Origin of the sequence: Nannocystis pusilla (genome assembly GCF_020073745.1) — a bacterium.
GTDB classification, from domain to species: Bacteria; Myxococcota_A; Polyangia; order Nannocystales; family Nannocystaceae; genus Nannocystis; species Nannocystis radixulma.
Genome location: NZ_JAIRAU010000053.1, coordinates 1 through 49795, shown reverse-complemented (window position 1 = coordinate 49795; position 49795 = coordinate 1). Strand labels below are relative to the sequence as shown.

Genomic DNA, 49795 nt, shown 5'->3' with positions numbered 1-49795 from the left:
GGCTCTCGTCGAGCGGCTCGAAGTTGAGGCGACGCGAGACCCAGGCGAGCTCGGCGACCTCGCCCCAGGCGCCGCGCAGCAGCTCGAGCACGACCTCGGCGCCGGTCTGTCCGCCGCCGACCACGGCGACGCGCGCTCCTTGCAGGTGCAGCGGCCGCGCGAGGATGTCGATCGCGTGGAAGCACTTCGGCCCGAGGTGGGCCCGCGCGCACTCGGGCACGGCCGGGACGCGACCTGTCCCGAGGACCACGTGACGCGCGAGCGTGCGGCCGTGGTCGTGGCGCAGCTCGAAGCCGCCGGGCACGCTGCGGACGTCGCGGACCTCGAGGCCGAAGCGCAGCGACGACAGCCGGCCGGCGACCCACCCGAGGTAGTCGGCGAACTCGAGCCGCTCGATGGCGGAGCTCTCGGCGGCCAGGAACGCGTGGAAGCGGCCGTGCTCGACCAGGTAGTTGATGAAGGAGTGGGGGCTGGTCGGGCTGACCGCGGTCACGAGGTCCTTCAAGAAGGACGTTTGCATGCGCGACCCGGGGAACAGGAGGCCCGGGTGCCAGGCGAACCGCTCGCGCCGCTCGAAGAAGCGGGTGCGCAGCTCCGGCAGATCGTCGGCGAGCGCCGCGATGCTGAGGTTGAAGGGCCCGATGCCCACCCCCGCGAGATCGATCTCATCGTTCATCGTCCACCTCCCATACCAACGGGTTTCGCAGCGGCGGACCGAGCGCGGGCAGCGGGCGCGAGGCGCCGCCGCCGTGGCCGATCCGCAGGCGGGCGCGGTTGAGGCAGATCCGCTCCATCTCGGGGCGGAACAGGTCGAAGCGCGCCGTCGCCTCGCTGGGTCGTGACTCGCAGTAGTCGCGCAGCGCCCGGCCGAGCAGGCGCAGGAACTCGCGCTCGCGCAGGCCGAAGCCGCGCTCGACCAGCGGCGCGACGAAGCGCAGCACGCTGACGAAGTAGCCGGTGTAGAGGTCGTGCACGATCTGCCCGGCCGGCAGGGCCTTGAGGCGGGCCAGCGCGGGCTCGTGATCGAAGCGGTCGTCGTCGACGCGGCGGACGTCGCCGTGGACGTCGCGCAGGAGGATCGCCGCCGGCAGGCCGCGGCGCAGCACGAGGCCGAGGTTCTGCCCGTGGGCGATCACGCCGATGCCGTGGCGGCACAGCAGGTGGTAGAGCGGCACGGCGGTGCGCTCGAACAGCGCGGTCAGCCAGGCCGCGACCGTGACGCCGCTCTGCTCGACCCACGTGCGCAGCAGCGGCTCGCCGGCGAGGTCGGTCTGCTGCAGCGCGGCGGCCGGGACCTCCTGCGCGTCGGGGCCGATCCGCGCCGGGCCGCTCTCGCGCCACAGGGCACCCAGCTGCTCGCGCAGGCGGTACGGCGCGGCGCCGAGCGACTCGAACGCGGGCTGCGGGACGTGCACGCCGCCGAGGTCGCCGAGCACGTGCACGCCGTGCAGCAGCGGATCGGCGGCGACGCGGCGGCCCAGCGCGGCGCCGATGTCGACGCCGTGCTCGACGTGCTCGCCGGGCAGGCCGCGCCAGCACGAGGTGTTGAGGATCGTCAGCGCGAGCTTGACGTCGGCGCGCTCCGGCCGGCTCGTGTCGGCGAGGGTGCGGATCGACAGGCGCGGGGCGTAGCGGTCGCCGAACTGGCCGAGCGAGACGATCGCGCCGCGGGCGAGGTGCTCGACGTACTGCGCGGCGAGGTGGCGCTGCCACTGCCACGGGTGCACCGGCACGAGCACGCCGTCGCCGGCGAGGCCGGGGGCGCGCGCGTGCAGCTGCTCGTGCAGGCGCGCGCGGGCGTCGGCGTCGCAGCTCTCGTCGACGAGCTGCCGGCGGCCGGGTCCGGCCTGGCCGCTGCAGCGCGCCAGCTCGGGGGCGACGACCAGCCAGTGCAGCTGCACGCGGGCGGCCGCCTCGGGGGCGAAGCGGGCGAGGTCGTCGGTGCCCCAGCCGACGCGGCCGCGGTGGGCGAGCAGCTTGGGGTGACCGTCGAGGTGCTGCTCGAGCGCGGCGCCCGAGAGCGCGGCGAGCTGCGAGGCGGGGAGGTTCGTCAGGCGCGCGCACTGGCCGGCCTCGGCGAGGACGCTGTTGTGCAGCTCCTCGATGAACTCGGCCAGCACCTCGGGCGCGACGCCGAGCTCGGCGCGCGCGTCGAGGATCAGCTGCACCGGCGAGTCGGCCGGCTCGGCCGGCCCGTCGCCGACGCGCCGCTCGATGCCCTCGGGCTCGACGTGCAGCCCGCCCCACGCGCTCGGCCGGGCGGAGAATCGATAAGATGTCCGATCGGCCAGGTCGAGGGCGTAGCGGCCGTCGCCGAGCGGGCGCGGGTGCAGCAGGCACTCGAACGCGAGTTCGCCGAGCGCCTGGGCCAGGCGGCGCCGGCCGGCCAGTCGGGCGTGGTCGCGCCACTCGGGTGTCTCGCCTGCGTGCACGGTCAGCCCTCGAAGGTGGCGAAGAAGCGCTCGCGGGTGAGCACCATCAGGACGGCGGTCTTGTGCGGGAAGCGGACCTCGCCCCACTCCTCCCACGGGGTGCTGTTGGCCCAGTTGCGCACGCGGGCCTGGTCGACGCGCGGCTCGCCGACCAGCCGCTGCGTGCGCGGGTCGTCGAGGAACAGGAAGTGCGCCATCGACAGGAACCACTGCCGGCCCCAGCCGCGGTGACGCACCTCGGGGTCGCCGATCGCCATGTGGAAGCCGCGGTCGAAGTCGTCGGCGGCGTAGTGCGGGCCGAGTCGATCCTCGCGGGCCCAGTAGATCTCGTAGTAGGCGAACGGGCGCCCGTCGAAGCAGCCGATCGCGGGGATCGTGTGCGGGTCGGCGAGGCGCTGGTCGATGTAGTCGACCAGCTGCGCGCGCGGCCACGCCTGCTCCCAGAATTGAGCGACGACGGGGTCGTTCATCCACGCGCAGAAGATGTCGAGGTCGCGCGCGGGGTCGAAGCGGTGCAGGCTGAAGGTGCGGTCGATCGCCGCGCAGTGGCGGCGGTACAGCAGCGAGGCGCCGTCGTCGTGGCGGCGCGGGTGATCGATCGCGCCGGTATGCGTGCGCTCGGTCGCCGACGGCTGGGCCTCGCCGCGGTGGTGCCACAGCGGGCGCTGGTAGAACGCCTCGCGGGCGGTGACCTCTCGCCTGTCCTTGTGGACATGCACGAGGTGACGCAGGCCGGGGCGGCCGGTGAACAGGCGGTCGCTCAGCAGGTCGCGTGGGCCGTCGCCGTCGTGCCAGGCGATCGTGGCGCGCTCGTCGGCGAGGGTGAGGGTGAAGGGGGCGCCTTCGACGTGGCCGGAGAATCGAGAATGGTCGAGGGGCTCGAGCGCGACGTGGGACTCGACGGCGAAGGTCGCGGCGCGCCCGGAGGTCGGGGCGGGCAGGTCGACGGGCGGGCGGTGCAGCGGGTTCGCCATCGGGCGGTAGATCGTCAGCGGATCGGCGAGCGAGACCTCGTCGACGCCGCTGGCGAAGCAGCGCGCGTTGGCCTTGGTCCACAGCGTCGGCGACTGCAGCAGGTAGTCGATCCCGCGCGGGTCGGCGGGCCCCTGCGCGCGCAGGTCGAGCAGGCAGGCGCGCAGGTGCTCGAGCAGCAGGCCCTGGTCGAGGCCGGGGATCATCGCCAGCGAGGCGATCGTGTTGAAGACGCCGTTGATGACGACCGAGTAGGCCCACACGCGCTCGGCCATCGGCGAGCGGAACACCGCCCGCTCGAGGCCGGGGACGCGCTCGCCGTGGCGACGCAGGGCGAGCTCGGTGTAGGCGGTGCCCTGGGCGTCGCGGAACCACGCGCGCGCGGGCATGAGGCCGTCGTCGTCGAGGCCGACGACGAGGTTCTGCTGGTGCGCGCTGAGCAGCAGGCCGAGCTCGGCCTGCGCCGCGACGATCGGCGCGAACACCTTTATTAAAAATCGCGAGAACCACTGCTCGGCGAGGGCGATCGGGCGGAGGCCGCGGTCGTGGGCGGCTCGCTCGAGGCGCAGGGCGAGGCGGCTGCGGCCGCTGCGGGGGTCGTCCTGCAGCAGGGTGGCCAGCATCTCGGCGGGGGCGTCGGCGCCGAAGGGGTTGTCGCGGAGGGCGATGAAGCTGACCGAAGGGCCAGGTTGACCGGCGTCGCCGCGCAGGCCGAAGTAGGCCGGCTCGCGCAGGATGTGAAAGTCGGGGTGGCGCGGCAGCGGGACGGCGGCGTCGCCGAGGACGCGGCCGAGCAAGAGGCCGCGCTCGAGCTCGGCCAGCGAGAGGGTGCGCCGCGAGTTGGTCAGGCGGACCGGCAGCGACAGCTTGAGCATGAACGGCGCGCCCTCGGCGTGGAGGGTGCGCAGCGACGAGGTCACCGACCAGGCGCGGCCGCACGGGCCGAGCGGGCGCAGGCTGCCGCGGTGGAGGGCGTCGGGGAGCGACGGCTCGGCCAGCAGGGCGCGGTGCTGCAGCGGGTGCAAGGGGAGGAGCGCGAACTCGGGGCCGAGCGCGGCGGCTTGCTCGGCCCACGCGGGGTCGCTGGCGATCAGCCGGTCGAGCAGCGAGGCCTCGCCGCCGTGCAGCAGGCGCTCGCGCGCGACGGCCCACAGGTGCAGCGGGGTGCGGCCGCGGAGCTCGGGCACGAGGGCGTCGTCGCCGGTCTCGAGGCCCTCGCGCAGGCGCGGGGCCGGGTGCACCGAGTGGCCGAGGAGCAGGCCCTGCTCGGCGGCGATGAAGCCGAGCCGGCCGGTGAAGAGTTCGTCGAGGTCGCCGGCGCGGGCGGCGAGGGTCGACTCGAGGTTGGCCGCGCTGGCGCGCACGCGGGCGACGAAGCGATCGAGACCTGGCCCCGAAGACAGGCCGAGCGCGGCGGCGACGGCTGGCTCTTCGACCAGGCGGGAGATCAGCGTCGCGGTCGGGAGGGGCTCCACGCGGCCGTCGGCGTCGCGCCAGCGGGCCTGGCCGGCGGCGACGCGACCGACGCCTGCGGGTCGGGCGAGCGGCACCTCGACGGCGCCGCCCTGGGCCGGCATGGCCAGCGTCAAGCACTCGCGGCCGGGGGCGCGGGTCACAGTCCAGCCGTCGAGCTCGCGCAGCAGGGCGCTGAGCAGGGCCCGGCTGGCCGGCTCGAAGGCGGCGACGTCGCGGGCGCCGAGCGGCGTATGGTCTGCTGCGCGAGTGGTCATGGCTCACTCCGCGATCACGCAGGCGCCGACGTGGGCTTGCTCGAGGTCGGTGGCGCCGATCGCCTGGCAGGTGGCGCCCATGTCCTTGGCGGCGCAGCTGTTGTCGGGGCTGTCGGTGTCGCAGTAGTCGGTGCAGCAGTACGAGTCGGGCGCGCAGCCGACGACCCGCTGCGAGCAGTGCAGGCCGGGGGCGCAGCTGATCGCGGTCTCGCACGCCTCGCCGATGGCCGCGCCGTCGGCTCCCTGCGGGAAGCACACGAAGCCCTCGGGCTCGCGGAAGATGCAGGCCTCGTCGGCGGTGCAGCCGATCGCCAGCAGCGGGTCGCAGATCGGGGCGCACACCGGCAGCGAGCCGATACCGACGCAGCGCTGGTCGTTGTCGCAGACGTCGCCGACGCACAGCGGGTAGCACAGGCCCTCCCACGACGCGCCGGTGGTGTCGAACGAGCCGATGCACCACGAGTCCTCGTCGCAGCTGTCGGTGCCGGTGATCACGCCGTCGTGCGTGCACGTCTCGCCGGGGTGGTCGTCGCCCTGCACCGGCAGGCACACGAACTCCCAGTCGGCGGCGCCGCGCCTCAGGACGCACTTGAAGCCGTCGGGGCAGTCCTGCAGGTCGGCCTGACACTGGGCCTCGCCCGGGTCCGAGGTGCCGCCGGTGGTCGGCGCGGCGGTGCTGGCGTCGCTCGCGTCGGTGCTCGCCGCGGCGCTCGTGCCCGTGCTCGCGCCGGTGCTCGGGTCGCCCGCGGTCGCGGCGTCGCCGGTGTCGTCGGCCGGCGCGTTCGTGGTGCCGCACGCGAGCACGCACGCCGCGGAGAGCAGGGCGCCGAGAGAGAATCGCCACGTCGTTCGCATGCCAGGGAAGGTACGGTTAAAGGAAAATGACTTTCAAAATTAATCGGAACTGCGTTGGAGAGAGAATTCTCAGGGTGTTTGCGCCACAGTAGTAGGATTTTGATTTTCAGAATCGCACCGCGAGCGCGAACTCCGTCGCGCCCGTCGCCGCGGCGTCACACCGCGCCGGCAGGAGTTCGTGATGGTCGCGTCGGCGAGCGGCATGAATGAAGAGGCATGTCGCTGGCAGCCTCGATCGAGGTCTGCGTCGATGTCGCGACGCGGTCGATGCGCGTGGTCCACTCCGAGCGCGTGAGGCACGCGAGCCGTGTCTCGCGGGATCGCCTCACGCGAGGGGCTCGCGGCTCAGGCGGACAACGGCGGGCGCAGCTCGAAGCGGTGCAGCGCGTGCGAGCGCAGGACCTCGGGCTTGCGCGCGCGCAGGTAGGAGAAGGCGAGGCGGTGCTTGAGCGGCACGCGGCTGCGCAGCTCGGCCGGGAGGTCGAGCATGGTGAGCGAGTCGAGGCAGCGGTGGCGGCCCCAGGCCTCGATCGTGCGCGGGTCGTCGCAGCCCCACACGAACGGGGCGCGGTAGGTCTGCATCATCGGCCGCGCCTGGCTGGCGATCGCCCGCCGGGTCACGGTGTCGAGCACGAACTGACTGCCGGGGTAGGCGGCCGCGATCGCGTTGAGGCCGCGCCGCACTGTCTCTTCGGTCAGGTAGACGAGCACGGCCTCGGCGATGAACAGGAACGGGCCGTCGCCGGCCGGGCCGAGCTGGGCCAGCCAGTCGTCGTCGCCGAACGCGCCGACGACCATGCGCCGCCGCGCGGTGTCGGCGAAGAAGCGCCGCCGCAGCGCCAGCGAGTCGGGCAGGTCGACGTCGAACCACCGCAGCGCGCCGTTGTCGACCCGCTCGAAGCGGGTGTTGAGCCCGGTCCCGATCTCGACGACCGTGCCCCCGGGGTGCATCCGCAGGAACTCCTGGACCCACCGGTCGATCATGACGGTGCGCAAACATGCTCGAAAGGCCAGGTCGCGCTGGGACGCGAAGCGCCGCTCGAAGTCGTAGTCGAGCTGGGCGACGATCTCCTGCGCCCGCGGGTCGCGGAGGATCGGCCGCCGCCGTCCGGTCTCGATCGCCCGACACCACAGCGGGATCATGAGCGTCTCGCTGACGTCGCCGAGGGCTACCTGTTGTTTGTTCGTCATGAGCGCCGTTCATAGTGAATATGACTTTCAATGTCAAAAATGAGCCAGCGCACGTCGGAGGCGCGCTTTTACGGCCGTCTGCCGAGCGAGATCGCGCGCGCCCGGGTCGAACCCCTTACGAGGCCGCAGGGGGAATTTCTCGCGGCGTTCGGCCGCAGATTGCCGGCTGGTCTTTACGACCTGGCGTGAGGAGCATGTGCGTGAAGACAGCTCGCCGGCAGGTCGGTCGAGCGCTCGAGCGCGCGAACTCGGCGAGCGCCGGAGCGCGCGCGGGCCCGCGGTCGCCGGCCGCGGTGCGGGCACCTGCGCGCGCGGCCGACATGCGCCTGCCTGGACAAGCCCGGGCGGCGCCGCGACACTGGGAGACCGCCATGAATTACCCGGTCCGCGTCGCGCTCCTGTCTGTCCTCGCTGCTCCGCTCTCGCTGCTCGCCTGCGGCTCCGGCGGCTCGGAATCCACCGACACGGCCGCGGTGTCCGACGCCTCGACGGCGCCGACGCTCACGGCGGGCACGACGAGCAGCACCGGCGACAGCGAGACGGGCGAGCCGACCGAGACCACGCTCGGCACCGGCGACGCCAGCACGACGACGACGACGGGCCCGACCACCGAGGCGCTGCCGACCACCGACGCGACGACGACGACGACGACGACGAGCACGACCGACGCGACGACGACGACGACGACGGACACGACGACGACGGACACGACCGGCGGCAACCCGCTGTGGGACACGCCGAACCTCTGGTACGCGGTGGAGAACCACCTCATGTACATCGAGATCGATCCGGCCGACGGCGCGGTGGTCCAGCTCGTCCGCAACGATCTGGTGTCCGACACGCCGCTCGTGTTCGGCCAGAACGGGCTGACGATGCTCGAGGACGGCTCGCTGATCGGCTCGCGCGAGTCGGCCGAGGGGACCCAGATCTATCACATCCCCGCTCCGCCGACGACCGAGGACACGCCGGCGCAGGCGACCTTCCTCGGCATGGTGCCGAACGACGGCGACGGGCCGCCGCTGCGCATCGAGGCGCTCTACACCGACTGCGACGGCCGCGTGTACCTGATGGACACCGGCGAGGACGTGGGGAGCTCCGACGGCAACCGGCTGCTCCGCTTCACCGGCGCGTACCTGCAGGGCGACCTGGCGTTCGAGGTGATCACCGACCTGGAGAACGCGTCGGTGGGCGACATCGACGACCTGTCGCCGGGCATCGTCGACGGCGAGGTCAGCGACAGCCTCGGCTTCGCCATGGACTCCGACGATCTGTGGCAGATCGACTACACGACCGGCACCGGGCAGCTGCTGGCCAAGACCGACGGGACGTGGGGGGTGCACGCGCTCGGCGGGCCGCTGTTCGACGACCTGCAGCCGCGCCTCTACATCCTCAGCGCCGGCGACGACAACACGGGCGCGGAGCTGCGCCAGGTCGACCTCGACGGCTTCACCAACACCGAGCCGCTGATCGTCGGGCCGGACCTGGACCTGAACGGCGGCTACAACGGCTGGAGCGGCCTCGCCGGACCGCTCACCGAGTGCATGACGACGATCCCGGGTTGACGGCGCAGGCCGAGGCCTCGCAGCGCCGCCTGCGCTGGCGGCGGCGGCCTCGACCGTCGCTGCGTCCGTCGCCGGCGACCGGCCTCGGCCGCGTTCTTTTAATATGTCCTTCGGGACATAACAGTGCGGGGGACGAGCGGCCCCGGCCGTGGACCATCAATTGAGATGTCCTTCGGGATATGTCATGACCCTCGCGGCCGGGTCGAGCGGCCTCGGCGGCGATGGGTGAAGATGTCCTTCGGGACATGTCGGCGCGCTCACGCGGCGCCGAGCCAGGCGCGCCACGACTCGGGGACATCGTGGATCGGCAGGCGCTGGGCCAGGGTCAGCGGGGTCCACTTCGGCCGCGCGGGGCGGGTGCGCAGCGGCAGGCCGGCCTGTTCGGGGGTGCGGCCGCCCTTGCGGCGGTTGCAGGCGGCGCAGGCGGTGACGACGTTGGTCCACGTGGTCTTGCCGCCGTCGACGCGCGGGACCACGTGGTCGAGGGTCAGCTCGTGGTCGCTGTACTGGACGCCGCAGTACTGACAGCGGTGGTTGTCGCGGAGGTACACGTTCTTGCGCGAGAACCGGACCACCTGCGGACCCGGGCGCGCCGCGTGCAAGAGGCGGACGACCGAGGGGGTGGGGTAGCTGGCGCTGACCGTCCGGACCTCCCGCTCGTAGCTGGCGATGACCTCGACCTTGGCGAGGAAGCTCAGGCACAGGGCACGCCGCCACGAGATGACCTTGATCGGCAAAAAGCCGGGATCGAGGACCAGCGTGTGCATGGGGTTACCCATCCACGAGGCTAGCATGACCCGGAGGCGACGCGGCCACGGGCCCGTGACGGCTGCGACGCAGGCGCGCGGCGCCGCGCCGCGCCCGCGCGCGGGCGAAGGCGAGCGAGAGCCGCCGCGCCGGCGACGGGGCGGCGGAGCGCCGGAGCACCAGACCGATCGGACATGTCCGTTGCGACATGTGATGGGCGTGCGCGGGTCGGCGGTCGCCGCGACCTCGCGCGCCGACCCGGCTCCGTGCGGCCGGCTCGCCCCGGTGTCTGGAGCCCGCGACCTCCGAGCGGCCTCTGCGCGGGCCCCGCGGCGGGCCGAGCCGGGGAGTGGCGCACCGACGCGTCGGGGTGCTAACGGTCTTGCGTGCACTTCACCCCCGAGACCCTGGCCGCTGCGACCGGCGGACGACTCCTCCGCGCCGGTTCACGCGAGATCCGCGGCGCCTTCGTCGACAGCCGCGACCCCGTGCCCGGCGGCCTGTTCGTGCCGATCGTCGCCGCCCGCGACGGCCACGACTTCATCCCCGACGCGATCCGGGCCGGCGCGGCGGCGGTCCTGCAGGCGCCCTCGCGACCGATGCCCGACGACCCCACCGTCTCGGTGATCGAGGTCGCCGACACCTTCGCCGCCCTCACGCTGCTGGGCCGCGCCGCGCGCGACCGCTGCCGCGGACCGGTGGTGGCGATCTCCGGCAGCAACGGCAAGACGACCACGCGCGCGCTGGTCGAGGCGGTGCTGCGCAGCGCCCACGGGAGCGTGCTGGCGACCCGCGGCAACCTCAACAACCACCTCGGGGTGCCGCTGTCGCTGCTGGGCGGGCCCGACCACCCGGAGGCGATCGTGCTCGAGCTGGGGATGAGCGCGCCGGGGGAGAACGAGCGCCTGGCCGCGCTGGTGCGCCCGGACGTCGCGGTCATCACCAGCGTCGCGCTCGAGCACCTCGAGTTCATGGGCAGCCTCGAGGCGATCGCCGCCGCCGAGGCCGAGCCCCTGCGCCACGTCCGACCCGGCGGGGTCGCGGTGGTCCCCGACGACGAGCCGCTGCTCCCGCCGCACTTCCCACCTGGCCTTTCGATCCTGCGCTTCGGGGAAGGTTCGGAGTCGGCGGTGCGCATCGTCGGGGTCGAGCTCGACGAGCGCACCCACGCGACGCTGCGCCTGCGCCTGCGCGACGGCTCGGAGGAGGAGATCCGCCTGAGCCTGCGGGTGTTCGGGGCCCACAACGCCCGCAACGCGGCGGCGGCCCTGGCGGTGGGGATCCACCTGAACTGCCCGGTCGGGCCGATGATCGAGGCGCTCGAGGCGGTCCAGCCGGTCGGAGATCGCGGCCGGGTGCTCCACTTCGACGAGCACCACCTCCTCATCGCCGACAACTACAACGCCAACCCCGGGTCGGTCACGGCGGCGCTGCACAGCCTCGCGGCGCTGCGTCCGTCACGGCCGGGGCCGCTGGCCGCGGTGATCGGCGACATGCTCGAGCTGGGCGAGCGCGGGCCGGAGCTGCACGCCGAGGTCGGGCGCCTGGCCGCCGCGCTGGGGCTCGACGCGCTGTTCACCTTCGGCACGCTGTCCCAGGCGGCCGCCGAGGCGGCCAAGGCCGGGGGCATCGCCTCGTGGCACGCCGGGCTCTGCGTCTCCGACCTCGTCGCTGCCGTCCGCGCCACCTTCGCCGAGCGACCGGGCGCCCTGCTCGTCAAGGGCAGCCGGGGCATGCGGCTCGAGCGGGTCGTCGAGGCCCTGCTGCAGGCGCCGCCCAAGGCCGTGTAGACTGTCGGCATGGTGCTCGCCGCGCTCGCCGTCGTGTCGCTCGCCTTCACCCCGCCCGCCGGCTCGCGCGCGTACGCCGGGCCGGAGGCGGTCGCCGTCGAGGAATCACATGGCTCGGGGGACATGTCTCCCAGGGCATTGCCCTCCGGACAGGTCACGCTGATCCACACCGCGGTGGCCGGCGACTCGTCGGCCGCGGTCGACGACATGCCGCGCTACTACCCGGCGCCGCTGACCGACGCGCAGTGGCAGCGGCTGGGCGGGCGGCGGGTGCTGATGATCTTCGGCACGGCCGGGCGCGAGTGCGTCACCTTCACCCGCGCCGACAAGTCGGCGGTGTTCTACACCCACCCGAAGAACGGGGCGCAGCAGGCCCCGCTGGCGGCCGTCACCGCGGTCCACGAGAACTCGTGGGAGTGCGCCGAAGGCCGCGAGTCGACGCCCTCGGAGTGGGCCCGCGTCGGCGCCGGCGTCGGCGTCGGCTTCTCGGCCGTCGGCATGCTGATGGGCGTGCTCTACGACGCCGGCCGGGCCGGCAAGACCGACCCCGGCGACTACGGCATGAAGCACTTCATGTACGCCGGCCTCGGCCTGACGACGACGCTGCTCGGCACGCCGATCGTCGCCATCGGCGGCGCCAGCACCGGCCGCGACCTGCGGGTGCGCGGCAAGCTGTGGGCCCGCGGCCTCGGCTACGCCCTCTACGGCTGCGCTGTGGTGTTCAGCACGCTGTGGCTGATCGGTCAGTACGGCGAGAAGGAGCCGCTGCAGTTCGTCGGCATCACCAGCCTGGCGGGCGGCCTGGGCCTGGCCGGCTCGGCGTTCATGGCCGTCGACGCGCTCAGCTCGCGCGCCGAGCTCAAGCAGCTCGAGCGCCAGGACGTAGGTCAGGGCCGGGCGACGGCCCGCCGCGCGCGCCTGCACCTCGGGGCAGGTCCTTCGGGACAGGGCTTCGGGGTCGCGCTCGGCGGGAGGTTCTGAGTGCGCGCCGACTACTCGCGGGTCCGGGCCGCGACCGAGTTGCTGGTCGCCGGGCTGCCGGGCGAGGACCTGGTGGTCCAGAGCATGCCCGACGCGAGCCCGGCCAAGTGGCACCTGGCGCACACCACGTGGTTCTTCGAGACCTTCGTGCTCGGGCCGGCGCAGGCCGACTACCGGCCGTTTCACCCGGCCTTCGCGTCGCTCTACAACTCTTACTACGAGAGCGTGGGCCCGCAGTTCGCCCGCCCGCGCCGCGGGCTGCTGTCGCGGCCGACGCTGGCCGAGGTGGCGCAGTACCGGGCCCACGTCGACGCGGCGATGGCCGCGCTGCTGGCCCGCGGCGGGCCGCCGTGGCTCGGCGAGCGCGTGCGCCTCGGGCTCGAGCACGAGCAGCAGCATCAAGAGCTGATCTTGATGGACCTGGCCCACCTGTTCGCCCAGAACCCGCTGCAGCCGGCGCTGCGGGCGGACGCGGCGGCGCCGTCGAGTCGCGAGGCGCCGCCCCTGCGCTGGTGCCCGGGCCCGACGGGGGTGCGCGAGGTCGGCCACGCCGGCGACGGGTTCCACTTCGACAACGAGGGCCCGCGCCACCAGACGCTGCTGCGGCCGTATGCGTTCGCCTCGCGCTGCACGACCAACGGCGAGTACGCCGAGTTCGTGGCCGACGGCGGCTACCGCCGCAGCGCGCTGTGGCTGTCGGACGGCTGGGCCCTGGCGCAGGCCGAGGGCTGGACGGCGCCGCTGTACTGGTACATGTCCGAAGGGACAGCGTACGAGATGACGCTCGGCGGCCCGCGCCCGCTCGACCCGCACGCGCCGGTGGTCCACGTCAGCCACTACGAGGCCGACGCGTTCGCCCGCTGGGCCGGCGCCCGCCTGCCGACCGAGTTCGAGTGGGAGGCGATGGCCGAGGGCGTCGCGGTCGCCGGCAACTTCGTCGAGTCGGGCCGGCTGCATCCGACGGCCGCGGACCCGCCGCCGCCCGGACGCGCCGCGCCGACGCAATTGTTCGGCGACGTATGGGAGTGGACCGCGAGCGCGTACTTGCCGTATCCCGGCTATCGACCGCCCGAGGGCGCGCTCGGCGAATACAACGGCAAGTTCATGTCGAATCAGATGGTCCTGCGCGGCGGTTCCTGCGCTTCCCCGCGGGATCATTTGCGTGCCAGCTACCGCAATTTCTTTCCGCCGCGGGCGCGGTGGCCATTCACCGGGATCCGTCTCACCAAGGATGCATGATGCGACCGGTTGCACGCACGCTCGACGAGGCGACGCAGGCGCCGGCCGACGGGTTCCTCGCCGATGTGCTCGAGGGTCTGTCGCGCCCGGCCAAGCGCCTGCCGTCCAAGTACTTCTACGACGCCCGCGGCTCGCGGCTGTTCGAGGCGATCTGTGACACGCCCGAGTACTACCTGACCCGCGCGGAGATCGAGATCCTCGGCGACCACGCGATGGAGATGGCGGCCGCCGTCGGCCCGCGCCGGATCATCGTCGAGTACGGCAGCGGCGCCAGCATCAAGACCCGCCTGCTGCTCGACCACCTCGACGCCAGCGCCTACGTGCCGGTCGACGTGTCGCGCGGGCCGCTGCTGGCCGCCAGCGCGGCGATCGCCCGCGACTACCCCAAGCTCAAGGTGCAGCCGCTCCACGCCGACTTCACCCGCCCGTTCTCGCTGCCGCTCGGGGCGCTCGGCCGCAGCCTCGTGTACTTCCCCGGCTCGACGATCGGCAACTTCGAGCCGCACGACGCGACCGCGCTGCTGCGCCAGATCGCCCGTGCCCCCGGCTGCGACGGCGCCCTCATCGGCATCGACCTCGTCAAGTCGCGGCAGGTGCTCGAGGCCGCCTACAACGACCGCGACCTGGTCACGGCGGCGTTCAACCTCAACCTGCTGCACCGGATCAACGGCGAGCTCGACGGCGAGTTCCAGCCCGGCCGCTTCTCCCACCGCGCCGTCTTCAACGAGGCCGCCAGCCGCATCGAGATGCACCTGGTCAGCAAGATCGACCAGGTCGTCGGCGTCGGCGGCCGCAGCTTCAGCTTCCGCGCCGGCGAGTCGATCCTGACCGAGCTGTCGCACAAGTACACGCTGGATGGCTTTTCGGACATGTCCTCCAGTGCAGGTTTGACGCTGACCCAGGCGTGGACCGACGACGCCGCCCGCTTCGCGGTGGTCCACCTGGTCCGCCGCGCGGCCTGACCGGCGCGGCCTCGCGACCCCGCAGAGGTCGTCGTCGCTCGCGCGGCGAGACCGGAGGCGACCGTCGGGCACACCCCGAGCACCGCAGCGTCGCGGTCGCGCCGGGGACGGCGTTCGTCGACGGTTCGCGGTGCACGCCTGCAGCGCGTCGTCGGCGACGACCCGAGATCCTCAGTTCGACCGCGCACCTGCCCGCCGGGCCGGTGCTCTTGAGCGGTCCGCGGGGCTGACCTACCGTCGCGGTATGACCCGTGCCGCGGCCCTCGCCATGTTCGCCTCGCTCGCGCTCGCGGGCTGCTCCGACGACGGCGGCCGCCGCGACTCCGCCACCGCCGCGATCATCTCGGGCGTGATGACGGTGACCCCGAGCGGCGACGCGCCGACGACCTCCGAGGCGCCGACGACGACCGAGGCGACGACCGACGCCACGTCCGCGCCGGCGACCAGCGAGGCCAGCGCGGTCGACGACACCAGCGGCGGCGCCGGGCCGAAGTTCGACATCGGCGAGACGCCCGACGGCGGCCCCCCGCCCGAGCCGAAGGCCTGCCTCAAGGTCGACCTGCTGTTCGTGGTCGACAACTCGGCGAGCATGAAGGACGAGCAGGACAACCTGGTCGCCAGCTTCCCCGGCTTCGTCGAGGAGATCCAGCTGCAGCTCGAGGACGCGGAGAGCCTGCACATCGGCGTGGTCTCGACCGACAAGTACGACGGCAACGAGAACCCGTGCGACGGCGTGCTCGGAGGGCTCATCACCCAGACCGACGGCAGCAACTCGAGCAACGCCTACTGCGGCCCCTACGTCAGCGGGCTGCGCTTCATGACCGAGCAGGACGACCTCGCGACCCGCTTCGCCTGCGCCGCCCAGGTCGGCACCTCGGGCGACAGCAACGAGAAGCCGCTGCAGGCGGCCCTGCGCGCGCTCGGGCCCGATCTGGCGCAGCCCGGCCAGTGCAACGAGGGCTTCGTCCGCGAAGACGCGCTGCTGGTGCTCGTGATCATCACCGACGAGGAAGAGGACGGCTCGAGCGGCGACCCACCCGACTGGTTCGCCGAGATCGTGGCGCTCAAGGGCGGGGTCGAGACCAACATCGTCACCCTGGCGCTGATCGGCCCCGAGAACCCCGAGTGCGCCAGCGCGGCCGAGGTCGCCCACCGCATCATCGACTTCGCCGAGATGTTCACCTACGGCAGCATCGGCCAGATCTGCGCCGACTCGTTCCAGCCGTTCTTCCACGACGCGATCTCGGTGATCGACCAGGCCTGCGAGAACTTCATGCCGCCCGGCTGAGGCGCCCGCGGCGGCCTCTGAACGAAAAGACAGGTCAGAGTTGCCTCACGCGAGCGGGGCGGGCGGACGCCGCCGGGGCGGCTACAGTGAATTCCGCTCGCGCTGCGAGCCCGGACGAGGTGCGCCGTACCCGGTGAGGACAAGACGACGCGGAAGGAGCGCATCGTCATGTCCACCGCGTGGATGGTTCTCGTCGTCGCCGGCCTGCTCGAGGTCGGCTGGGCCCTCGGTCTGAAGTGGAGCGACGGCTTCGACTTCCGCGGCAAGCCGCTGGCGACCGGGGTCACGGTCGTCGCCCTGGTCGCCAGCTTCGTCCTGCTCGCCCAGGCCAGCAAGTCGCTGCCGATCGGCACCGCCTACGCGGTGTGGACCGGCATCGGCGCCGCAGGCGCGGCGCTCGGCGGGATGCTGCTGTTCGGCGAGCCGGTCGCGCCGCTGCGCGTGCTGTTCCTGACGATGCTGGTGGTCGCGATCGTCGGGCTCAAGTTCAGCAGCGGGCCGGCCTGAGCTCTCGGACATGCTCCGGGGAGCATGTCGTGAAGGATATGCTCTCGGGGGCATGTCCCCCAGGACCGCTCACTCCGGGGTGCCGCAGCTGGCCCAGCGGTACAGCTGCTGCTCCTCGTCCTCGGTCAGCGCGGGCAGGCCGGCCGGGGGCATGGCGCCCTCGTAGACCTCGTGCATCGCTATGGCCGCCTCGGCCTTGGCGCCGGCGTAGGTGTCGAAGTCGACGCCCACGGGCGCGTTCACGCGGGACCCCTCGGCCAGCGTCGAGGAGTGGCAGGTCGTGCACTTGGCCCACACGGCCGACATCTCCGAGTACTTCGGCGCCGGCGCCGCGGCACAGTCGATCTCGGGGGCTTCCTCGTTGCCCTCGTCGCCGCCGCAGGCCAGGAGCGGCGCGAGGGCGACGGCGAGGAGCCAGGGACGAAGGACCGTGAAGAAGCTGGGGGCGCGCGTGTCGGTCATGGCAGTCTCGATCGGCACGATAGCCAGCGGCGGGGCGTGCGCGCAAGAATCAACGCCCGCGCACGCGGCCGCGCTCGCAGGTGCGCAGCCGCGACTCGTCGGCGCCCCTCGCGTCCTCGGCGGCGCGCACGAGCGCGCGAGGACGACGAGCAGCGGGTCAGCGTGCCGGCGCCGGCTCGGGCGCGAAGGCTCGCGAGATCCACCCGACGAAGGTCAGCCAGGCGCCGAGCGAAGCCAGCAAGACGAACCCGACCTGGGCGGCCGGCACCATCGTCATGGAGGCGGACACGCCCCTCTCCATCAGCTCAGGGACCGCGAGCAGGACGAGGCCACGGAGCGCGAGGAACCAGCCGAACAGCGAGATGGCGATCGCCGGGCCGCTCGACCAGTACTGGTGGTTGGCGATGATCAGCAGCCCGCAGAACAGCAGCAGCGCTCCGAACAGCCAGACGATGATCGGCAGGGCGAAGAAGTCGAGGTGGCCCATCGCCGGCAGGCGGATGGCGATGATGAGAGGGACGATGAGGACGAACGGGCCGATCACGCGAGCGAATGCTCGCGTCCGGGCCCTGGACTCTGGCGTGGTAGGCATGGCAGCGCTCCTCGTTCGTGGCCCGCCGATGGCGGTATTCGTAGACTGTTGGTCTATGATAAGTGGGAGCAAGCGGCCTGTCAAGGTGCTGCGCGATGTGCGCGAGCGGCCGGTGCGGCAGCTCGAGCACGCGTCGGTGAAATGGGGTGCAGCGCTCAGGTCGCTGCGGATCGACGCGGCCTCATGGCGCGGGCCGCCGGCCAGAGCGAGCCAGGCGTCGCGCCGAGCAGCCGCTCGATCGCGTCTGCGGTCGCCTCCGCCATGCGGGCGACGTCTGGCTCGCCGTGGGGATCGGCGACGACGGCCTCGGCGACGGCGCGGCCGAGGTCGTGGCGGAGGCAGAGGATCATCCGGGCGGTCTGCTCGGGGTCGCGGGTGGTGAAGGCGCCCTCGTCGACGCCTTGCTGGATGATCCGCGCGAGCAACGGCGTGATGCGCCCGAGGCCGTGGACCAGCAGCTTGTGGCGCACGAGCGCGTTCTCGTCGCCGTACCACGAGCGGGCGACGTCGACGACGAGGCGGCCCTCGTGCTGCTTCCAGTCGTCGACGGCGGCGAAGTGGCGGGCCAGCTTGTCCGCCCCCGCGAGCGCGGGGTCCTCGACGAGGGCGCGCAGGTTGGCCTCGACGGCCGCGGTCCGCCGCTCCACCAGCGCGAGCAGCACGTCCGGCTTGGACTCGAAGTAGTGGTAGAAGGCGCCCTTCGACATCCCGAGCGCGTCGAGCAGGTCCTGCAGCGACATGGCCTCGTAGCCCTTCGTCGCCACCAGGCGCTCGGCGGCGTCGAGGATCGCCGTCCGCTTCGCGTCGTGCAGCTCGGGGTCGATGCGCCGCGCCATCACGGCCCTTGTAGCACGCGCGCTGCGGCCGCGCTCGCGGCTGCGGGGGCTGCCCTCACGAGCGCGGCGAGCCTGTCCCGAGAGACATGCGCATGTCGCATGTCCCGAGGGACAGGCGTCAGCGCGCCAGCCAGGCCGGGACCTGCTCGTCGGCGATCAGGTCGTCGACGGTCTTGCGCGCGCGCGTGACGGCGAACTCGGACCCGTGGACCAGCACCTCGGCGGCCAGCGGGCGGGAGTTGTAGGTCGAGGCCATCGCCATGCCGTAGGCGCCGGCGGCGAGGACCGCGAGCAGCTCGCCGGGCCCGGCGGGGCTGAGGAGCCGGTCCTGGGCCAGGAAGTCGCCGCACTCGCACACCGGGCCGACGACGTCGGCGCGGATCGGCGGGCGCTCGCCGGCGGCGAGGTCGACGGGGACGATCGGGTGATAGGCGCCGTACAGGGCCGGGCGCAGCAGGTCGTTCATGGCCGCGTCGACGATCACGAAGTCGCGCTCGCCGTTGCGCTTGCGCCCGACCACCCGCGTGAGCAGCACGCCGGCGGAGCCGACCAGGTAGCGACCTGGCTCCAAGACCAGCTCGAGGCCGAGGGGCGCGACGGCGGCGGTGAGGGCCGCGCCGAGGCGCTCGACGTCGAGCTCGCGGTCGCCGGGCGCGTAGGTGATGCCCATGCCGCCGCCGAGGTCGAGCTGCCGCAGCGGCGCGCCGTCCGCCCGCAGCGCGCGCACCAGGCCGCTCAGGCGCTCGAAGCTGGCGAGGAACGGCGACTCGTCGAGGATCTGCGAGCCGATGTGACAGGCGAGGCCGACGAGGCGCAGGTCGGGCAGGGCGCGGGCGCGGGTGGCCAGGGCCGCCGCGTCGCTCATCGCGATCCCGAACTTGCTCTCGCGCAGGCCGGTGGCCAGGTACGGGTGGGTGTCGGGGTCGATGTCCGGGTTGAGGCGCAGGGCGATCGAGGCCACGCGGCCGAGCGCGTGGGCGCGGGCGGCCACGCGCTCGAGCTCCTCGACCGACTCGATGTTGATCGAGCGCACCCCCGCGGCGATCGCCGCGTCGAGCTCCGCGTCGAGCTTGCCGACGCCGGAGAACACGATCTTGTCGGCCGGGACGCCGGCCACGAGGGCGCGCCGCAGCTCGCCGCCGGAGACGATGTCGGCCCCGGCGCCGAGACGCGCCAGGTGGGTGAGCACCGCCTGACTGCTGTTGGCCTTGACGGCGTAGCCGATCAGGGTCGGATGGGAGCGGCAGGCGCGGGCGAGGGCCTGAAAGCGAGCGGCGATCTCGCCGGCGCCGTACACATAGGTCGGGGTGCCCACGGCGGCGGCGACGTCCGCGAGGGCGACGTCTTCGACGGCGAGCCGGGCGGCGCGGCCGGGCCCCGCGGGCTGGACGCGCAGGCCCCAGCGCTCCGGAGCGGCGAACACCGCCGTATGGTCGGGGCCGGACTGCTGCACGTCGGGAGTCACCACGAGGCCCTCATGGCGGTGGCTCTTGCCACGCAGGGCGGCGCACTGTCAAACCCGCTCGTGCGCCGGGTCCGCGGCGCCCTCGTCCGAGCCGCGTCCGCCGCGAAGAGGGGGCCCGGAGCTTCACGACTCTTTGCCGGCGCACCCAAGCTTGCTAAGGTTGGACCGTCACTCTCAGGCCACCGGCAAAAGGAGGTAACTGATGAACCAAGCAGATCGTTGTGTGTGTCGTTTTGGCGCTGCGCCTCGACTGTCGTGCTCTTCAGGAGGTGCACACTAGCCTTTGCCGGGGTCTGAGGCTCGCCCCGGCGAGCCGCCCCTCCCGTCGTCACTCTGCGGGGTGAGGACGCAGTGACACCCCCGGCCGCGTCGCGGCCGTAAAGTCACGCAATTCATCGGTCTGCGGCCCGCGGACCGACCCGCGACGGCGCCGCCGCGCCGTCGGAAGTCACCACCTGGTCAGCCCGGCGACTGACCGCGCGCCACGCCCGTGGCAACCGGCCCCACCGCGGCCGGAAACCCCTGACGGGGTTCACAGCCCCGCAACTCGAACCGGCATCGCGCCCGAGGTGACCCGCGGCGGAGCATAGTGCTCCGCCGCTTCATTTTTGCTCGCCGCGCGGCGCGAGCGGCCCGACGAACACGGCGCCGCCTGTCGCGCAAGGCGACGAGGCGCCCGGCGAGAGCTCGCGCGGCGCGTCCGCTGCCCGTGAGACGCCGCGACGTCACGCGCGCCGCGAGCCGCGATCCCCGGGACCTCACGACGCCCCGCGCGCGCGAGTGCGGGGGACGCACGCGACGCGAGCGCGCGTGAGAGCCGGCAGGGGCGGGCGAGATCCTCGCCGCGCGACGAGGGTCGGAGCGCGGAGGACCTCGACGAGGCACGAGCGCCGACGGACGCGACGGCCCTGTCGAGCTCGCCCCCGAAGACATGTCCCTGTCGACATGGCCCCGTGGGCATGCCCCGAGGGACATGCCCATCAGAGCAGGTGGCCGCTCTTGTCGCGCTTGGTCGCCAGGTAGCGGCGGTTCTGCTCGCGGGCCTCGGCGATCAGCGGCTCGCGGCGGGCCACCGTCACGCCGCCCTGCTGCAGCCCGGCGACCTTGCTCAGGTTGTTGGTGTGCAGCACGACCGAGCCGACGGCGAGCGCGCGCAGCATCGCGGCCGCGACGGAGTAGTCGCGCAGGTCGTCGTCGAAGCCCATGTGGAGGTTGGCCTCGACGGTGTCGAGGCCCTGCTCCTGGAGGTGGTAGGCGCGGATCTTCTGGGCGATGCCGATCCCGCGGCCCTCCTGTCGCAGGTACAGGATGATGCCCGCGTCGCCGCCGGCGATCCGCTGCAGCGCCAGCTCGAGCTGGTCGCGACAGTCGCAGCGGAACGAGCCGAACACGTCGCCGGTCAGGCACTCGGAGTGGATCCGCGTCGGCACCTCGGTCCGGCCGGCGATGTCGCCGCGGACGATCGCCACGTCGTCGAGCGTGCGGCCGACATCGTCGATGAACGACACGATCTCGAAGTCGCCGTGGCGAGAGGGCAGACGCGCTCGGGCGAACACCTGCGCGCCGCGGACGACGCGCAGAGGCCGGGCCTGGAGGTTGTTCGGCACGGGCATGCGCTGCCTAACTTCTGTCATGCGCGCGAGGAATCAACAATGCTCTGGTAGAGCTTGCTCGACGAGCGGATCCCCTCATCCATGCTGTCGAGCACCAGCTGCAGCAGCTGGTCCTGGTCGAGCCGAAGCACGTCGTAATAGGTCTGGCGCTCGTTGTGGTGCAGGATGCACGGCCAGTAATTCTCGGCGATCAGGATGGCGTTCATCGCCAGGCGCGCGACGCGCCCACTGATGTCCGGCCAGGGGAAGATCCGGATGAGTTCGCGGTGGACCTCGACGGCCAGCTCGATCGGGTGGGCCTTGCGGCACTCCTCGGTGCGAAACCAGTCGGTCAGCTTGCGCATGCGGTAGCTGATCTTGTCGGCCGGCGCGAGGTCGTGGAAGTACATGCGGTGGATCGGGTTGTCCTTGCGGTACTGGACCTGATCCTTCTTGCCCTGCGGCAGCAGCGTCTGGTGCAGCTTCTTCAGCCACTCGAGCGACAGCTGGAGCCGCTTGCCGCGCGTCTCGAGCAGCATGTAGATGCCGTCCCGGACCGCCTTGACGTGCAGATACGCGGGGATGAGGCTCGGCGTCGAGATGATCTCGTCGTCGATCGCGGCCTTGATCTCCGCGACCGAGAGCATCTGCCCCTCGAGGGCGAAGTCGTGGAAGATCCACGACATCATGAAGCGCTCGTCGAAGTTCCGCCGCTGTGCGGCGTTGAGCATCCCGAGCTTTTCCCAGAGGAGCTCCGAGGACTCGAAGAGCTGGCGATAATTCTTCATCCGCGTCGAAAGCACGGCGGGCTCCCTCGAAATAAGGCAGCGCAAGCTACAAATTTTGTCCCCGAGGGGTCAATCAAAAAGTGTCCAAGATGTTGTTTTTGCCGGGGAAATTCTTCAGCGAACCGCCGCGGTCAAAAGAAGAGTCCGCTCCGGAGCGGGCCCGGCGGGGCGGCCGAATCGCCCGCGCGCGGCCCCCTCACGGAGCACTCCCGGGCCCCGGGCCGAGGCCTGTTTTTTGACCGGGCCGGCGAGCGCTGTCACACCCGCCTGGCACGCGCGATGTCCCCCGAGTTCCACAGGCCGGTGCTGGTCCGCGAGGTCTGCGAGGCGCTCGTGCCGGCGCTCGTGCTGGCCGAGGCGCCCGTGTTCGTCGACTGCACGTGCGGCGGGGCCGGGCACACGCTCGCGGTGCTCGCGGCCCACGCGGCGGCGCGCCCCGAGGGGCCGAAGCTGCGGGCCATCGCGCTCGACCGCGACGCCGAGGCGCTGGCCGAGGCGCGCACGCGCCTGCCAGGCGACGTCGAACTCGTGCATTCGAGCTTCGGGCGTCTGCCCGAGGTGCTCGACGAGCTCGGCGTGACGGCGGCGACGGCCGTCCTCGCCGACCTGGGAGTGTCCTCACACCAGCTCGACACGGGCGCGCGCGGCTTCTCGTTCCAGGTCGACGCGCCGCTCGACATGCGCATGGACCCGAGCCGCGGCGCGCCGGCCTCGCAGCTGCTGGCCGAGATCGGCGCCGGCGAGCTGACGCAGGTGCTGCGCGACTACGGCGAGGAGCCCGACGCGGCGCGGATCGCCGCGGCGATCGTCGCGGCCCGGCCGACCACCACCGGGATGCTCGCGCGGGTGGTGGCCGCGGCGATGAGCGCGCCGCAGCGGCGCAAGCTCGGGCTGCGGATCCACCCGGCCACGCGCACGTTTCAGGCGCTGCGGATCCGCGTCAACGACGAGCTCGGCGAGCTCGAGCGCCTGCTGACCGCCGCGCCCGAGCGGCTGCAGGTCGGCGGGCGCCTCGGCGTGATCACGTTCCACTCGCTCGAGGATCGCGCGACGAAGCAGCGCTTCACCGCGTTGACGCGCGCCGAGCAGCCGCCCCCCGGCCTGCCGATCGCCGCGCGCGACCTGCCGCGCCCGCGCTTCGTCGTCCCCGCCGGCTACCGCCAGGGCGCCGCCCCGGGCGACGCCGAGGTCGCCGCCAACCCGCGCAGCCGCAGCAGCCGGCTGCGAGTCCTGGAGCGCGCCCTGCCATGACGACGCCGACGACGCCCAGGCGCGCCGGCAACGGCCGGCGCAACGCCGACCCGCCGAGCTTCGAGCACGGCTTCCAGCGCGCCGACGACCGCCTGCCGCCGCCGCCGCCGCGCCGGCCGACGGGGCTGCCGCTGGTGCTGTTGCTGGCGCTGGGCCTGCTCACCGCGGCCGGCGTGGTCCAGGTGCGTACGCGGGCGCGGGTGCTCGAGCTCGGGGCCGACATCGCCGAGCTGACGGCCGAGCACGGGCGGCTGCTCGACGAGAAGCGCCGGCTCGAGGCCGAGCGGGCCTACCTGCGCCACCCCGACTATATCGAGGAGGTGGCGGCGGGGCGCATGCAGATGGTGCCGGCCACGCCGGACCGGCTGCAGGCGATCCGGCTCCGCGACGAGTCCAAGCAGACAGGTCCTTCGAAACAGGGCGGATGAGACAGGGCGGATCGAACATGTCCGAAAAGCGCGGCAACATCATGCGCAAGAACCTGATCCCCGCGCCGATGGCGAGCGACATGCGGGCGGTCGGGCGGCGCGCGTCGCTGGTCGGGGCGGCGATCTGCGCCGCGCTGGTCGGCGCCGGGGTCAAGGCGACGCGGCTCGCGACCGTCGAGCACGAGGCCTACGCCGAGCAGGGCAACCGCCAGCAGCTGCGCAGCTTCAAGCTGGCGGCCAGCCGCGGCGAGATCGTCGACCGCGACTTCATGACGCTGGCGGTCGACGACCGCGTGCACAAGATCGCCATCAACCCCCGCCTCGTACGCGCGCGCGGGGCCGAGGAGGCGCTCGTCGAGGCGGTGCTGGAGATCGAGCCCGACGAGAGCGCCGACTACCTGCGCGAGGAGATCGCCAAGGACAAGGCCTACCGCCTGCTGCGGCTGCCGCTGTCGGACGCGCAGGTCAAGGCGCTGCAGGCCAAGGGCATCCCGGGGGTGTCGTTCGAGCCGTCGACGGCGCGCGTGTACCCGCGCGGGCTGCTGGCGTCGCACGTGCTCGGCCGCGTCGGCGCGCAGGGCAGCGGCACCGCCGGCGTCGAGCTCGGCCTCGACATGCAGCTGCGCGGGCGCGAGGCGCTGTCGCCGGCCTACTTCGCGGCCGGCAAGAAGCTGCTGGTCGACGGCGTGCCCGACCCCGGGGTCGCGCGCGGCGACACGGTGGTGCTGACGATCGACTCGCAGATCCAGGCGATGGTCGAGGAGGAGATCAACACCCTCGTCCGCCAGTGGAACCCGGTCGGCACCTCGATCCTGGTGCTCGACCCGCGCAACGGCGAGATCCTCGCCCTGGCCAACCGGCCGACCTACGACCCCAACCACCCGGTCGAGCGCGCCCACCAGACACAGAACCTGGCGGTCCAGGCCGCGTACGAGCCGGGCTCGACGCTCAAGGCCGTCACCGTCGCGGCCGCGCTCGAGATCGGGGCGGTGCGCGAGAACGAGACGTTCTACTGCGAGAAGGGCCGCTGGAAGTACACGCCGCGCAACACGATCCACGACGCGCACGCGGCGGAGTGGCTGACGGTGACGGAGATCCTGGCGGCGTCGTCGAACATCTGCACGACCAAGATCGCCGACCGCCTCGGCAAGCAGACGCTGTCGAAGTGGGTCAAGAAGTTCCACTTCGGCGAGCGCCCCGGGGTCCAGCTGCCGGGCGCGACCGCGGGCCTGCTGGCGCCGCCGGAGAAGTGGTCCGACATCCAGATGGCCAACATCTCGTTCGGCCAGGGCATGGCCGCGTCGCCGCTGCAGGTCGCCGCCGCCTTCGCGGCGCTCGCCAACGACGGCGTCTACCACGACCCCACCATCGTGCAGAAGATCCTCGACGCCCGCGGCGGCTCGGTGTGGGAGCACGCGCCCGAGGGCGAGCGCCTGGTCCGCACGGCGACCGCCAAGACGGTCATGCGCATGCTCGAAGACGTCGTCCACACCGCCCTCGGCACCGGCGAGAACGCCCACGTCGACGGCTACCGCGTCGCCGGCAAGACCTCGACGGCGCAGAAGGCCGGGACCCGGGGCTACGCCGACGGCATGTACTACTCGAGCTTCATCGGCGCGCTGCCGGCCCGCGCGCCGCGGGTGGTCATCCTCGTGTCGGTCGACGTCCCGGAGGGCGCCCACTACGGCAACGACGTCGCGGCCCCCAGCTTCGCCCGCCTCGGCGGGCAGATCATGACCCACCTCGGGGTGCCGCGCGACGACGGCAAGACGCCGCCGCCGCCGAAGCCGGTGGTCGTGGCCGCCAAGGAGATGGCCGCCGAGCTCGGCGTGCTGGCCGACATCGACGTCGAGCCGTCGCTGCCCGGCGGGCGCGGCAGCGGCACCGCCGACAAGCCGCGCGTCACCACCGGCCTGCCCGACTTCACCGGCATGACCCTCGCCCAGGCCCTCGACCTCGCCGGCCGCGCGCACGTCGAGCTGCGCGCCGTGGGCTCCGGCGTCGCCGTGTCGCAGGACGTGCCGCCCGGACCGGTCGAGAGCGGCCGCGTGGTGCAAGTCGTGTTCGCGCCGAAGAAGTGAGCGCGTGGTCGATGGAGCATGCCCGATAAAGCATGTTTCAATGAGCATGCCCCATCGGGCATGTCCCTGCGGTCAGCGGCCGCGCAGCGCCGCCAGGTAGACGTGCAGGTAGCCGCGGTAGCTTCGCGGCAGGTGCGGGGCGACGCGGCGGTGCAGCGCGGGGACGGCGTGGAACGGCACGGCCGGCCAGCCGTGGTGCTCGGCGTGGTAGGGCATGTTCCAGAACAGCCACCTGACGGCGGCGTTGCTGCGGATCGATCGCGTCCGCGCGAGCACGTCGCCGCCGGTCGGCATGCCGGTGTGCTCGGCCGCGAGGTAGGGCCCGAGCACCGCGTGGGCGCCGGCGCAGCCGGCCAGCAGCCACGCCAGCGCGGGCAGCCACAGCCAGGCGAGCGCGGCGACGGCGAGCAGGCCGGCGAGGATCGCCCGCGCCTCGCGGATCGTCGCCGGCCTGTGCGCCCCGGACAGGAACGGCAGCCAGCGCGCGAACCACCGCGGCCCGCGCGGCACGGCGAGGTTGACCAGCGCCGCCAGCTTGGCGACCAGCAGCGGCAGCCCGCTCAGCACGACGAGCGCGGCGATCGGGTTGCCCGGCCATTTCGCCAGCTCGAGGTTCCCGCCGGGGATCTCGGGGTCGCCGACCTCGTGGGTGTTGCGGTGGTGCTCGAAGTGGAAGGCGACGAAGCCGGTCGGCGGCATGAGCGAGAGGCCGGCGGCGACCCGCAGGACCAGCCGGTTGAGCCGGCGGCTGGCGAACGCGGTGCCGTGGCCGGCCTCGTGCATCGGCGCGAACATCGAGGCCAGCAGCACGCTGTAGGCGGCGAACACCGGCCAGAAGACCGGCGCCTCCGCGTCGGCGAGCGCGACCACGGCGGCCGCGGCGGCGACGAGGAGCGCGAGCTGGGCGGCGAAGCGGCGCAGGCCGGGGCCGTCGCGCCGGGCGTACAGCTCGCGCCGCTCGTCGGCGGTGAGCACCGCGGCGGCGGAGAACTCGGCGTCCATGCGTCAGTTGTTGCGCCGGCGCAGCGCGCCCTCGATCGACTCGAGCTCGTTGATGTAAAGCTCGCCGCCGACGTTGCCGCGCGGGTTGACGAGCAGCGAGCCGACCCGCCGCGACACCGCCAGCGGGACCAGGCGCGCGCCGGGGACCAGCGCGAACGGCCAGCCCTTCGGCTGCCACAGCCGCAGCGAGTCGATCTCGGTGAACGCGGCGATGACCGGGAAGTTGCCGAGGCGGTCGACCTCGAGCGGCTCGTCGGCGGTGCGCCCCGCGGGGTTGACCGGCATGAGGAAGGTGGCGTTCATCACGCCGATGTAGACCCGCTGGCGCGCGTCCATGTCGCGGCGCACCGCCAGGGTCTTCATGGCGCGCACCAGGTCGGGGTTGCGCGTCGGCTCCGGGTCGCCGAGCTGCAGGTCGAACTTCGCCGGCGCGTCGGCCTCGACGCCGAAGATCTGGGCGAACAGCGCCAGCAGCTCGTCGGCGAGCTTGCCGGCCGCGTCGGGCCCGACCAGTCGCACGTCGCGGTAGAGGTTGTTGTGGCCGTTGCGCTCGAAGTAGCCGCGATCGCCGAGCGACCGCAGCCGCGCCGGGGTCAGCTGCGAGGCGGCGCCGAGGTAGAAGTTGGACACGACCTCGCACGTGAGGTCGCCGCCGCCGAGCCGGCCGTGGACGACGACGTAGTAGTCCCCCGCCGCCACCACCAGCCGGTTGTCGGCCCCGCCGCTGGTCGTGAGCTGCTGCAGGGAGGTGACGAGCCGGTCGCGGTTGAGCGTGGACATGGGGGAGGGGCGAAGATAGCAGAGCCGCCCGGGAGCGCCCGGCCGCGCGGCGAGCCACGGGCGCGTGATCGGGCACGCAGGCGGGCTGTGCGGGCCGCGCTGGCCGTGGGCGCCGGCATGCGTCACCCTGCGGGGCATGTCCTGGTTCGCCTCCTCCGACAAGCTCCGTATGCCGCGCCCCGCCGAGGCGCTCCCCGGGCGCGACGCGCCCATGCCGGTCGCCGCGCAGCACGCGGTCCTCGGCGGGCCGATGGCGCCGCCGTTCCCGGCCGGCGCCGAGATCGCCATGTTCGGCATGGGCTGCTTCTGGGGCGCCGAGAAGAAGTTCTGGCAGGTGCCCGGCGTGATCTCGACGATGGTCGGCTACGCCGCGGGGTACACGCCCAACCCGACCTACCGCGAGGTGTGCAGCGGCAAGACCGGCCACAACGAGGTCGTCCAGGTGGTCTTCGATCCGCAGCGCGTGCGCTACGAAGATCTCCTGCGCGTGTTCTGGGAGAACCACGACCCGACGCAGGGCATGCGCCAGGGCAACGACGTCGGCACGCAGTACCGCTCCGGCATCTACTACACCGGCGAGGCGCAGAAGCAGGCCGCAGAGGCGTCGCGCGAGGCGTTCCAGAAGCGCCTGCAGGCCGCCGGCTTCGGCGAGATCACGACCGAACTGCTGCCGGCGCCGACGTTCTACTACGCCGAGGACTACCACCAGCAGTATTTACATAAGAACCCGGGCGGGTACTGCGGGCTCGGCGGGACCGGGGTGTCGTGCCCCGTCGGCATCGCCCGCGCCTGAGACGAGGTCGCGAGCGCAGCACTCTCGTCTCGACGACTACTTCAGGCCCTGCGCCTGGCAAGCTTGCCGGTCGGAGGCGTCGGGTTTGCAGACGAGCGGCGCGTCGCAAGGGCAGTCCTCGCAGCAGGTCCGGGAGGATTCGCCCCGCGCAGGTTCGCAGACCGAGTTGCCGCAGGTTGCGATCGGCTCGAGGATCGGCGCCGACGCGGGCGCAGCCTCCGTCGGAGGTGCGCCGGTGCCCGTCGCGTCGGCGACCTCCAGCGTCCGCCCGCTCGAATCCACCTGCTCGCCCGTGCTCGCCGGGTCCTGAACGATCGTCGCCACGGCTAGCGACGCGGTCTCCGGAGGCCGCACCCATCCGAGCTCCCAGGCGATGGGCGGCAGCGCGAACGGCATGGCGATCATCCCCCATGCGAGCGTCTGGACCATCCCCCGTGGGATCGCCAGGTTCATGAGCGTGCGACGCGGCGGAGCGAGCGACATCCCTCCCCACGTTTACACGACATCGCCTCGCCGCGCTGACCGTCGGTGGTGCCACCAGCCCGGGCACGCGCGGCTGCGGCCATCGTTCTGGCGGTGAACACAGTCCTGGTGCGGGCGAAGCAGTCGGCCAGGAAGTGAAGTCGCGGGCGCGTGTCGACTCTGCCTCCTGGTGCTAGCCTGAGCAGCCCAGAGCACGACGATGAGCCCGACCCCGTCGAAGGCGAATGCTCTGCGTGCGCGCGCGGACCCATCGCAGCAGCGCTTCGGGGCTCTCGCGCTCGATGTGTGTTGGCTCGGATTTTTGTCGGCTGTCTTTTTTCTCTTGCTGGTCAACTTCGGCCAGATATTCCTCCTCATTCCCCGGGTCGGCGTGTACGTCTGGAGCGGTCTCGGGTGGCTCTTCGGCCTGCTGGTGCCCATCTCGGCGCTCGCCTCGGTGGTCCTGGGATCCACCGCCGTGATCAGCCGCCTGGTGAGCCCTCACGCCCCGGCGCGGGACTGGCAGGCGGGGCTCCTCGCCGTGGGCCTGGGCCTGTCTGCCTCGCTGTACGTCTGGCGGGCGTTTCTCGCCCCTTTGCGTGGAGTGCTGGGGTGGTGATGCTCGCCGAAGATGCGAAGTCGCGGATGAAGAAGGAGCGCCTCGTCGTTCTGCGAGCTCACCCGCCCGTGGGATGGTTCCTTCGACATGATCTCTGGACTGTCGTCCTGAGAGCGCCCGCGGTCGAGCTCACCCAGGGTTTCCGACTGGTCGATCCTTCCGGCGGGAGTTGGACCGTGTAGCGCGTTCGTGGAGCGCATACGCTTCGTGACGGAGATGTTCTTGTTCCGGCAGGCGGGTCCAGCGAGCCGCCGCGCTCGTGCCCCGCCGCGGGAGAGGACACGCCGTGAATGACGTGAGAAGGCGTCTGTTCGGCGGCCAGCCCTGGCCGTCGAACAGGCGCTCGTGATCTGTCTTTTGAGACATCCTGCATCGGAGCCGACGACGGCGGGTCGGCCTCTCACGGCTGCAGCCGTGCCAGGGGTCCGGGGAAGGGTCGGGCGCGAATACGAGGCCAGGATGACCCCGACGCAGGAGGGGTCATCGGGACGCTGAACTCGCGCCCGACCCTTCCCCGGACCCCCCGCGAGGCGCAGCCGGCAATTCGCGAAGCACCCCGAGGTCTCCCCCGCGCAGCGAAGGCGAGCCCTCCCGAGCGCGCACGGTCCAGCGATGACGACGCCGCGCCGAGCTGCCGCAGCGCCCCCGAGCGGCTCGCGCGGCCCGCAGAGCAGCCCGGCGGTCCCTGCGTACCTGGGGTCTCCAGGCGCCCTGACCAAAATGTTCTTCTGGACAGGTGCCGGGACGACCGTGGCCTCGCAGCCCCCGAGGAGGCGCCCGACTTGCGGCAAATTCTCGCGCCTACACCCGCATCGATCGCGTCGCGAGAGTGAACTTCGTTCGACAAGTCCGCCGCGGGAGAAGGGTCGCTCGCCGACCCCGCTTTGCGGCGCGGGGCGGTTCTCGCTATCAGGAGCTGTGGCTTCGGTCCGTCCTCACGGCGCCCTGCGCCCCGACCGCCTGACGCGGCGGGAGGTCACCGCGCTGTACCCGGCCGACCGCCGGGTGCACTACGAGCCGGGCATGGTCGGCTGGGCCGTGGCGTTCTACGCCTGCTACGCAGCGTTCGTGCTCGAGTTGCTGCCGACCTGGGCGTTCGCGCTGCTCGGGGTGACGGCGTTCGTGCGCTACTTCAACCGCTGGCACGAGGCGCTGCACGCCGACCAGCGCGGCTCCTCGTGGCTGGTGGCGCAGGTGCTGCTGGTGTTGCCGTCGCCGGTCTACCTCGGCCGCCGCGAGCTCGAGGAGCTGCACCTGCTGCACCACCGCGAGCACGACGGCGTCGGCGACCCGGACCACCGCATGATGGACCCGAGCGCGCTGCGCGCTGCGCTGTGGTGCGTCGTCCAGCCCGAGCTGTCGGCGGCGTGGTGGATCCGCCGCCGCGGCCTCGACGCCCGCCTGGCCACGACCATGGCCGTGCACGCGCTGGTGTGGGCGCTGCTGATGTGGTTCGGCGGCTGGCGCGGGCTCGTGGCCTACAACCTCGTCGTGCGGATCGGCAACGCGGCGGCGTGGTTCGTGTTCGCCTGGCTGGTCCATCAGCCATGGCTCTACGGACAGGTCGATCCGCCCGAGTTCCCGCGCCCGCTGCGGTGGCTGTGGTACGCGCTGGTCGGCCGCGAGAACTACTGGGGGGTGCGCTTCCACTTCGTGCACCACCTGTACTCGGCGGTGCCCGACCGCCGGCTGCCGGCGCTGGCCCGGCGGCTGGCCGCGCCCGCCGGTGGGAGCGCCCCCGAGGGGGCCTGAGCCGCTTCCCTGGCGCAAGGGACAGGGTCCGCGCGGGCGGGCGGACGTCGCAGGCGCGCGGCCGCGCGTCGCGTTCGCTGGCGCCGCGACCGAGATCACACATGGTGGCGGCATGGCGCGGCTCATCCTCGAGGCGGTCGCGGCCGACACGCTCGCGGCGGCCGGCAACCGCGAGCCGACCAGCATCGCGCTGGCGGTCAGCGACGAGAACGGGACGCCGATCACCGACGTCGACATCGCCGACATCCGCGTCGACGCGATGGTCGTCGGCGTCGGCGGCGTCCCGGTGCGGATCGCCACCGTGGTGCCCGGGCGGCTGCCAGGCACGTACATCGCGCAGGTGGTCCCGCTGCGCGAGGAGACGTGGAAGCCCGGCGGACATGTGTTCGCCGTCGCAGTGGCTCACAGGTCGCGGCGAGGGCTCACACTGACCCGCATCGTGCTCGCCTGAGGCGCGCCGGTGCTCGTGGCCGATGTTCGCGTCGGCGGACTTTCCCGTCTATGCTTGGGGCCCGCCGATGACGGACTCCGGTGATATCTGGCAGCGCTACGACGCGAAGGTCCTGCAGATCCAGCAGCTCGAGGCGCGCGTGGCGGAGCTCGAGAGCGAGGTCGCGAGCGGCCAGCACGAGCGCGACCACTGGGCCAAGGTGGCCCGCCAGCTGAACAAGAAGCTGCAGGTCGCCCGCGACCTGGCGCAGCGGCTGCGGGCGACCCCACACGAGCCGCCGCCCGCCCCGGAGACCCAGGAGGCCGCGGCGCTCCAGGCGGAGTTCGACCGCGCCCGCGAGGTGCTCGGGCTGGTGCTGTCGGCCCTCACCCGCGCGCTCGACGACGACGACGAGGCCGTGGCCGAGCTCGGCCGGCGCCTGCGTCACCACGCCGGCGGCAAGCTGCTCTACAGCATCACCCGCGGCTCGCTGACGCTGGTGCCGCTCGACGGCCGCTACCTCGTCGACCGCCCGTGGCTCGAGCGCCTCGACCTCGCAGCCCTGCGCAGCGAGCTCGACGTCGCGGCCCAGTCCGGCATCTATCCCCGACCGGCGGGCTCGTCGATCGTCCACACCGAACCGCCGGTGCCCCGGACCGAGCTGCTGGCTCGCCTGACCGAGCTCACCCAGGCGCCGACCCAGCCGCCCGCCGTCCGCCCGCCGCCGATCGCGATCTCCGGCGAGCTGGAAGTCGAGATCGAACACGACGACTTCGACGCCTACGGCGACGACGACGGCGACCTGCCGCCGCCGCCGCCGATGCCCGCGTCGCAGCTGCTCATGCCGCCGCCGCCGCTGCTGGCCGCACTCCCGGCCGAGGAGGTGCTGCCGCCGCCGCCCGCTCCCCCGGCCCCGACCGAGCCGCCGCGCCGCCTCGACGACACGATCCGCGGCACGATCAAGGCCCCCTCCGCCCTGACCGAGGCGTTCATCCCCAACCTGCGGATCGGCCGCCTGATCAAGTCGCCCAGCGGCGGCTGAGCGCATCGCGCGACATGTCCGCAGGGGCATGTTCTCGAGGATATGTGCGATCGGACATGTTTATAAGAGCATGTCCCCGACGCCATGAGATGGCAGGCGGAGGCGCGAGTCGGCGAGGACGGCTTTCCCGCCCGAGCGGCGGCCTGTGAAGCGGAGCCGGGCGCGGCCGGCGGAGGCTCGGCGCGCGGTCAGAGCGCTGTCCCGTGGGGCATGTGAGGTCGAGTGGCGAGCGCGAGGAGCCGCGATCGCGGCTCGCGGCGGGCGCGGCGCGGCGTGAGGCGCGGGATTCTTCCCGCGCGGGCGCGGCTGGGCTAGCCTGCGCGCGATGACCGACACGCTGCGCCTCGGCGACCTGCTCGCTGGCGAAGATCCGTCCTTCTACGGCTGCGGACCCGAGACGGCCGTCGCGGCGCTGGTCGTCGACTCGCGGCGAGTGGTCCCCGGCGCGGCCTTCGTGGCGGTCCCCGGGCTGGCCCACGACGGGCACACGTTCGTGCCCGCGGCGCTGGCGGCGGGCGCGGCGCTGGTGATCGTCGAGCGCGGGCGAGGCATCACGGCGGGTCCGCGGGTCGAGCTGGCGAGCGTCGCCGATGCGCTGCCGCGACTGTGCGCGCGCGCCTGCGGCGAGCCGGGCGAGCACCTGCGCCTGGCGGGCGTGACCGGGACGAACGGCAAGACGACGGTGACCTTCCTGGTCGCGGCGATGCTGGCCGCGGCCGGACGCAAGCACGCGCGCATCGGCACCACCGGCAACTGGGTCGGCGACCACGAGGAGCCGGCCGCGTTCACCACGCCGTTCCCGCTCGAGCTGCAGCAGCTGCTGGCGCGGGCCCGCGAGCGCGGGGCGACCGACGTGGTGATGGAGGTGTCGTCGCACGCGCTGGCGCAGGGCCGGGTCCGACCGCTGCGCTACGACGCGGCCGGTCTGACCAGCTTCTCGCAGGACCACCTCGACTTCCACCCGACGATGGCGGACTACCTGGCGGCGAAGTGCCTGTTGCCGGGCGAGCACCTGCGGCCGGGCGGGGTGGTGGTCGCGGCGATCGACGACCAGCCGGCGGCGGCGCGCTTCCTGGCGGCGGCGCCGGCCGGGGCGCGGGTGTGGCGGGCGTCCCGCGGCGGCGAACGCGGGGCCGAGATCGTCGCCTCTTCGGTCATGTCGGAACAGACAGGTCTCAAAGCGCAGGTCGACACGCCGGCCGGGCCGATCGCGCTGCGCTCGCCGCTGGTCGGCGCGTTCAACCTCGACAACCTGCTGGTGGCGATCGGGCTGGGGCTGGGGCTGGGGCTGGGGCCCGAGGTCCTCGGCGAGGCGCTGGCGAGCTGCCGCGGCGCCCCGGGGCGGCTCGAGCGGGTCACGGTCGCCGAGGCGTCCGGGCCGACGGTGCTGGTCGACTACGCGCACACGCCCGACGCGGTGGCGCGGGCGCTGCAGGCGGTGCGGCGGGCCTGCAGCGGCCGCCTGTTCGTGGTGCTCGGCTGCGGGGGCGACCGCGATCCGAGCAAGCGGGCGCCGATGGGCGAGTTCGCGGCCACCCTGGCCGACCGCTTCTACGCCACGTCGGACAACCCGCGCACCGAGGATCCGCAGGCGATCGTGGAGCAGATGCTGGCCGGCGTCCCGCCCGAGCGCCGCGATCGCGTGGTGCCGCTGGTCGACCGCCGGGCGGCGATCGCCTGCGCCATCGCCGAGGCGGCCGACGACGACGTGGTCGTGATCGCCGGCAAGGGCCACGAGGACTACCAGATCGTCGGGGTCGAGAAGCTGCACTTCGACGACCGGGAAGAGGCGGCGGCGGCGCTGCGCCTGGCGCGGGACCGGGCGGGCCGGGGCGGCTGTCCGTGAGGACAGGTGAGACCGGGCGCGCCGCGATCGTGCGGCGCGGTGAGAGGCTGTCCAGAGGACAGGCGAGACGAGGCGGCGAGGAGGCCATCCGAGAGGACGAACGAGGCCAGGCACGTCGTGCGGGGCGGGTGCTTGTCGTCGCGTGAGGGCTGTCCGCGAGGCCAGGTGGCCCGGCGGGCCGGCATGAAGGTCCGGGGAACCTGTCCGCGAGAGCGGGCGGCGCGGCGTGCGGACTCACATGTCTCAAGGATCAGGCGACTCCTCGCTCGCCGAACTGCGGCGCTCCGACGGCGTGTCGCCGACCGCCGTCCGGGTGAAGCGCTCATGGCCGCTGCGACCCGGCCCACGTGGGCGGCTGGGGCTGTCCGTGGTTGTGATCACGTCGACTCGTCGCGCTCCGGATGCGAGGCCAGAGTTAGTTGCGACGAATGGAGCGACCGATGCGTACATTGATTGTGACGATGGCCACGCTGGCGCTGGTGGGCGCGCTGGTCTCGACGTTCGCGGTGGCGAGCGACAGCGGCGGCGCGGGCCCGCGGGTCTCCGACCTCGAGGTGTTCAGCGACGGCCTCACGTTCGTCACCGCCGGCAGCTTCGCGGGCGCCGGCGCGCGCGGCCAGGGGGCGCAGGTGCTGGTCAAGGCGCGCGGGCTGGTCACGGGCACGTGCATCAGTCCGCGCGGCGAGGCGGAGCAGCGGTTCGCGCTGCCGATGATGCTCAAGGGCGCGGGCGCGACCCGCAAGGCCGGGCGCGAGGCGGCGTTCTTCGTGCGCACGAGCCCGCCCGAGCTCGCCAGCGTCGAGGTCTGTCCCGCCGCAGACTGGCGAGTCGCGCCGGCGGAGATCGTGTTCACCGCGGTCAAGCTGCAGGTCGGTCGGCCGGGCGCGCGCCTGTTGTGCCAGTTCCCCGCGGTCGACGGACCCGTGCGCGATCCCGGCTGTCAGGTCGAGCGCTAGGCGTAGCGACGCTGGCCGCGTCACTCGTCGCGGCTCGGTCCCGATCGTTCGCTCGGCCCGAGGACGAGTCGAGACGAACGGTCGCGGCACCATACGCCGTGTCCGGGCGCGTCCCGTCGCGCTCGCCCGAGGCGCGCCCTCCTCCCGGGACGGCGCGAAAGCGGGCGGTGGAGGCGGGCGCCGTCATGTGTCCCTCGTGACATGTCCCGGAGCACATGCACTGGCGAGCGTGGCGTCGACGCGCGGGCGGTGAAGGCGGACATCGTGACAGGTCCGTCGTGACATGTCCCTCGGCACGGACCAGCGCGAGCGGGGTGCCGACGAGCGGGCGTTGACGCGGGTGTGAAGTGTCCTCCGGGACATGTTCCGGAGCGCATGCCCTCGCGAGGCTGGCGCCGGCGGCCGTCATGAAGTGTCCCTCGTGACATGTCCCGGAGCGCATGCCCTGGCGAGGCTGGCGCTGGCGCGAGGGCGGACTTGGGGACGTGTCCCTCGTGACATGTCACGGAGCACATGTCCCCGGGAGCATGGCCCCAGCGTCAGGTGCCGAGGACGGTCACGGTGCGGACCTCGACCACCGCCTCGGCGCCGACGAATTCGCCGGCGTCGAACAGGGTGCGGCCGGTGCGGGTGGCCGAGACGCGCAGGGCGGTGCCGGGGCCGGCGTCGAGGCCGAGCGCGTGCAGCTTGTCGAGGTCGGCGACGAATTCGCCGTCGTCGGCGACCACGCAGGTCAGCTCCTCGCCGACGGGCTCGCCGCCGATGAGGCGGACGAGGCGCAGGACCAGCGGCTCGCGGTCGCCCTCGGGGCGCCACTCGAGGCGGAGCTCGTCGCGACCGCGGTCGACCGCGCCGGACAGCGCGGCCGGCTCGGGCAGGCGCGGGCGCAGGGTGAAGGCCGGCAGCTCCTCGCCCTCGCCGTCGACGCGGATCGTCAGCTCGGACGGGGCCGGCTCGCCGGGCGGCCAGGCGCCGGCCGGGAGGGCGTCGCCGAGGTAGGTGTACGTGACGCCGGAGATCGTCGGCACCAGGTCGGGCACCAGCGCCAGCGGGACGTCGATCGCGGCCTCGCCGATGCCGACGCCGAGGTTGCCGGCGTCGAGCAGGATCAGCTCGCGGGCGCTGCTGTCCTTCGAGACATTGTCCTTGGAGACAGGTTCGTCGAGCTGGTCGCTCGGGGCACAGTGACCGGGGCGCAGGCGGTCCTGCAGCGGCCGCGGCAGGTCGAGGCGGGTGCGCGCGGCGGCCTCGTCGTAGCCGTGGTACTGGGCGAACACCGCCGCGACCTCGAGCGCCGGCTCGTCGCCGGCGAACTCGCCGGGCGGCTGGACGACGACGCGGATCTGGGCGAGGCGGGACGGCGCCTGCGGCGAATCGCCGGCCTCCAGCGGCGCCAGGCCGAGCTCGCCCGGGTCGTCGACGCCGCTGCACGCCGCGATCGCGGCGGCGAGCACGAGGCCCAGAGCGGTGGGCCGGCGACAGGCGACGAGGCGAGGGGTCACGGGTTCCAGATTTACCGCGGCCTCGCGGCCAAGTCACGGAAGCGGGGCAACCGGTCGGTCGCGACCCCTGTGGTATGCTGCCGCACCCCCATGGACCCTGAAGCGGCTGTGGCGCTCGCACGCGCGGTCCTCGTCGATCTCGATGCCGACGAGGCATGCGCGATCTCGGGGGCGCTGGAGCCCGTCCTCGCGCGCCTCCGGGAGCTGCCGGGCAGGTGTGCGGAGGCGGCGCCGGGCGCCCCCCAGCAGCCCTTGCGCGCGGACGTCCCGGGCCCCGCGCTGCCGCTTGCGGTCGCGCTCGCCGGGGTGCCGTCGACCACGCCCGAGGGGCTGGTGCGTGCGGGCCGGTTCGCGGCCCAGGATGTGTCGCGGTCGTCACGCACCGCGGGGCCGCGGTGACCGCGGACCGCGCGCGAATCGTCGCGCTGACCGCCGGTGAGCTCGCCGACGCGGTGCGCGGCGGGACGATCGCCGCGGTCGAGGTGGCCCGCGCTTACCTCGCCCAGATCGAGGCGACCGCCGCGGACCTGCGGGCCTACGTGCGGACGACCCCGGACCTGGCGCTCGCCGAGGCCGCCGCGGTCGACGCGGCCCGCGCCCGCGGCGAGCCGCTCGGGCCGCTGGCCGGGGTGCCGTATGGCCTGAAGGACAGCCTCGTGACCGCCGGGGTGGCGACCGCCGCGGGCTCGCGGATCCTCGAAGGATGGGTCCCGCCGTACGACGGCGCCCAGGTCCGGCGCATGCGCGCGGCCGGGGCCGTCCTGCTCGGCAAGCTCGCCCTCGACGAGTTCGGCATGGGCGCACACGGCGACAGCGGCAGCATGTGGTCTTCGGGACATGCGCAAGAGGGCATGTCCGATGGGGAATGTCCCCGAGGGCATGCTCGGAGAGACATGTCTGGCGTGGAGACGCCGGAGCGGACGCAGGCGGGGGCATGGCCTTCAGGACAGCTCGGTCCGCGCAACCCGTGGTCGGCGGAGTTCGTCCCCGGGGGCTCGTCGAGCGGGGGGGCGGCGGCGGTGGCCGGGCGCGCGGCGGCGGTGGCCGTCGGCAGCGACACCGGCGGATCGATCCGCGTACCCGCGGCCCGCTGCGGGCTCGTCGGCGTGCGCCCGACCTGGGGCCGGGTGTCGCGCGCGGGGCTGGTCGCGTTCGCCTCGAGCCTCGACGCCGTCGGGCCGCTGGCGCGGACCGTCGACGACGCGGCGCGCGTGCTGGCCTGTCTCGCGGGACATGACGAGGAGGACAGCAGCTCGCTCGGTGAAGCGGTGCCCGACTACGCGGCGATGGCGGCGTGCGGGCGGGCCGACGGGCTCGCGGGCGTGACCCTCGGGATCGACGCGGCGGGGCTCGGGGAGCTCGAGCCGGCGGTCGCCGAGGTGTTCGCGGCGGCGCTGACGACCCTCGCGGGCGCGGGGGCGCGGCTGGTCGCGGTCGCGCTGCCGCCGGCCGAGGAGGCGCTGGCGGCCTACGCGGCGCTGTCGGCGGTCGAGGCGGTCAGCAACCTGGCCCGCTACGACGGCGTGCGCCTCGGGCTGTGTGTCCCGAAGGACAGCTACGAGGCGACCGCGGCGGCGACCCGCGGCGCCGGCTTCGGGCTCGAGGTCAAGCGGCGGCTGGTGCTCGGGGCGTGGTTGATGCGCCAGCCGCAGCTGCTGGCGCGGGCCCGGGCCGCGCGGGCCGCGACGACGGCGGGGCTCGCGGCGGCGCTGCGGAGCTGCGACGCGCTCGTCAGCCCGACCTGCGCCGAGGCCGGCGTGCGCGTGCGCGGACATGTCCTCGGGGACAGCGACCGAGCCGCCCGCGCGCTGGCCGACCTCGACGTCGACCGCTTCACCGCCGCGGCCAGCCTGGCGGGGCTGCCGGCGCTGTCGCTGCCGGCGGGGCTGACCGCGGGCGCGCCGGCGCTGCCGGTCGGGCTGCACCTCGTCGGGCGTCGGCTCGACGAGGGGCGGCTCCTGGCGATCGCGGCGGCGTTCGAGGCCGCGACGCCGTGGCGGGCGCGGCTCCTGGCCGGGCCGGGGGGCGCATGAGCGAGCTCCGGCCGGTCATCGGGCTCGAGGTGCACTGCCGCCTGAAGACGGCGAGCAAGCTCTTTTCGCCATGTCCCTTGCGACCTGGCGCAGAGGCCAACTGCGCCACCGACCCGTACACCTGGGGCATGCCGGGCACGCTGCCGAGTGTCAACGCGGCGGCCGTGGCGCTGGCGGTGAAGCTGGCGCTGGCGCTCGGCTGTGACGTCGCCGACGAAAGCGGGTGGGACCGCAAGCACTACTTCTACCCCGACCTGCCGAAGGGCTATCAAATCACCCAGCACACCCGCCCGCTGGCCACGGGCGGCGCGCTGGAGGTGCCGGACCCGGAGGCCGGGCCGTGGGCGACGCGGGCGGTCGCGCTGCAGCGGCTGCACCTCGAGGAGGACGCCGGCAAGGTGCACGCCGGGGCGTTGCTCGATTACAACCGGGCCGGCGCGCCGCTGGTCGAGATCGTGACGGCGCCTGTGATCCGCAGCGCTGCGGAGGCTGCGCGGGTGCTGCGGGCGCTGCGCTCGGTGCTGGTCCGCCTCGGTGTGTCCGACGCCACCATGGAGGATGGTTCGCTGCGCTGCGACGTAAATGTCTCGCTGCAGCGGCGCGGCGACCCGGCGCCGGGCGTGCGCTGCGAGATCAAGAACTTGAACTCGTTCAACTTCATCGAGCGGGCCGTGACGGCCGAGGTCGAACGCCAGGAGGCGCTGATTGCCGCAGGAGTGCCGGTCGCACCGGTGACGTTGCGCTACGACCCGGTCCGCGCCGCGGTGCAGGTGATGCGCGTGAAGGAGACAGAGCTCGAATACCGCTGGCTGCCCGAGCCGGACCTGCCGCCGCTGCGCGTCGACGCGGCGGCCGCGGCGGCGCTCCGGGCTGACCTTCCGGACATGCCTGAACGGACACGTATGCGCTACTGCGTGCTCGGGCTGACCCCCGCCGAGGCGGCCCTGCTGGTCGAGGAGCCCGCGCTCGGCGACTGGTTCGACGCGGCCCTGACGAGCCTCGGCCCGCGCGGGCCGGCGCTGGCGCGGCGGCTGTGCAGCTGGATCACCGTCGAGGTGCTCGCGCGCGTGCCGGCGGCGGCGCTGGCGACGGCGAAGGTGGCGCCCGCTGCGCTGGCGGAGCTGGTGCGTATGGTCGAGGCCGCCGAGGTCAGCGCTCCGGCGGCGAAGCAGATCCTCGCTCTCCTGGTGGAGGAGGGCGGCGTCCCGGGGGGGATCGCCGCCCGCGAGGGGCTGCTTCTCGAGGATGACGACGCGGCGTTGACGGCCGCGATCGTCGGCGTGTTGCGCGGTCACCCGCGGCAGGTCGCGCAGTATCGCGCGGGAAAGGCAGCGTTATGGGGGTTTCTTATTGGTCGGGTCATGCAGGCGCTGCGAGGTCGGGCCGATCCGCAGCGCGTCCACAAACTCCTCGTGGTGGCGTTACAGTCCCCGCCCCCAGGAGACGAAGCGACATGAGCAGCGAATCCAGCGCGATGCTCCGCCCGGTCAAGTTGAGCCCCGACGGGCGGGTGCTGCACCTCCTCGACCAGCGGTCGTTGCCCGAGCGCGAGGACTGGCTCGACCTCGAGGACGTCGAGGCGGTGGCCGAGGCGATCGAGCGCCTGGCGGTGCGCGGGGCCCCGGCGATCGGCTGTGCGGCGGCGCTCGGCCTGGTGGCCTCGTCGTGGCGCTTCTCCGACGACGCGGGGTTGTTCCGCGAGTCGTGCCTGATGGCGTTCGAGCGGCTGGCGCGGACGCGGCCGACCGCGGTCAACCTGTTCCACGCGATCGCCCACATGCGCAGCGCGCTGGCCGAGTGCCCGCAAGGGCTCGCGGTCGCCGGCGTGCGCGGGCACCTGCACGCGGCGGCGCTGCGCTACGTCGACGACGAGCTGCGCGCGTGCCTGACGATGTCCGAGCACGGCGCGCCGCTTTTGCCCGAGGTCGGCACGGTGCTGACCCACTGCAACACCGGCGCGCTGGCGACGGCCGGCTGGGGCACCGCGCTCGGGGTCATCCGCCGCGCCCACGCGCTCGGCAAGAAGATCCGCGTGCTCGCCGACGAGACGCGTCCGGTGCTGCAGGGCGCGCGCCTGACCGCGTGGGAGCTGCGCCACGACGGGATCCCGGTCGACATCATCGCCGACAACATGGCCGGCGCGCTGATGGCCCGCGGCGAGGTCCAGGCCGCGATCGTCGGCGCCGACCGGATCGCCCGCAACGGCGACGTGGCCAACAAGATCGGCACGTACACGGTGGCGGTGCTGTGCCGCTACCACCAGATCCCGTTCTACGTGGCGGCGCCGTGGTCGACGATCGACCCCGCGACCGCCAGCGGGGCGGAGATCCCGATCGAGGAGCGCGACCACAACGAGGTCCACCTCCACGGCGGCCGCCGCATGACCCCGGCCGGCGTCGGCGCCCGCAACCCGGCCTTCGACGTCACCCCGGCCGAGCTGGTCAGCGCGTTCATCACCGAGCGGGGGGTGTTCCGCCCGGCCACGCTGTCGGCCCTGATGGACTCTTAGGGCATGTCCGCCGGGGCATGTCGCTCGTGACATGCCCCTCGGGACATCTTATTTGCCGCGCGGCTTGGCGGGGGCGTTGACCTGACCCAGGAGCCAGGTCGTGAGCTGGCCGAGGAAGGCGTGGTCGACGGTGCGGGCAGCGTCGAGGTAGCGCGACGGGTTGGAGTCGTTCGGCTCGGGTTTGAACAAGTGGTCGAGGTCGGGGAACGGGTGCAGCTCGGCCTTGCGCTTGCGCCGCTTGGCCAGCTTCAGCAGCTCCTGGGGGTCGCGGCGCGGGTCGACCTCGAAGTCCTTGTCGCCCTGGGCGATCCACAGCGGCGCGTTGCCGCCGGCGACCAGCGCCTCGGGCGAGACTTGCAGGATCTCCTTGATCCACAGCGCCTGGGCGGCGAGCTCGGGCGGCACTCCGTGGCCGGTCTTGAGCGCCTGCAGCGTCTTCTCCTGGGACTTGCGGGCGTCGTCGCGGAGCTGCGGCGGCACGGCCTGCAGGGCCGCCTCGCTCTGGGAGCGCAGGATCTGCTCGTAGGGGCGGCCGGGCGCGGCGAGCAGGGCCACGGCCTTCACGCTCGGGTCCTCGGCGGCCAGCTGAAGGGCCTTCCAGCCGCCCTCGCCGTGGCCGACGAGGACGATGCGGTCGGGGTCGACCTCGTCCTGGACGAGCAGGGTCCGCAGGGCGCGGCGGGCGTCTTCCAGCTGGCCGAGGTAGGAGATCGGGCCCTCGGCGCTGCTGCCGTAGCCGCGCTCGTCGAAGCGCAGGACCGCGAAGCCGGCCTCGGCGATCGCGTCGGAGATGCTGTGGCTGCCGAGGTCGACCGGGGGCGGGCCGGCGAAGCCGAAGCGGTCCTGCTGGCCGGTGCCGGGCAGCAGCAGCGCGCCGGGGAACGGGCCCTTGCCGGGCGGCAGCAGCACCTCGCCGGCGAGCGCGGGCTCGCCTGGCCTTCCGGGCAGCTCGACCTCGCGGCGGGTGAACTTGGCGCCGGGGGGCGGGCTGTACGAAAGGACAGGTGGCCCCTCGATCTGCCACTCGGGCCACGGCGGCGGCTGGACCGGGGCCTGGATCTCGACGTCGTCGGCCTCGATCTGGACCTTCTCGATCCGGCCGTCGCGCAGCTGGATCGTCTCGCCGAGGTTGGTCTTGACGGTGGCCTGCCCGGGCGACTGCGGGTCGGGGACCGTCAGCGTCGCGGTCCACTCGGTCGGCATCGAGCCCGACAGGCTGACGAGGCGCCAGCTCAGCTCGCCGGGGACGAGGCGGCGCAGGCCGAACATCAGCTCCTCGTGGAGGATCGCCGAGAAGGCCATGAACGCGTCGCCGTTGCGGTAGGTGATCTCGTCGCGCTCCCGGCCGGAGGTGAAGTGCAGCGCGTCGCCCTTGCGCTCGAACCGCAGCTCGGCGGCGTTGCTGCGCTCGAAGCCGCGGACGAGGTCGCCGCGGGCGTCGACGACGATCTCGCCGGAGCTGCGCAGCGGCTCGGCCGGCTTGCCGTCGCGCCCGGGCGGGCGCAGCTCGATGCGGGTGGCGAAGCGGAAGTGGCCGGGCTCGCCGGCGACCGGGCCCTCGTAGCGGCCCCACGAGGTGCCGATCGGCTTGCCCGACTGCATCATCGTGTAGGCCCGGACCTCGCCCTCCTTGTAGAGCTTGTCGACGGCGGCGCCGGGCCACGACACGAGGTCCGCCTGTCCTTCGGAACCTGTCTCCGGGGACTTGCTCTCGTCGGTCGGGATCTTCAGGCAGCCGCCGGCGAGCGTCAGGGCGAGGGCGGCGAGGGCGAGCGGGCGGCGGCGCATGGGCCCTCGGGATAGCCCAAGACGGGCGCTGACGCCACCTCCGCGCCGGGCGCGGCGCCCACGGGCTAACCGGGTCGGCGGGGGCGGGCGAGTCCTGATTCGCGTCGTCGTCGACCCCGGCGGTCGGCGAGCTCGCATGGCGGCGATGTCGTCGTCGCCGCGAGCGCGGCGCGCGAGGGGGTCCAGCGCGGCGGTCTGGCGCTCGATCGGCTGTCCCGAGGGACATGTTGGAGGAGCGCCGACAGGACATGTCTCAATGGACATGTCCTCGCGCACACTCAGCCGCCGGCGAGCCGGCAGTCGGCCTCGACCTGCTCGAAGTCGTCGCGGTGAGGGGCGAGCTCCTCGCAGGCCTTGCGCAGCAGGTCCGCCACCGAGGTCGGGTACAGCTTGATCCGGCCGTCGCGGCCGGCGGTGACGATCAGGCGGCCGTCGGGCGAGAACTCGGCGTGGTTGACCGCGGCGGCGTGGCCGTGGAGGGTCGCCAGCAGGTCGTAGTTCGACGAGTCGGTCGGGGCGTCCCACAGCTTGGCCGTGTTGTCGGACGAGGCGGTGACGATCCGCCGGCCGTCGCCGTCGAAGGTGGCGTACAGCAGCGAGGCGGAGTGGCCGAGCAGGGCGGCCAGCACGTGCGGGCGGTCGTCGGGGCCCGACAGCGACCACACCCAGGCGTCGCGCGCGGTGGCGAGGACGAGGCGGCCGCCGTCGCGCGAGAAGGCGGCCGAGGCGATCGCGCCGGCCGCGGGGTCGAGGGTGGCGATCTCGCTGCCGTAGCGGGCGACCCACAGCTTGGCGGTGTGGTCGGCGCTGATGGTGACGACGGTCTCGCCGTCGGGCGAGAACACGGCGCCCTCGACCGGCGCGCTGTGACCGACGAGGTCGGTGATGAAGCGCAGCGACTCGGCGTCGATCAGCTGGGCGGTGTTGCTGTCGCGGCTGGCGAGGACGACGTAGCGCCCGCCGGGGGCGAAGCCGGCGATCGCCTGCTGGCCGCGCGTGCCCTGCCACGGCTCGCCGACGACCGCGCCGGTGGTGGCGTCCCACTGGCGCAGGGTGTCGTCGGCGCCGGCCGAGATGATGCGCGAGCCGTCGCGCGAGAAGCTGGCCCCGAGGACATGTCCCGCGTGACCGAGGACGGCGACCTCGTCGCCGGTGCTGGCGTCCCACAGCCGCAGGTTGGAGTCCTCCTCGGCCCAGGTGAGCAGCCGCCCGCTGCCGTCGCCGGCGAACACCGCCGCGACCACCGGGCCGGCGTGGCCCTCGAGCGTGCGGATGTTGCGGGTGCTGACGACGTCCCACAGCCGCGCGGTCTTGTCGTCGCTGGTGGTGACGATCCGGCTGCCGTCGGGCGAGAAGCGGGCCAGCCGCACCGAGGCGCCGTGGCCCTTGAGGGTCGGCACGGCGTTGTTGAGCGAGCCGTCCCAGATCCGCGCGGTGTTGTCGCCGCCGACGGTGAGGATCCGGGCGCCGTCGGGCGAGAACTCGGCGGCCAGCACCGGGGCGGTGTGACCCTCGAGGGTGGCGATCGGCTGGCCGCTGGCGCTGTTCCACAGCCGCGCGGTGTTGTCCTCGCTGGTGGTGAGCAGGCGCGAGCCGTCGAGCGAGAACCTGACCGAAAGGACCTGTCCCGTGTGACCGCCGAGAGTGGCCGCGACCTCGGCCTTGCCGGCGCCGGCCGCCTCGGCCTTGACCACGTCCCACAGCTTGACCGCGGTGCCGGCGTCGGTGCCGGCGGTCACGGTGGCGATGCGGCGCTCGTCGGGCGAGAAGCCGGCCTGCTTGAGCAGCTCGCGCGGGTCGCTCATGGTCGCCAGCAGCTTGCCCGCCTGGTTCCACAGCGACGCGCGCGACGGGCTCCAGGTGAGGATCCGGGTGCCGCTCGCCGAGTAGCTGGCCCCGAGGACAGGTTCTCCGTGCTCGAGGGTCGCGATCGCCGCGCCGGCGGTGCTCCACACGCGCGCGTCGCCGGCCTCGCCGACGGTGACGAGGCGGTCGCCGAGCGGCGAGGCCGCGTGGAGTTGTTTCGAGTGTACCACCGGGGGACAGCGGCCTTGCCGCGCCGAAACGCCTTTCGGGACGCCCCCAGGAATGATTGTCCGGTAGGCCGCCGAGACAAGCCCGGAGACGAGACATTACGCAGGAGGAGCGGTCCTGGCTTCCCGGCCGGCGCAGGTCCGGGTCCGCGCCCCGGCTTCGGCGGCACTAGCCAGGGGCGCCGCGCTTGGAGCATGCTCTCGCCGCTTGCGCCCGCGACCCCGCCGCCTCGCCTGCCATCGGATCGGCCCCGCCGGCCTGCGGGGACTGGGCGCGGTGCTGACCCTCGCGACCGCGCTGCTCGGCGGTTCCGCGCGCGCGCAGGACCCGGCCGATCTGGTCCAGCCGGCGCTGCAGAACAGCGTCGAGCTCGAGTACCCCGAAGATCTGCGCCGGTTGCCGACGCCGCCGCAGGGCCAGGTCGTCGTCAAGCTGGTCGTCGGCGTCGACGGCGTCCCCAAGGAGCTCGAGGTCGTGCAGAGCGTGCACCCCGAGCTCGACGCGCTCGCCAAGTCGGCCGTCGCTCAACTTCGCTATACGCCCGGGCTCTACAAGGGCCGCCCGATCGAGGTCGTTCTCAAGGTCGGCATCGACATCGCCGCGCCGCCGCCGTTGCCGCCGGAACAGCCGCAGCCGCCGCCGGACGTCGACGCGGGCGAGCCCGACTCCGACGCGAGCGAACCCGCTCCCCAGACCCAAGAGACAGGTCCGGTCCGGCTGCGCGGCGTGCTGCTCGAGGCGGGTCAGCGCGTGCCGGTGTCGGGCGCGAGTGTGCTCGTGGTGCCGGCGCCGGCTCCTGGTTCTCGTAGATGTCGACCGGCGGGGCCACGACGGGGCGGCCGCGGGTGCTCTCGGCCGTCGGCGCGGTCGGCTTCGACTGGGTCACTTGAGTGGTCTCTTGGGACATGGCTGAAAGTTCTCCTCTCGGGTGATCTCGTGGGTCGCGCGCGCTCAGGCCGCCTTGACCGTGATCTGCTTCGGCTGCGACTCGGGGTGCTTCGGCATCGTCACGATCAGGAGCCCGTTCTTGAGCTCGGCCGTGACCTTGTCGACGTCGATCCGGGCCGGCAGGGCGAAGCTGCGCGAGAAGCGGAGGTCGCCGCGCTCGCGGCGCCGAGGTGCCGGGCCTGGCCGACAGCGAGCTGCAGCTGTCCGCGACGCAGGACAGCCTGACGATCAGCGGCGAGCGCAAGGCGGCCGCGCCAGTACCTGGTGCTCGCCGACCTGCCGGGGGTGAAGACCGACGACGTGCAGATCCGCTTCGAAGACGGCGAGCTGACCATCCACGCGACTCGCAACGATGTCGGCCAGGGCGAGGTCCTCGGCGCCGAATTCTCGGCCGCCGACTACGTCCGCCGGTTCTCGATCCCCGAGACCGTCGACGCCTCGAAGATCGACGCCAAGCTGCAGGCCGGGGTGCTCGAGCTCACCCTGCCCAAGGCCAGCCGCGTCCGCCCGCGCCAGATCGCGGTCAAGTCGGCCTGAGCCGCGCCCCTTCCCTCCGAGAGCGCGTCCGCGAGCGAAAGGAGGTGCTACGTAACGAGGCGCATCACTGCGAGGCGCGCGGGCTCTGGCCCGCGCGCCTCGGTTCGCTCTGGAAGCATGTCGCAGAGGACATGTCCTGTGGGACATCCAGACGGTGAATCAAAGCGGCGAGGCCGCCGCGCCGGGGGCGCGGCGGCCTCGTTCGTCGTCGATCCGCGCGGCGCTCAGGGCACGCAGCTGGCGACGAAGTTCGAGAAGCAGGCGTTGACCTGCGACTTGGTGTACATGCCGAACTTGCCGTTGGCGTAGGTCGTGTCCATGAAGGTCTTCATGGCCACGACGTTGTTGTTGGCCTTGAGGCGGACGATGATCGTCATCTCGCCGTCGGCCTTGTGGGTCAGCTCGAAGGTGTACTCGGTGGCCTCGGTCCAGCCCATCGTGGTGAACTCGCCGACGGGGACGAGCAGCTTCGAGTTGGCGGTGTCGGCCGGCTGGAGCCGGTCGGCGCAGGTCTGGGGGGCGGCGTTCGGGTCGGCGACGTCGATGACCTTGACCTGCATGCCGGCGGGCAGCTGGCCGCCGCAGTTGGCGAAGTTCTGGCCGATCCGCTTCCACGAGAACAGGTAGTAGTGGTCGGTGTCCTGGATGCCCCACATGAAGCCGATCCAGTCGTCGTCGTTGGTGTCGTCGGTGACCTGGAACTCGCCGGTGATGGTGGCGTTGTCGAGGTCCCAGCCGCAGAACAGCGCCGCGCTCTTGCCGTTGATCGTCTGGCACAGCGTCTGGGTCTGGTCGTTCCACACCCACTGGGTCGCCGGGTCGGCGTTCTCGCCGGCGCCCGGGAAGTCGTAGGTCTCGCAGATGTCGGGGTCGAGCTGCAGCGTCTGGTTCTTGAGGTAGACCGTGACGCTGTCCGAGGCCGTGTTGCCCTCGCCGTCGCTGACGTCGATGGTGTAGGTCGTCGGACCGAGGGGCGTCGCCACCGGGTTGGCGATCGCGGCGTTGTCGAGGGTCTCGGGCGGGTCCCAGCTGTAGTTGTAGTTGCCGTCGCCGCCCATGGCGATCGCGTTGAGCTGGGCCGGCATGTTGGGGTCGATGCAGATGCTCATGCCGGCCTCGACCGAGAGCGGATCCCAGCACTTGAGGCCGTCGTCGTCGCAGCCGTGCTCGCAGGTGACGACGTCCTCGGCGTTGCCCTGGTCGTTGCAGGTGTGGAGGTCCTTGTCGACGCACTTGACCTCGTTCGGGTTGCAGCGCGCGCAGTTCTCGTGGACGTCCGGGTCGCGGTCGGTGCAGTCGGTGCCGGGCGTGACGCCGGGCTCGGGCATCATGTCGCCCCAGTCGTCGCCGTCGGCGTCGGTCATGCACGCCGTCGGGTCGTCGTTGGGCGCGGCGCCGGGGAAGGTGTTGGCGTCGTTGTCGTCGCAGTCGGTGCCGGGCACCGCGCCGTCGTCGTCGGGGTCCGGGTCGGCCCAGCCGTCGCCGTCGGCGTCGGTCTGGCACACGTTCGGGTCGACCTCGTTCTCGGCCACGCCGGGGCCGGTGGCCGCGTCGGTGTCGTCGCAGTCGGTGCCGGGCGTGACGCCCTCGGGCGGCATGTCGTCGCCCCAGCCGTCGCCGTCCTCGTCCTCCATGCACGCGGCCTCGGACTCGTTCTCGGCCGCGCCGGGGAACGCGTTCGGGTTGTCGTCGGCGCAGTCGGTGCCGGGCAGCGCCTCGGGCACCGAGGGCGTGTCGTCGCCCCAGTCGTCGCCGTCGGCGTCGGTCATGCACGCCTCGGCGCTGTCGTTGGGCGCGGCGCCGGGGAAGGTGTTCACGTCGTCGTCGGCGCAGTCGTCGCCCGGCGGGACGTCCGGATCGTCGGGCATGCTGTCGCCGTGGCCGTCGCCGTCGGAGTCCTGCGTGCACTGGTCGGGCGGCAGGTCCTTGGCCGCGCCGGGGAAGATCGTGCTGTTGTCGTCGTTGCAGTCGGTGCCGGGCTCGACGCCCTCGGGCGGCATGTCGTCGCCCCAGCCGTCCTCGTCGGCGTCCTCCATACAGGCCGTCATCGACTCATGCTCTGCAGCGCCGGGGTACGCGTTGGCGTTGTCGTCGGCGCAGTCGGTGCCCGGCTCGACGCCCTCGGGCGGGTCGCTGTCGCCCCAGCCGTCGCCGTCGGCGTCCTCCATGCACGCGGTCATCGACTCTTTTTCGGCCGAACCGGGGAAGGCGTCGGCGTTGTCGTCGGCGCGCCGCCGCGGCGTGGTGCTGATGCCCAGCACCAGGCGCAGCCGCTCGAGCCGCGGGTCCTCGGCCCAGGCGCGCAGCATGCCGAACCAGTCGTCCTTGAAGGGCAGGCCCCACACCGCGTCGACGCGGTCGAGCGCGAGGATCACCCGCGTGCTCGCCAAGTCGTCGAACAGGTTCGACGGCTCGGCCAGCAGCTCGCGCGCCGACAGTCCGCCGGCGAGGTTGGCCCGGTGCATGGCCAGGCGCACGAGGTAGGGGTGCCCGCCGATCAGGCTGAGACGAGGCGCCGCCGGATCACGCGCTCGGCGAGGGGCAGGACGAACATGGTCGATAGCTCCGGTGCGAAAGGACAGGTGTCAACAAGCAGGGTCGGGAGGACAGGTCACTACGGACAGGATGCCAAAGACAGGTCCGAAGGGGCAGGTCCGAACGGGCAGGTCCGAAAGGGGTCCGGGCCGGCTCAGTAGGTCGGGCAGGTCCATGCCTCGGGCGGGCAGTCGGTGCAGGCGCCGCCCATGCAGGCGCCGCCGCAGCGGCTGACGACCTCGAGCGAGTCGCGGCGCACGTAGTGATAGGGGCCGTCGACGGCGGCGTTGCAGTCGACGCCGACGAGGTCGCCGCAGGCGCGCTCGTAGCGGCAGTTCTCGCCGAACTTCGCCTTGATCCGCTCGGCCAGCTCGGGCGGGACCTCGGTCGAGGAGGCGCCGCGCGGCTGCTCGTCGGCGGGCGGCGGGGCGGCGAACCCGGCGCCCTCGCTCTCGGCGGGCGCCGGCGACGATGCC

At 73.1% G+C, this 49795-nt stretch carries 42 protein-coding genes, 2 pseudogenes and 1 riboswitch; of the genes and pseudogenes, 23 read left to right on the top strand and 21 right to left on the bottom strand.

Annotated elements, in window-relative coordinates:
• The 5 genes from K7C98_RS37660 to K7C98_RS37640 form a co-directional block, all read right to left on the bottom strand.
• A partial coding sequence (locus tag K7C98_RS37660) for a SidA/IucD/PvdA family monooxygenase (RefSeq protein ID WP_224196729.1) occupies positions 1 to 676 on the bottom strand: 676 nt, incomplete at its 3' end.
• Positions 666 to 2432, bottom strand: coding sequence for an IucA/IucC family protein (locus tag K7C98_RS37655; RefSeq protein WP_224196728.1), 1767 nt, complete (start codon positions 2430 to 2432; stop codon positions 666 to 668). The genes K7C98_RS37655 and K7C98_RS37660, both read right to left, overlap by 11 nt.
• A gap of 2 nt (positions 2433 to 2434) precedes the next feature.
• Positions 2435 to 5134: a GNAT family N-acetyltransferase gene (locus tag K7C98_RS37650; protein WP_224196727.1), complete on the bottom strand. Its 2700-nt coding sequence runs from the start codon at positions 5132 to 5134 to the stop codon at positions 2435 to 2437.
• A 3-nt stretch (positions 5135 to 5137) separates the two neighbouring features.
• Complete coding sequence (locus K7C98_RS37645) at positions 5138 to 5989, bottom strand: hypothetical protein (protein ID WP_224196726.1); 852 nt, start codon at positions 5987 to 5989, stop codon at positions 5138 to 5140.
• Between the two features lie 345 nt (positions 5990 to 6334).
• A complete protein-coding gene (locus tag K7C98_RS37640) occupies positions 6335 to 7180 on the bottom strand; it encodes a class I SAM-dependent methyltransferase (protein ID WP_224196725.1) in 846 nt (281 codons plus the stop codon).
• Positions 7181 to 7551: 371 nt separating this feature from the next.
• Between K7C98_RS37640 and K7C98_RS37635 the strand changes: the two genes are divergently transcribed.
• The gene (locus K7C98_RS37635; RefSeq protein ID WP_224196724.1) at positions 7552 to 8742 is read left to right on the top strand and encodes a hypothetical protein; all 1191 of its coding nucleotides are present in this window, start codon (positions 7552 to 7554) and stop codon (positions 8740 to 8742) included.
• Between the two features lie 257 nt (positions 8743 to 8999).
• Here the strand turns inward: K7C98_RS37635 and K7C98_RS37630 are convergent, their stop codons facing one another.
• Positions 9000 to 9509, bottom strand: coding sequence for an HNH endonuclease (locus K7C98_RS37630; protein WP_224196723.1), 510 nt, complete (start codon positions 9507 to 9509; stop codon positions 9000 to 9002).
• Positions 9510 to 9875: 366 nt separating this feature from the next.
• Here K7C98_RS37630 and K7C98_RS37625 point away from each other — a divergent pair, with 366 nt between their 5' ends.
• The 6 genes from K7C98_RS37625 (at position 9876) to K7C98_RS37600 (ending at position 16256) form a co-directional block, all read left to right on the top strand.
• Positions 9876 to 11279 carry a UDP-N-acetylmuramoyl-tripeptide--D-alanyl-D-alanine ligase gene (locus K7C98_RS37625; RefSeq protein WP_224196722.1) on the top strand — a complete coding sequence of 468 codons (1404 nt, stop codon included), beginning with the start codon at positions 9876 to 9878 and terminating at the stop codon, positions 11277 to 11279.
• 9 nt (positions 11280 to 11288) lie between these two features.
• Entirely contained in the window at positions 11289 to 12260 is a 972-nt protein-coding gene (locus K7C98_RS37620) for a hypothetical protein (RefSeq protein ID WP_224196721.1), read from the top strand.
• The gene (gene egtB, locus K7C98_RS37615) at positions 12261 to 13499 is read left to right on the top strand and encodes an ergothioneine biosynthesis protein EgtB (RefSeq protein ID WP_224196720.1); all 1239 of its coding nucleotides are present in this window, start codon (positions 12261 to 12263) and stop codon (positions 13497 to 13499) included. It begins immediately after the preceding gene.
• Entirely contained in the window at positions 13499 to 14461 is a 963-nt protein-coding gene (gene egtD, locus K7C98_RS37610) for an L-histidine N(alpha)-methyltransferase (RefSeq protein WP_224196719.1), read from the top strand. Before egtB ends, egtD begins: the two co-directional genes overlap by 1 nt.
• A gap of 244 nt (positions 14462 to 14705) precedes the next feature.
• Entirely contained in the window at positions 14706 to 15749 is a 1044-nt protein-coding gene (locus K7C98_RS37605; RefSeq protein WP_224196718.1) for a hypothetical protein, read from the top strand.
• A 90-nt stretch (positions 15750 to 15839) separates the two neighbouring features.
• Positions 15840 to 15903, top strand: a riboswitch (guanidine-III (ykkC-III) riboswitch).
• Between the two features lie 14 nt (positions 15904 to 15917).
• A complete protein-coding gene (locus K7C98_RS37600; RefSeq protein WP_224196717.1) occupies positions 15918 to 16256 on the top strand; it encodes a DMT family transporter in 339 nt (112 codons plus the stop codon).
• Between the two features lie 69 nt (positions 16257 to 16325).
• Here K7C98_RS37600 and K7C98_RS37595 read toward each other — a convergent pair whose 3' ends face one another.
• The 6 genes from K7C98_RS37595 to K7C98_RS37570 form a co-directional block, all read right to left on the bottom strand.
• Positions 16326 to 16718 carry a hypothetical protein gene (locus K7C98_RS37595; RefSeq protein WP_224196716.1) on the bottom strand — a complete coding sequence of 131 codons (393 nt, stop codon included), beginning with the start codon at positions 16716 to 16718 and terminating at the stop codon, positions 16326 to 16328.
• A 157-nt stretch (positions 16719 to 16875) separates the two neighbouring features.
• The gene (locus K7C98_RS37590; protein ID WP_346660333.1) at positions 16876 to 17310 is read right to left on the bottom strand and encodes a hypothetical protein; all 435 of its coding nucleotides are present in this window, start codon (positions 17308 to 17310) and stop codon (positions 16876 to 16878) included.
• Between the two features lie 155 nt (positions 17311 to 17465).
• Positions 17466 to 18146: a TetR/AcrR family transcriptional regulator gene (locus tag K7C98_RS37585; protein ID WP_224196714.1), complete on the bottom strand. Its 681-nt coding sequence runs from the start codon at positions 18144 to 18146 to the stop codon at positions 17466 to 17468.
• A gap of 118 nt (positions 18147 to 18264) precedes the next feature.
• The gene (gene lysA, locus K7C98_RS37580; protein WP_224196713.1) at positions 18265 to 19614 is read right to left on the bottom strand and encodes a diaminopimelate decarboxylase; all 1350 of its coding nucleotides are present in this window, start codon (positions 19612 to 19614) and stop codon (positions 18265 to 18267) included.
• 977 nt (positions 19615 to 20591) lie between these two features.
• The gene (ribA, locus tag K7C98_RS37575) at positions 20592 to 21224 is read right to left on the bottom strand and encodes a GTP cyclohydrolase II (RefSeq protein WP_224196712.1); all 633 of its coding nucleotides are present in this window, start codon (positions 21222 to 21224) and stop codon (positions 20592 to 20594) included.
• Between the two features lie 17 nt (positions 21225 to 21241).
• A complete protein-coding gene (locus tag K7C98_RS37570; protein WP_224196711.1) occupies positions 21242 to 22006 on the bottom strand; it encodes a Fic family protein in 765 nt (254 codons plus the stop codon).
• Between the two features lie 264 nt (positions 22007 to 22270).
• Between K7C98_RS37570 and rsmH the strand changes: the two genes are divergently transcribed.
• Genes rsmH through K7C98_RS37555 form a run of 3 tightly spaced genes read left to right on the top strand, consistent with a single transcriptional unit; the run spans position 22271 to position 25751 of the window.
• Positions 22271 to 23242 (top strand): 16S rRNA (cytosine(1402)-N(4))-methyltransferase RsmH, encoded by a 972-nt coding sequence (gene rsmH, locus K7C98_RS37565; protein WP_224196710.1) that lies wholly within the window; start codon positions 22271 to 22273, stop codon positions 23240 to 23242.
• Positions 23239 to 23670 (top strand): cell division protein FtsL, encoded by a 432-nt coding sequence (locus K7C98_RS37560; RefSeq protein ID WP_224196709.1) that lies wholly within the window; start codon positions 23239 to 23241, stop codon positions 23668 to 23670. Before rsmH ends, K7C98_RS37560 begins: the two co-directional genes overlap by 4 nt.
• Before the next feature lie 17 nt (positions 23671 to 23687).
• A complete protein-coding gene (locus tag K7C98_RS37555) occupies positions 23688 to 25751 on the top strand; it encodes a penicillin-binding protein (RefSeq protein WP_224196708.1) in 2064 nt (687 codons plus the stop codon).
• 72 nt (positions 25752 to 25823) lie between these two features.
• Here the strand turns inward: K7C98_RS37555 and K7C98_RS37550 are convergent, their stop codons facing one another.
• Both K7C98_RS37550 and K7C98_RS37545 read right to left on the bottom strand, forming a co-directional pair.
• Positions 25824 to 26753 carry a fatty acid desaturase gene (locus tag K7C98_RS37550; RefSeq protein WP_224196707.1) on the bottom strand — a complete coding sequence of 310 codons (930 nt, stop codon included), beginning with the start codon at positions 26751 to 26753 and terminating at the stop codon, positions 25824 to 25826.
• Positions 26754 to 26756: 3 nt separating this feature from the next.
• Positions 26757 to 27533: an SseB family protein gene (locus K7C98_RS37545; protein ID WP_224196706.1), complete on the bottom strand. Its 777-nt coding sequence runs from the start codon at positions 27531 to 27533 to the stop codon at positions 26757 to 26759.
• A 136-nt stretch (positions 27534 to 27669) separates the two neighbouring features.
• Between K7C98_RS37545 and msrA the strand changes: the two genes are divergently transcribed.
• A complete protein-coding gene (gene msrA / locus K7C98_RS37540; RefSeq protein WP_224196705.1) occupies positions 27670 to 28326 on the top strand; it encodes a peptide-methionine (S)-S-oxide reductase MsrA in 657 nt (218 codons plus the stop codon).
• Between the two features lie 36 nt (positions 28327 to 28362).
• On the opposite strand, the gene K7C98_RS37535 is transcribed toward msrA, so the two are convergent.
• On the bottom strand, positions 28363 to 28809 hold the full coding sequence (locus K7C98_RS37535; protein ID WP_224196704.1) for a hypothetical protein: 447 nt from the start codon (positions 28807 to 28809) through the stop codon (positions 28363 to 28365).
• Between the two features lie 199 nt (positions 28810 to 29008).
• On the opposite strand from K7C98_RS37535, the gene K7C98_RS37530 reads away from it, so the two are divergent.
• The 6 genes from K7C98_RS37530 to K7C98_RS37505 all read left to right on the top strand — a co-directional run bounded on the left by K7C98_RS37530 (position 29009) and on the right by K7C98_RS37505 (position 35433).
• A complete protein-coding gene (locus tag K7C98_RS37530; RefSeq protein WP_224196703.1) occupies positions 29009 to 29407 on the top strand; it encodes a hypothetical protein in 399 nt (132 codons plus the stop codon).
• Positions 29408 to 30325: 918 nt separating this feature from the next.
• Positions 30326 to 31159 (top strand): fatty acid desaturase, encoded by an 834-nt coding sequence (locus K7C98_RS37525; RefSeq protein WP_224196702.1) that lies wholly within the window; start codon positions 30326 to 30328, stop codon positions 31157 to 31159.
• A gap of 112 nt (positions 31160 to 31271) precedes the next feature.
• Complete coding sequence (locus K7C98_RS37520) at positions 31272 to 31610, top strand: hypothetical protein (RefSeq protein WP_224196701.1); 339 nt, start codon at positions 31272 to 31274, stop codon at positions 31608 to 31610.
• Between the two features lie 67 nt (positions 31611 to 31677).
• Positions 31678 to 32631 (top strand): hypothetical protein, encoded by a 954-nt coding sequence (locus K7C98_RS37515; protein ID WP_224196700.1) that lies wholly within the window; start codon positions 31678 to 31680, stop codon positions 32629 to 32631.
• 325 nt (positions 32632 to 32956) lie between these two features.
• Positions 32957 to 34477 (top strand): UDP-N-acetylmuramoyl-L-alanyl-D-glutamate--2,6-diaminopimelate ligase, encoded by a 1521-nt coding sequence (locus K7C98_RS37510; RefSeq protein ID WP_224196699.1) that lies wholly within the window; start codon positions 32957 to 32959, stop codon positions 34475 to 34477.
• Positions 34478 to 34917: 440 nt separating this feature from the next.
• Positions 34918 to 35433, top strand: a complete 516-nt coding sequence (locus K7C98_RS37505) for a hypothetical protein (RefSeq protein ID WP_224196698.1) — start codon at positions 34918 to 34920, stop codon at positions 35431 to 35433.
• 539 nt (positions 35434 to 35972) lie between these two features.
• Here the strand turns inward: K7C98_RS37505 and K7C98_RS37500 are convergent.
• Positions 35973 to 36935 (bottom strand): hypothetical protein, encoded by a 963-nt coding sequence (locus K7C98_RS37500; protein WP_224196697.1) that lies wholly within the window; start codon positions 36933 to 36935, stop codon positions 35973 to 35975.
• A 90-nt stretch (positions 36936 to 37025) separates the two neighbouring features.
• On the opposite strand from K7C98_RS37500, the gene K7C98_RS37495 reads away from it, so the two are divergent.
• The 4 genes from K7C98_RS37495 to mtnA are packed head-to-tail and all read left to right on the top strand — an operon-like array spanning position 37026 to position 41477.
• Entirely contained in the window at positions 37026 to 37334 is a 309-nt protein-coding gene (locus K7C98_RS37495; protein WP_224196696.1) for a hypothetical protein, read from the top strand.
• Positions 37331 to 38968, top strand: a complete 1638-nt coding sequence (locus K7C98_RS37490) for an amidase (protein ID WP_224196695.1) — start codon at positions 37331 to 37333, stop codon at positions 38966 to 38968. The genes K7C98_RS37495 and K7C98_RS37490 overlap by 4 nt, the downstream gene beginning before the upstream one ends.
• Complete coding sequence (gene gatB, locus K7C98_RS37485) at positions 38965 to 40425, top strand: Asp-tRNA(Asn)/Glu-tRNA(Gln) amidotransferase subunit GatB (RefSeq protein WP_224196694.1); 1461 nt, start codon at positions 38965 to 38967, stop codon at positions 40423 to 40425. The genes K7C98_RS37490 and gatB overlap by 4 nt, the downstream gene beginning before the upstream one ends.
• Positions 40422 to 41477, top strand: a complete 1056-nt coding sequence (mtnA, locus tag K7C98_RS37480) for an S-methyl-5-thioribose-1-phosphate isomerase (protein ID WP_224196693.1) — start codon at positions 40422 to 40424, stop codon at positions 41475 to 41477. Before gatB ends, mtnA begins: the two co-directional genes overlap by 4 nt.
• A 48-nt stretch (positions 41478 to 41525) precedes the next feature.
• Here the strand turns inward: mtnA and K7C98_RS37475 are convergent, their stop codons facing one another.
• Both K7C98_RS37475 and K7C98_RS37470 read right to left on the bottom strand, forming a co-directional pair.
• Complete coding sequence (locus K7C98_RS37475) at positions 41526 to 43265, bottom strand: alpha/beta hydrolase family protein (RefSeq protein WP_224196692.1); 1740 nt, start codon at positions 43263 to 43265, stop codon at positions 41526 to 41528.
• 278 nt (positions 43266 to 43543) lie between these two features.
• Positions 43544 to 45301, bottom strand: coding sequence for a WD40 repeat domain-containing protein (locus K7C98_RS37470; protein WP_224196691.1), 1758 nt, complete (start codon positions 45299 to 45301; stop codon positions 43544 to 43546).
• A 274-nt stretch (positions 45302 to 45575) separates the two neighbouring features.
• On the opposite strand from K7C98_RS37470, the pseudogene K7C98_RS45250 reads away from it, so the two are divergent.
• Positions 45576 to 45872, top strand: a pseudogene (locus tag K7C98_RS45250) (energy transducer TonB); the annotation flags it as partial.
• A 378-nt stretch (positions 45873 to 46250) separates the two neighbouring features.
• On the opposite strand, the gene K7C98_RS45245 reads toward K7C98_RS45250, so the two are convergent.
• The gene (locus K7C98_RS45245) at positions 46251 to 46358 is read right to left on the bottom strand and encodes an Hsp20/alpha crystallin family protein (RefSeq protein WP_346660334.1); all 108 of its coding nucleotides are present in this window, start codon (positions 46356 to 46358) and stop codon (positions 46251 to 46253) included.
• A 144-nt stretch (positions 46359 to 46502) separates the two neighbouring features.
• Between K7C98_RS45245 and K7C98_RS37455 the strand changes: the two are divergent.
• A pseudogene (locus tag K7C98_RS37455) lies at positions 46503 to 46784 on the top strand (Hsp20/alpha crystallin family protein); the annotation flags it as partial.
• 224 nt (positions 46785 to 47008) lie between these two features.
• Here K7C98_RS37455 and K7C98_RS37450 read toward each other — a convergent pair.
• Both K7C98_RS37450 and K7C98_RS37445 read right to left on the bottom strand, forming a co-directional pair.
• Positions 47009 to 49261 carry a hypothetical protein gene (locus K7C98_RS37450; protein WP_224196690.1) on the bottom strand — a complete coding sequence of 751 codons (2253 nt, stop codon included), beginning with the start codon at positions 49259 to 49261 and terminating at the stop codon, positions 47009 to 47011.
• 212 nt (positions 49262 to 49473) lie between these two features.
• On the bottom strand, positions 49474 to 49795 hold a 322-nt coding region (locus K7C98_RS37445; RefSeq protein WP_224196689.1), incomplete at its 5' end, for a hypothetical protein.

Bases quoted from the DNA above. Each gene is read 5' to 3' on its own strand.
- K7C98_RS37520 (WP_224196701.1), top strand. From the start codon at position 31,272: ATGGCGCGGCTCATCCTCGAGGCGGTCGCGGCCGACACGCTCGCGGCG.
- K7C98_RS37550 (WP_224196707.1), bottom strand. From the start codon at position 26,753: ATGGACGCCGAGTTCTCCGCCGCCGCGGTGCTCACCGCCGACGAGCGG.
- ribA (WP_224196712.1), bottom strand. From the start codon at position 21,224: ATGCCCGTGCCGAACAACCTCCAGGCCCGGCCTCTGCGCGTCGTCCGC.
- gatB (WP_224196694.1), top strand. From the start codon at position 38,965: ATGAGCGAGCTCCGGCCGGTCATCGGGCTCGAGGTGCACTGCCGCCTG.
- K7C98_RS37545 (WP_224196706.1), bottom strand. From the start codon at position 27,533: ATGTCCACGCTCAACCGCGACCGGCTCGTCACCTCCCTGCAGCAGCTC.
- K7C98_RS37510 (WP_224196699.1), top strand. From the start codon at position 32,957: ATGACCGACACGCTGCGCCTCGGCGACCTGCTCGCTGGCGAAGATCCG.
- egtD (WP_224196719.1), top strand. From the start codon at position 13,499: ATGCGACCGGTTGCACGCACGCTCGACGAGGCGACGCAGGCGCCGGCC.
- K7C98_RS37505 (WP_224196698.1), top strand. From the start codon at position 34,918: ATGCGTACATTGATTGTGACGATGGCCACGCTGGCGCTGGTGGGCGCG.
- K7C98_RS37595 (WP_224196716.1), bottom strand. From the start codon at position 16,718: ATGACCGACACGCGCGCCCCCAGCTTCTTCACGGTCCTTCGTCCCTGG.
- mtnA (WP_224196693.1), top strand. From the start codon at position 40,422: ATGAGCAGCGAATCCAGCGCGATGCTCCGCCCGGTCAAGTTGAGCCCC.
- K7C98_RS37620 (WP_224196721.1), top strand. From the start codon at position 11,289: ATGGTGCTCGCCGCGCTCGCCGTCGTGTCGCTCGCCTTCACCCCGCCC.
- K7C98_RS37530 (WP_224196703.1), top strand. From the start codon at position 29,009: ATGAGCCCGACCCCGTCGAAGGCGAATGCTCTGCGTGCGCGCGCGGAC.
- K7C98_RS37600 (WP_224196717.1), top strand. From the start codon at position 15,918: ATGTCCACCGCGTGGATGGTTCTCGTCGTCGCCGGCCTGCTCGAGGTC.
- K7C98_RS37560 (WP_224196709.1), top strand. From the start codon at position 23,239: ATGACGACGCCGACGACGCCCAGGCGCGCCGGCAACGGCCGGCGCAAC.
- K7C98_RS37535 (WP_224196704.1), bottom strand. From the start codon at position 28,809: ATGTCGCTCGCTCCGCCGCGTCGCACGCTCATGAACCTGGCGATCCCA.
- K7C98_RS37495 (WP_224196696.1), top strand. From the start codon at position 37,026: ATGGACCCTGAAGCGGCTGTGGCGCTCGCACGCGCGGTCCTCGTCGAT.
- K7C98_RS37630 (WP_224196723.1), bottom strand. From the start codon at position 9,509: ATGCACACGCTGGTCCTCGATCCCGGCTTTTTGCCGATCAAGGTCATC.
- K7C98_RS37475 (WP_224196692.1), bottom strand. From the start codon at position 43,265: ATGCGCCGCCGCCCGCTCGCCCTCGCCGCCCTCGCCCTGACGCTCGCC.
- rsmH (WP_224196710.1), top strand. From the start codon at position 22,271: ATGTCCCCCGAGTTCCACAGGCCGGTGCTGGTCCGCGAGGTCTGCGAG.
- msrA (WP_224196705.1), top strand. From the start codon at position 27,670: ATGTCCTGGTTCGCCTCCTCCGACAAGCTCCGTATGCCGCGCCCCGCC.
- K7C98_RS37585 (WP_224196714.1), bottom strand. From the start codon at position 18,146: ATGGCGCGGCGCATCGACCCCGAGCTGCACGACGCGAAGCGGACGGCG.
- K7C98_RS37515 (WP_224196700.1), top strand. From the start codon at position 31,678: ATGACGGACTCCGGTGATATCTGGCAGCGCTACGACGCGAAGGTCCTG.
- K7C98_RS37640 (WP_224196725.1), bottom strand. From the start codon at position 7,180: ATGACGAACAAACAACAGGTAGCCCTCGGCGACGTCAGCGAGACGCTC.
- K7C98_RS37605 (WP_224196718.1), top strand. From the start codon at position 14,706: ATGACCCGTGCCGCGGCCCTCGCCATGTTCGCCTCGCTCGCGCTCGCG.
- K7C98_RS37555 (WP_224196708.1), top strand. From the start codon at position 23,688: ATGTCCGAAAAGCGCGGCAACATCATGCGCAAGAACCTGATCCCCGCG.
- K7C98_RS37635 (WP_224196724.1), top strand. From the start codon at position 7,552: ATGAATTACCCGGTCCGCGTCGCGCTCCTGTCTGTCCTCGCTGCTCCG.
- K7C98_RS37590 (WP_346660333.1), bottom strand. From the start codon at position 17,310: ATGCCTACCACGCCAGAGTCCAGGGCCCGGACGCGAGCATTCGCTCGC.
- K7C98_RS37645 (WP_224196726.1), bottom strand. From the start codon at position 5,989: ATGCGAACGACGTGGCGATTCTCTCTCGGCGCCCTGCTCTCCGCGGCG.
- K7C98_RS37650 (WP_224196727.1), bottom strand. From the start codon at position 5,134: ATGACCACTCGCGCAGCAGACCATACGCCGCTCGGCGCCCGCGACGTC.